Below are 54,371 nucleotides of genomic sequence, written 5' to 3' on the forward strand. Positions count from 1 at the left end.
GCGATGGTCGCTTCGGCAGATTGGCCCTCGATGCCGGCGATCGCCCGCAGGAGGGTCGTCTTGCCGCTGCCGTTGGGGCCGATCACTGCGATCCGCTCGCCAGACGCCACGACCACGTGCGTTTCTGCCAGGCGAGGTGGCAGCGAGACGGTCGCCTCAAGGAGAGGCGTCATGACGCCAGCCTCCCGCGCATGCGCAGCAGCACCCACAGGAAGATGGGCGTGCCGAGGCTGGCGGTGACGACGCCGAGCGGGATGGTACGCCCAAGCGGAGCCAGCCTGGTCAGGAGGTCGGCCGCGACCAGGATCATCGCCCCGATCAGCGCGGCGGGAAGCATGGCCCGGCCCGGATGCCCGCGCGTCAGGCGGCGGGCGAGCACGGGCGCGATCAGGCCGACGAAGCCGACCGCGCCGCAGACCGCGACGCAGGCACCGACCGCGACAGCCGAGAGCAGGACGACCTCGCTCCGCAGCCGCCCGGGTGCCACGCCCATCGACGCCGCCACATCCTCGCCCAGTGCCAGTCGGTCGAGCGCTCCACTGTGCCTGACGAGAAGCGCCGACGCCACGGCCGCCGGGACCAGCGCCGCCGCGGCCTGCCCAAGGCTGCGATCGACCAGGCTGCCCATCAGCCAGTCGAACGCCTCGTAGAATGCGAAGGGGGAGGGGGCGAGCGCGAGGGCGAGACTGGTCAGCGCGCCTGTTGCAAGGCTGATCGCCAGACCGGCGAGGAGGAGCGTGGCGGCATCCGGACGGCGTCCGGCCACCGCGAACAATAGCAGCAGGGAAAGCGCTGCTCCCGCCGCTCCGCTGGCGCCCATTGCGAGCGGAGTCGCCACACCGAGGAAGGTCGATCCGATCACCGCGCCGAGCGCCGCGCCGCTGCTCGCCCCGGTGATGTCGGGCGAGGCGAGGGGGTTGGCGAACAGCGCCTGCAGCGCCGCCCCGGTGAGTCCGAGCACCGCGCCGTAGCCGAGCCCGAGCAGCAGCCTTGGCAGGCGCAGCTCGACCAGTATCAGCCGCGCAAGCTCGTCGGGTCCGCGGAGCGGGGCGAGCGGCAGCAACAAGGCCGCGGCGCTGAGAGCCAGCGGCACGATGAGCAAAAGGGGGGCGGCCAGGCGGTTCATTGAAGGCCGCGTCGTGCCCGCAGACGCTCGACCTCGGCCAGCATCGGCAGGCCGCCGCAGGTCCATGGCCTTCCGTCGGTGGCAAGGGTGCGAGGAGTTAGGCGGCGGATAAGCGGATGATCGAGCCAGGCGGTCCCGCGACTGGCCTGGTCGGCGCGGTAATCGCTGCGGATCAGCCATTTGGGCGGCTTGGTCGCGAGCGTTTCGAGGCTCAGGCGGTTGTTGGTGAGAGCCGGCTGCCGGAAGCCTGCGAGCCTCAGCCACGATGCGCCCAGACCCTGCGGCGACAGGCTGAGACCGCCGCCGCTCAGGAAAGCGCCTTCCTCCAGGCCCGGCCGTGAGCGCTCGAGGTGAGCGAGTCGATCGCGATACGCGGCGGCTGCGGCTGGGCGCCCGAGCAGCGTTGCCACCTGCGCTGCCTGCGCAACAACCTCCGAAGGGCTGGACGCATAAGGCAATTCGATCAGCCGTGCCCCGAAGCGTCTAGCAAGCGCCTGCCGCGCGCCGCCGCTCCCGCCCATGGTCAGGATGAGCTGCGGGCGCCGGGCGAGGACGCTCTCCAATTTGCCGTCGTTCGCCAGGTGCCCACGGGCCGCGCGCCACAACGCCGTCTCGCGAGGCGAGTGGCTGAGGTGGCTGACCGAGACGATCTGCTCCGACCGCCCGAGCATCAGCAACAGCTCGTCGGTGCACAGGTTGAGGGAAGCGACCCGCAGCGCCGCGTCAGCGGCGAGGCCCAAGGCGGATGCCGGCAAAGAGGCTCCTCCCTTCCGCGCGGTACCCGACCACGTCCACGACCCGCCGGTCGAAGGCGTTGGCGACGCGACCAAATAGTTCGACTTGCGGGGCGACCCGATAAGCCAATTGTGCGCTCGCCAGCCAGTTCGAGGGCAGGCGAACCAGCGGAGAGGGGAACTGATCGAAGTCGCGGTCGAGCCGTGTCCCGGTGTAGCTCAGCGCCGCGCCATAGCTGAGGCGCCCCGCCACCCCGTCGGCCGCGACCGACCCACTGTGGCGCGGGCGCCTGAGTTCGCGTCCGGCCGGCTCCACTGCGTCGAGATAGGCGTAGGTGGCCGACAGGTTCAGCCATTCGCCGCCGTGCCAGCCCGCTTCCAGCTCGACGCCGTCGCGCTTGCTCCGGCCGCTCGCATTCACTGCCGAGGTGAAGTCGGGGCTGGCGACGATCTCGTCGCGTAGGCGCTGGCGATAGGCCGTCACCGCGGCCCGCCACGGCCCGCTGATCGCCCGCAGCGACAGCTCGCCGCCGCGGCTGCGCTCGGGCTTGAGCGCGGGATTGCCGACGTAGCTGCCGGGGAAGAAACCATAGAGGTCGAAAAAGGTCGGCTGGGCGATGCCTTCGCCCCAGCTGCCGGCAAGCTGCAGTCCACCGCCGAGCGCGACCAGCGCGCCGGCGCGGAAGGTGGTGGCGTCGCGGAACTCGCTGAAGGCGTCGTGACGAATGGCAAGCGTGGCGACGACCGGGCCGGTCTCGCCCCGATATTCGGCGGTGACCGCCGCCTGGTCGCGCTTGCGGCGCTGGTTGGTAAAGCCGCCGTAGACGGTGTCGGAGGCGGTGAAACGCTCGCCGATCCATTCGCCGGCGACGGTCAGGCGGTGGGCGGAACCGAAATCGCGTGCTGCCTCGGCGTTGAGCGTATCGCGGCGGCCGCTGGTTCGGTTCTGCTCGACGTCGGCGAGAAGGTTGCGGTTGCGCGAGCCAAGCCGCGAGACGCCCAGCGCCAGTTTCCAGCCGCCGTCATCGTAGCGTGCACCAAGGCGTCCAGCCGCCAGCCGGTTGCGAGTGGAATCGGCGGTGTCGGCGCGCAGGAAGGTCGCGGGATCCGATCCGTCGAACTCGCTTGTCGCAGCGATCCCGAAGCCTGAGGCGGTGAGGGTGAGGGGACCACTCGCCCAGTCCAGCCGTCCGCGCAGGACGGCGTTGCGATACCCGTCGCGGTCTCCCGGACCGCCGGCAAAGGCATTGATCCCACGCGCGCCCTGAATGCCGCCGCCGAGACCGAGGGACACTTGGCCTTGGCGATAACCGGCCGAGCCGCCGAGGCGGCCGAAGCCCTGGCTGCCGGCCTCCGCCACGGCGCCGACGCCGGTGCGCGGCTGTGCGCTGAGCGCGATCACGCCGCCGATCGCTTCGCTGCCCCACAGGGCCGATTGCGGCCCGCGGACAATCTCGATCCGGTCGGCGAGATCTGCGGAGAGGAGTTCGAAACGCGGCTCGTTGCCCGCGGCGGGGTCGTTGGCGCGAATGCCGTCGATGAACAGGAGGGTGTGGTTGGCCTCGGCGCCGCGCAGTCGCACCTGGGTCTGCGACCCGGCGGGTCCGGCGACGGACAGGCTGGCCGACGGGGTGAGGCGGAGCAGGGTGGCAAGCAGTGGCTCACCGAGGCGCTCGACAGTCACCGGCTCGATCAGGCTGACGCTGGCGGGAGACTTGCCGCGCTGTTCACCGCCACGCGCAGCGGTAACGATGATGGTTTCCGCCGCCACTGGCGGAGGAGGAAGGTCGGTCAGGAACAAACGGGGCACTCCTTGCAAGGAACTTGTGACATGCAAGTCGTCGCGGAGGCCTGCGCCACGTCTCCCGCCTGGCCCCGGACGGTCGATCGGACGACAGTTCAGGCCGAGTATCGGACTCGCCGCCACCTCCGGGGGAAGTAGCAGCACACCGTTCCGGGCAGAGCGCCGGAATCGCACCGGCTTCCTCGGGTCTGAACCCGCCGCGCTTGTCCGCCGCGGCGGGCCGCCTTGTCAAGCGAAGCCGTCTTCGCTAGGGGGCGGCGACCTTTTCAAGGCTGGTCGGAACCAGCCACATCCACGAGGACAACAGAACCATGAAGAGCGGGACTCACCCCGATTATCACTTCATCACCGTCGAGATGACCGACGGCACGAAGTATCAGACCCGTTCGACCTGGGGCAAGGAAGGCGACACCCTTCACCTCGACATCGATCCGACCGCCCACCCGGCGTGGACCGGTGGCACCGGCAAGATGCTCGACGCCGGCGGCCAGGTGGCCCGCTTCAACAAGCGCTTCGGCGGCCTGACGCTCGGCAAGAAGTAAGTCATTCACCTATGACGCAAGGACGCCCGGCTCCCACCCTGGAGACCGGGCGTCTTCGTTTGCGGGCGTGGCGGCGGGAAGATTTCCGCCCTTATCACGCGATTATGAGCGAGCCGGCGGTGCACCGCTTCTTCGGCCCCGAGCCGATCGGCCAGGAAGAACTGTGGCGGCGGATGTGCGCCGCGGCGGGCAACTGGCTGATGAACGGCTTCGGCGGGCTTGCGGTCGAGCGGCTGAGCGACGGCAAGCTGATCGGCAACGTTGGCCTGTTCACCGCCTGGCGCGACTTCGAGCCGCAGTTCGGCGACGAGCCCGAGATGGGCTGGATCTTCGCCACCGAGACCCACGGCACCGGCATGGCCCATGAAGCGACGGGCGCGCTGCTGGCCTGGGCCGAGGCCGCTCTGCCGCCTCAGGACATCTGGGCGATCATCAGCGAAGGCAATGAGCCGAGTTTCAGGCTCGCAGCAAAACTCGGCTTCAAGCCATTGAACCAGGTCGATTATCACGGACCGACGAGGGTCCTTCAGCGCCCTAGCTGGTAGCGGCCGCGCGGCGCTCCGCATCCATCTTCGTCAGCGCCTTGCGATCGGGCTTGCCGATCATGGTGCGCGGCAGATCGTCGAGGATCTCGATCGCGACGGGCCGCTCATGCTTGCCGATCCGCTCGCACAGCGCCGTCATCAGGTCCGTCGGCGAGGCCTCAGCGCCTTCGTTGAGCACCGCAAAGGCCTTTGGCCGCTCGCCCACCCGCTCGTCCGGGACGGCAATGACCAGGCACTCCTTGACCGCCGCATGCTTCAGCAGGGCGGCCTCGACCTGGCTCGGGAAGACCTTGAAGCCGCCGACATTGATCATGTCCTTGGAGCGATCAACCAAGCGGAGGTAGCCGCCGGATTCGACGAAGCCGAGATCGCCGGTGCGGAGCCAGCCGCCGGGAAGCGGATCGGGTGCCTCGACGGCAGCCTGCCAATAGCCGACCATCACCTGCGGTCCCTTGATCTGGAGTTCGCCCGTCTCCCCGCCTGCCAACACCCGGTCGGGATTCTCCGGGTCGGTGATCCTTATCTCCGTCGCGGGAAGCGGCAGGCCGACAGTACCGGCGCGGGTCTCGCCGACGAACGGATTGACCGCGACCACCCCGCTGGTCTCGGTCAGGCCATAGCCTTCGAGCACGCGGGCGCCGGTGGTGCGCTCGAACCGCTCCTTGAGCACAGCGGTCATCGCCGCGCCCCCCGAGAAGCACTGCTGGACGGAATCGAAGTTCGTCCTGGCGACGTCGGGATGGTCGATCATCGCCTGGAACATCGCGGGCACGCCGCACAGGTCGGTCATCCGCCCGCGGCGAATAACGGCCAGCGCCTCGCCCGCGTCGAACCGGGCGAGCAGATACAAGGTGCCGCCGGACATCAGGGAGCGGTTCAGGACAGCGCTGTTGGCGAAGATGTGGAACAAGGGAAGCGCGGCGAGCACCCGTGCGGTGCGTTCGCCCTCACCGGGGTCGATCGCGGCTAGCTGCTGGGCGTTGGCGGTCAGGTTGGCGTGGGTGAGCGCCGCGCCCTTGGGGACGCCGGTCGTGCCTCCGGTATATTGAAGCAGCGCAATCGATCGGGGGTCGACCTCGACCGGCTTGAGCTCCGCCGGAGATCGGAGGAATGTGCTCCAGCGAACGACCCGCTCGTACTGCGGCAGGTCCTGACGTTCGCCGCGCTTGAGCAAGCGGAAGCCAAGGCTTCTAAGCGGCGGCAACACATCGACCAGCGACCCGACCACGAGGTTTCGCAGCATGCCCTTGTCCAGCAGTCGCTGCATCGGCGCCCACAAGCGCTTGAGGTCGAGACAGACCATCACTTCGGTCCCTGAGTCACGGGCCTGGAAGGCGACCTCGTCAGGCGAATAGAGCGGCGAGAAGTTGACCACCGTCGCGCCGGCGAGCAGCGCGCCATGATAAGCGATCGGGTAATGCGGCGTATTGGGTAGGAACAGCCCAACCCGCGTGCCTGGTCTGACCCCGATCCGCTGGAATCCCGCGGCGGCCGCACGGGCACCCTCCAGTAAGGCGTCGTAGCGCCAGGTGCGCCCCATGAAGTCGAGCGCGATGCGGTCTGGATGCTGCCGCGCACTGCGCACCAGCAATTCCGCCACCGGCAAGGCTTCGGGTCTCCAGTCGGGGGCGACCGGATGTCCTGAATTGCTGCCGGTGATGTTCAACGCACGATCCCCTAGTCGCCCTGGCTTCACTGACAACATTGTAAGTGACTGAAGGTTTCAGCGGGGTAACGAGCCTAGATCGAACGGGCAATCAGCTCCTTCATGATCTCGCTCGTGCCGCCGTAAATGCGGGTCACCCGGGCGTCGCGCCACAGCCGGGCGATCGGATATTCGTTCATGTATCCGGCCCCGCCGTGAAGCTGCAGCGAGGCGTCGCAGGCCGCGAATTGCAGTTCAGAGTGGAACAGTTTGGCGCCGCTCGCCTCGGCCGGGGTCAGTTCGTGCCGCATGTGGCGCTGGATCGCCCAGTCGAGATGCGCCCACCCGACCTGCAGCCGGGTCTTGAGGTCGGCAAGGGTGAAGCGGGTATTCTGGAACTCGAACACGCTCTTGCCGAACGCCTTGCGGTCTTTGGTGAACTCGACCGCGAGGTCGAAGGCCCGCTGGGCGGCGGCCTGGCACTGCACGGCGATCGACAGGCGCTCTTGCGGTAGCTGGTTCATCAGCATCGCGAAGCCGCCATTCTCTGGCCCGAGCAGGCGGTCGGCGGGAAGCGCAACCTCGTCGAAGAAGAGTTCGGACGTGTCGTTGCCGTGGAGCCCGATCTTGTCGAAGTTGCGGCCACGGCTGAATCCCTCGTCGCCGGTTTCGACCAGGAACAGCGAGATGCCCCGCGCACCACCCTCCTCGGTGGTGCGGGCGCAGACGATCACCAGATCCGCCGCCTGGCCGTTGGTGATGTAGGTCTTGGAGCCCGACAGCCGCCAGCCGTTGCCGGCCTTGCGGGCAAACGTCTTCATCCCCTGGAGGTCGCTTCCGGCCCCCGGCTCGGTCATCGCGATGGCGGTGATCGCCTCGCCGCTGACCATCTGGGGCAGCCACTTCTTCTTCTGCTCCTCGCTGCCATAGGCGAGGACATAGTCGGCGACGATGTCGCTCTGCAGCGACCAGCCAACCGCGCTACCGGCATAGGAGGCCTCTTCCGAGACGATCGCGTTGAAACGGAAATCGAGGCCGAGACCGCCATATTCCTCCGGCACGGTCGGGCACAGCATCCCGGCCTCGCCGGCGCGCAGCCAGGCTTCGCGCTCGACGATGCCCTCGCGCTCGTGGCGATCGGTATCGAGCGTGTCGACCACCCGCCGCACCGTGTCACGGAAGGCGTCATGCTCGCTCTCGAACAGGGTCCGGGTCGAGGTGTCCAGCATTGCAATCTCCCTTGCGTTCGGACCAGCCTAGGCGCCAAGGCGGCAAAGGAAAGGGGTTCGAATGGCCGGGGCTCTCGAAGGATTGACGATCATCGAGATGGCGGGGCTCGGGCCCGGCCCGTTCGCGGCGATGATGCTGGCCGACCACGGGGCGAGGGTCATCCGGGTCGAGCGGCCGGGCAACCTTTCGATCCCCAATGATCCGCTTACCCGCAACCGCGAAAGCATCGCGCTCGATCTACGGCAGGACGAGGGGCGCGACCTCGTTCGCGGGCTTGCGGCCCGCGCGGATGGCTTGATCGAAGGCTATCGCCCCGGCGTCATGGAGCGGCTGGAGCTGGGGCCGGAGCGGCTGCTCGGCGATAATCCGCGGCTGATCTATGGGCGGGTGACCGGCTGGGGGCAGACGGGCCCGCTGGCGCAGGATGCCGGGCACGACATCAACTACCTCGCGCTGACCGGCCTGCTGTCGTGCATCGGCGAGGCGGATCGACCGCCTGCGGTGCCGCTTAACCTGGTGGCGGATTATGCCGGGGGCGGCCTGATGCTGGCGTTCGGGATGCTGGCCGGTCTGATCGCGGCGCAGCGGACGGGCGAGGGGCAGGTGATCGATGCCGCCATGACCGACGGCGCCGCGCTGACCGGCGCGATCGTCTTTGGCCTGCGCGCGGCGGGCATGTGGCGCGACGAGCGCGGGGCGAACCTGCTCGACGGGGGTGATCCCATCTATGGCTGCTACCGCTGCGCCGATGGAAAGGACTTGGCGGTCGGGGCGATCGAACCGCAGTTCCGTGCCGCCTTGTACGACGGGCTCGGCCTTGCGCCGGGCGCGGGCCGCCAAGCGATCGCCGCGGCCTTCGCCACCCGCGGACGCGATGAGTGGATGGCGCAGTTCGACGGCAAGGACGCCTGCGTCGCGCCGGTGCTCGATCTCGGGGAGGCGCCGGAGCATCCGCATAACAGGGCGCGCGGGACCTTCATCGATGTAGACGGCGTGGTTCAGCCGCGGTCAGCCCCCCGGTTCGAGCGAACGCCTTCGCCGCCGCCGCGGCTCCCTCGCGATCCGGGATGCGATGGCGACGCCATCCTCGCCGAACTAGGACTGTCGCAGCACGAGATCGTCGAACTGCGCGATCGCGGGGTGCTGCTGTGAACCCGCAGTTCGAGACGATGAAGGTCAGTATCTTCGAGGAGATGAGCCTCGCAGCGGCCCGCCACGGTGCTGTAAATCTCGGTCAGGGTTTCCCCGATTTCGGCTGGCCCGAGCCTCTGCTCGAAGATGCCGCACGATTAGTGCGCAAAGGCAGCAACCAGTATCCGCCCTCACGGGGCCTGCCGGTCCTTCGGGAAGCGCTGGCGGCCTTCTATGCCGAGCGCCAAGGGCTCGCGTTCAAGCCGGAGCAATTCGTCGTCACCAGCGGCGCAACCGAGGCGATTGCTGCCGTCCTGCTCGCCGCGCTAGAGCCGGGTGACGGGGCCATCGTCATCGCGCCCGCCTATGACGCCTATGCGCCGCTGATCCGCCGGTCAGGGGGGCAGGTCCAGGAAGTCGTGCTGCGGCCGCCGTCGTGGCGGATCGATCGCGCGTTGCTCGAGACGGCGGCCACCCCGTCGACACGGCTGTTGGTCGTCAACAACCCGCACAATCCTACTGGACGCCTCCTCGACGGGCAGGAACTCGGAACGCTAGTCGACTTCGCGCGCGAGCATGACCTGCTGATCCTCAGCGACGAGGTATGGGAGGAAGTGCTGGCGCCGGGCGTGCGGTTCACCTCGCTTGCGTCGCTCGCCCCGGAACGGACGGTCAAGGTCGGCTCGGCCGGCAAGATATTCTCGCTGACCGGCTGGAAAGTCGGATGGGCGGCGGCGACCGCAGGGCTGGCCGACATCATCGCCCGCGCCCACCAGTATCTGACTTTCGCCACCCCGCCGCACCTGCAGGCCGCGGTCGCTGCCGGGCTCGGGCACCCGGAATGGCTGGACCCACCCCGCCACGGGTTCGCCCGTGCTCGCCAGCGCCTTGCCGACGGGTTGCAGGAGGCCGGCTATGTCTTGCTGCCCAGCGAAGGCACTTATTTCCAGTGCGTCGACCTGCCTGCATCCGGCATCTCGCTGGACGACCGCCACTTCGCGACGATGGCCGTCGAGCAGGCGGGCGTGGCGGTGATTCCCTTGTCGCCGTTCACCGAGGGTGAGCCGGAGCGCGGCCTGATCCGCCTCTGCTTTGCCAAGAGCGACGCGACGATCGATGCCGGCATCGCAGCGATGGCGATGGCACGAGCGTTGGCCGGGCCGGTCAGGCCTTGATCCGCTGAGGTTCTTCCTGCGGCGGGCGGATCAGCAGCTTCCACCGCCGTTTGTGGCGGCTCGCCCAGGCCACCAGCTCGCCAGCCTCAAGGGGGTGGGCGACGAGATATCCCTGGATGAGGTCGCAGCGGAGATCGCGCAGCGCGGCAAGCTGCTCCACCGTCTCGACACCCTCGGCGGTTACCTGCAGCCCCAGGCCATGGGCGAGCTCGATGACCGAGCGGACGATCACCTGGTCGTCGCGGCTGGTCGGCAGATCGGTGACGAATTGGCGATCGATCTTGATTTCGTTGAACGGCAGCTTGCGCAGCTGGATCAGGCCCGAATAGCCGGTGCCGAAATCGTCCAGTGCCAGCCCGACGCCCTTGATCCGGAACCGGGTCAGCGTGTCCATCAGGTTGATCAGCGGCTGGGTCGCCCCCTCGGTCAGTTCGAGGACCAGCCGATCGGTCGGCACGTTTAGCGCCCGGCACATCCGCTCTACCAGGTCGGGAAAATCGAGCTGTTCGAGGCTCATCGCGGAGATGTTCACCGCCACCGACGTGTCGAGCCCGGCGTTATTCCACACCCGCAACTGGCGCAGCGCCGTCCGCAATGCCCATTGGGTCAGGCCGTCGATCAGGCCGTGCTGCTCGGCGAGGGGCACGAAGCGGGCAGGGGAGATCACGCCCATTTCCTCGTGGGTCCAGCGCATCAGCGCCTCGACCCGGATCAGCGATCCGTCGAACGCATCGACCTTGGGCTGATAGGCGAGCCGCAGCTCGCCGTGCCTGAGCGCCCGCTCAAGCTCGTCGAGCAGCCGCACGTCATCCTTGTTCACCCGACTCGGCCTGAATTCAGCGACAGGAGGAGGCTCTCAAGATCATCGAGGCGGACCGGCTTTTCGAGCGGACCGACCATCTGCAAGCCCAGTTCGGTGCCGAGGCGAAAAGCGCTTTCGAGTACGCGCCTGTCGAATCCGGACACGATCAGCACCGGTCCGGTGAATTCATGCTCCGCAAGAAAACGCAGATATTCGACCCCGTCGGTGTTCGGCATGCCGAGGTCCAGCACCACAACCTCGGGCCGGGCCTCACCGAATGCCGCGACGAAGCTTTTCTGCTCGGCGGCGATGGTCGGTTCGAATCCGGTCATCCGCGCGGCTGCAGCCATGTAATCGGCAAGCGCGGGTTCGTCGTCGATCAAAAGCAGGCGGGGCGGGTTTGGCATTAACGCCACCCCTTCACGACTTTGCTCCGGACATGCAACCGCTTCTTAACCGTGTGTGTCGTACGACCATGTCGCTGCGCAGTTGCGTGGACGATGTCGCGAGGGAGACAGGAACGCGTGTTTCATAGCCTGATCCGCCGCCAGCTGAGGCGCCCGGCAGAAGCCGATGCCGCCGCATTCGACTCGACCACCGTGTCGCTGAGCCTTGCGGTCCCGCGTCCCCCCGAACGCCGGACGGACAATCGCCTTCTCCCTACCTTGCGCGTCGCCAAGCTCGACAGCCCGGTCGGCGAGCAATTGATCCGCATCCGCAACATGTCGGCCGGTGGCCTGATGGCCGATTGCACTCGTTGCCCACCGGTCGGGACCGAGGTGAAGGTCGAGTTCAACAACCAGAAGATCCCGGCGAGCGTGGTGTGGATCCGCGAAGGGCTGATCGGCCTCAAGTTCGACCAGAGCCTAGACCTTGGCGAGTTGCTGGCCGGCCGCAAGCCGCGCCACGGCTTCCGCCCGCGTCCGCCTCGGCTCGAGGTCGGCTGCTCGGCCACGGTCAAGATCGGCAAGCTCTACTACAAGGTCGACGTCCACGACATGTCGCTGGGCGGCATGAAGGTCGGGCCGATCGACGATTATTGCATCGGCGCCAAGGTGGTGGTCGTGGTCGAGAGCCTGCGCCCGATCAAGGGTGAGGTACGGTGGTATTCCGACCGCCGCGCCGGCATCGTGTTCGAACGCGAACTGAGCTTCGAAGAGCTCGCCGAATGGGTTGGCAAGCGGCTCGAACTGGCCAGCCTCAAGGCGTCTTACCGCCCCTGACTTCTCGCAAAGCGGGCGAGTCGCTCCTACATGCGTTCCGAACCAATCGGAGTGCTTCAATGAGCGAACAACAAGCCATTCTTGCCGGCGGCTGCTTCTGGTGCACGGAAGCAGTGTTCCTCGACCTCGCAGGCGTGAGCGGCGTCGAGAGCGGCTATATCGGTGGCGAGACCGTCAACCCGACCTATAAGCAGGTGTGCGGCGGCAATACCGGCCACGCCGAAGCGATCCGGGTGACCTTCGACCCCTCGGTCATATCCTATGGCGATCTCCTCGACATCTTCTTCGCGACCCATGATCCGACCCAGCTCAACCGGCAGGGTAACGACATCGGCACTCAGTATCGCAGTGCGATCTTCCCGCTCTCGGAAGAGCAGGAGCAGACCGCCCGCGCCAAGATCGCGGCGTTGAATGAGGAGCAAGGCGGCAAGATCGTAACTACGGTGGAGCCTGCTACGACCTGGTATCCGGCCGAGGATTATCACCAGAATTACTGGGAAACCGAAGGCCGCAGGAGCCCCTATTGCATGACGGTAATTCCGCCCAAGCTCAACAAGTTACGCAAGAGTTTTCAAAACCGTCTGAAGGCCGACGCCTAAACCTTTTGCCCCTCTCCGCGGCCAATCGCGGGGAGGGGCTGTCAAGCCATTCGGCTGAGCCCGAAGGCGGCGAGAAAGCCGGCGACGCTGATCAGCCCGGCGAAATCATGGGCTCCTTCGAACGCCTCGGGGACCATGGTGTCGACGATCATCGCCAGGATCGCGCCGGCCGCGATCGCCTGGACGAAGGCGAGCAATTCGGGCTGGACGCCGGCGAACAGGATGTAGCCGAGCGCTGCCGAGATACCCGACACCAATGCGATCGCGCCCCAGAGCGCAAATACGCCTGCTGCGCGCTTGCCTTCGGCTTTCATGCCGGCCGCGCTCGATAACACTTCAGGAATGTTCGACAGGAAAACGGCAATCACCGCAACCAGACCGACCGCACCGCCTTCCAGCAGGCTGACACCGATAACGATGCTTTCAGGGATTCCGTCGAGCAAAGCGCCCAGCGCCAGTGCCGAGCTGTTGTCGGGATGCTTCTCGGCTTGCGCTGTCCGTTTCTGCTCGTGGCTGCGCTTGCGATGCCGCGCGCCGCGGCGGCTCAGCCAGTCATTTGCGAGGGTGTAGAGCAACGCTCCGGCCAGGAAGCCGCCGGCGACCGGCGGGAGGCCGCCCTCCTTCCACGCTTCGTCGACCGGCTCGAACGATAGGGCGGAGATCAGCACGCCGGCGCCGAACGCCATGAGCGCTGCCACGATCCGCTGCTTCAACGGCACGAACCAGCCGATTAGCGCCCCCAACAGCAAGGCCGATACAGAGAGGGGGCCCCACAGGCCCGCTTGCAGCGCAATCGGCATGGGGCGCTAAGGCCTGGGCGTGGCAGAGTGTTGCCTTGCCGGGCTTCCGTGCGCTGACGCCTGTGCTAAGTCCTTCGAATGGCTCGACCCTGCTTCAAGCTCGAGAAGGATCATCCCTTGCCCCTCGCCGGGGTCGACGAGGCTGGCTGCGCGCCGCTTGCGGGTCCGGTGGTGGCCGGCGCAGTGGTGCTGGACCGCGAGCGTTTTCCGCGCGGGATCGACGACAGCAAGAAGCTCAGCCTTGAGGCGCGCGAGGCACTCTATGCCAAACTGATGAAGCAGGCGCGCTGCGGCGTGGGCATCGTGTCGGTCGAGGAGATCGACGCGCTCAACATTTACTGGGCGCGGATGCTGGCGATGGCCCGCGCGGTCGAATCGCTCGGCTTCGATCCCGCTTTCGTGCTAGTCGACGGCAATCGCTGCCCCAAGTGGGAGCGTCCGTCCCGTGCGATCGTGGCGGGCGATGCCCGCTGCCGCTCGATCGCAGCCGCCTCGATCATCGCCAAGGTCACCCGCGACCGGATCATGGCCTCTCATGCGGCGGATTATCCCGGCTACGGATGGGAGCGGAATCGCGGTTATCCCACGCCCGACCACCGCCTCGCCCTGCGCGAATTGGGCCCTACGCCCCTCCATCGCCGAAGCTTCGGGTTGGTCCGCGAAGCGCTTGACGCCGCCGCCCAGGCGATGCTGGCATTTGCCGCGGAATAGATGGCGGCAGGGCTGAGTCCTTGCCGCAACACCACATCAGCTTGAGTCCCGGACACCGGGCAGGACTCAACATCTTGTGTTCATCTCGTTGCGGACTCGTTCCGTTCCATCGACCCTCCGGGGGCCGTTAACCCTTTCCTCGTTGACCCGGACTCATGCCGGACTCACCATGGCGACCGAAAGCAGGGGAAAGCCACCGATGAACCTCATGACGCCCGTCAGGGACGCGACGCCGCGCGTCCGTCGCAAGGTCGAAGCCGACCCCAGCGGGCGGATCATCTCGGGCGACTGCATCGAGGCCATTCGCGCGCTTCCGGCCTCCAGCGTCGACCTGATCTTCGCCGATCCGCCTTATAATCTGCAGCTTGGCGGCGACCTGTTCCGGCCCGAGGGCGGGCGGGTCGACGCGGTCGACAACGACTGGGACCGATTTGACAGCCTGGCTGCCTACGACAGCTTCACCCGCGCCTGGCTGAGCGAAGCGCGCCGGGTACTGAAGGACGACGGCGCGATCTGGGTGATCGGCAGCTATCACAACATCTTCCGGGTCGGTGCCGCGCTGCAGGACCTCGGCTTCTGGATCCTCAACGACATCGTGTGGCGCAAGTCTAACCCAATGCCCAACTTCCGCGGCACCCGCTTCACCAACGCGCACGAGACTTTGCTGTGGTGCTCCAAGTCGCAGGACAGCCGCTACACCTTCAACTATCGCGCAATGAAGGCGCTCAACGACGACCTTCAGATGCGCTCCGACTGGGTGCTTCCGATCTGTTCGGGCGCCGAGCGGTTGAAGGGCGGGGACGGGCACAAGGCGCATCCGACCCAAAAGCCCGAAAGCCTGCTGTACCGCGTCCTGCTCGCCTGCACCCAGCCTGGCGACACCGTGCTCGACCCCTTCTTCGGCACCGGCACTACCGGAGCAGTCGCCAAGCGGCTCGGTCGCCACTGGATCGGGATCGAGCGCGAGGCAGACTATATCGAAGCCGCCCAGGCACGGATCGCGGCCACCCTGCCGCTCGATGAAAGCGCGATGGAGACGGTGCCCGACAAGCGCTCGCAGCCACGCGTCGCCTTCGGCCTGCTGGTCGAAAGCGGCCTGGTGCAGCCGGGCACGGTGCTGACCGATGCCAAACGGCGCTGGAAGGCGGCGGTGCGGGCCGACGGGTCGCTCAGCTGCGGGCCGCATACGGGATCGATCCACAAGGTCGGCGCCGGTCTGAACAAGGCACCGAGCTGCAACGGCTGGACCTTCTGGCACATCGAGCGGAAGGGTGGGCTGGTTCCGCTCGACACTCTCCGCCAGGAGCATCTGGCGGCGCTGAGCTGAACCATGGCCCTGCGCACCATTCTCCGTCCGACGGCCTTCGTTGACGCACCCTTTGGCTATGACGGGCAGGTCGCTCGGCTGGCCGGAACCATGTGCTGGTTCTCGGCCGTCGAGTTGCTCAAAGTGGGCCATGATGGGCAGGTTTCGGCCGAACTGGTGCCGGTCGAACAGATCGAAGCCCGCCTCGATGATGACGCCATGGCGGCAGACTGGGCATCGCTGACCGCGGTGCGCCCACCTCTTCGGCTAGGCGAGCGCACCATCCGCCTCGACCAGCCGCAACTGATGGCAATCCTCAACGCCACCCCCGACAGCTTCTCAGGCGGCGGACAGGCAGCGAGTGCCGACGACGGCTTCGCGGCGGCAGAAGCGGGAGCCGCGATCCTCGACGTCGGCGGTGAAAGCACCCGGCCTGGGGCGCGCCAGGTCTGGGAAGGCGATGAGATCGAGCGGGTGCTGCCCTTGGTTCAGCGACTGGCTGCCGGGGGCGCGGCGGTGTCGATCGACACCCGCAAGGCCGCGGTGATGGAAGCGGCGATCGGCGCCGGGGCGACCCTGGTCAATGACGTGTCGGCGCTCGGCTGGGACCAGCGCTCGGCGGAGGTGGTGGCGAAGGCCGGCGTGCCGGTGGTGCTGATGCATCACCAGGGCTCGCCCGAGACCATGCAGGAGGCTCCCTCCTACCCGCGCGGGGCATTGGTCGAGGTCTTCTTCTGGCTCGAGGACCGGATCGCCGCGGCGGTCGACGCCGGCATCGCCCGCGACCGGATCATCGTCGATCCCGGCATCGGCTTCGGCAAGAGCGTCGCCCACAATCTCGAGCTGATGAACGGCCTCACCGCCTTTCACGCGCTCGGCTGCCCGCTACTGGTCGGCGCCAGCCGCAAGCGGACCATCGGGGCCTTGCACAACGAGGCGCCAGCCGATCGGCGGCTAAGCGGAAGCGTCACGCTGGCAATCAAGGCGGCAGAGCAGGGCGCCCACCTCATCCGCGCCCATGACGTCTTCGAAAATGTGCAGGCCCTGCGCGTCTGGCGCGGCCTTCGCGATCAAGCGCTTACACCGCGTTTCTAAGGCGCGATCGCAACGATCATCGGCCCGATCGGGACTAGACCGTCCATCCGGTAATTGGCCGGATCCCACAGGCTCGACACCGCGCCGTCGAGGTAAAGCGCGTTGCGGCAGCCGAGCGGCCCGGCGAACAACCGCGCGAATTTGCCGAAGCTGACCGGTGCATCGCTGATCGCGAAGACCGCGACGCCGCCCGCGTCCACACCGACGCCGTTTCGGACATAGCGTGAGCGACCGTCGGCATCGAACCGCGGGTTGAGCTTGCCGTCGATGACCAGCATCGGTCCGCTCTGCGTTGCCCAGCGGATATCAGGCGAAGGTTGAAAGTCAGCGGTGGTGACCACCTCGGCCGCGCCGTCATCGCGAACCAGGAACACTCCGTTCGGCTGCAGGTGGAAGTTGCCGCCGCCGTCTGTCCGCCGGTTGATCGACCTCATCTCGCGCCCTTCGGCGATCGCCAAGCCAATCGGCCGACCCTCCTCGTCGAACATGCCGGCGTTCATCGCGAAGCGGACCTTGGCGGCGCGGGGGCCCACCACCTGCTCCAGCGCGACGAAGCTGCGCAAGGGCCGATCCCGAGCATCGTCGAGCGCAAGCTCCAGCCGCGCTTCGGGATCGCGACAGATGGTGAAGCGCTGGCCTTCGAACAGCAGGGATCGGCACGCACCGGTCGCCGCCGCATCAGCGATGTCGGGGGCAGGGTCCGGACGTTTGCATGCCGCGAGCAGGAGAACCAGGAGCAGGACGATCTGCATCGCCGCCCTGTGGGCGCTTCAAGCGCCGGTGTCGATGCCGAGTTCGGCGAGCTTGCGGTAAAGGGTCGACCGGCCGATCCCGAGCCGCCGCGCAACTTCGGTCATCTTGCCCCGGTAGTGACCAATGGCGAGGCGGATCAGGTCGCCCTCGATCTCTTCGAGCGAGCGAAGATGCCCGTCTGCCTGCCACAAGGTGATGGACTGGCCACCTGCCAGCGCCGCCGATGTCGCGGCGGATCCGATGTCCCCCGCATTGTCGCCGACACGATTGGTAAAGCGCGACTGCAGCGCGATGTGCGGAAAGTCGTCCGCGGTGAGGGCGCTGCCCTGGCATTGCAGGGCGGCACGGAACAGGACGTTCGAGAGCTGGCGGACGTTGCCCGGCCAGCCGTAGCGCATCAGCACCTGGAGGGCGTCTTCGCCGATCGACAGCGGGCGGATGCCGGGCTGTCCGGTGTGGCGGGCCAGCAGGTGACGGGCGAGCGCTGGAATATCGCCGCTCCGCTCGCGCAGGGCCGGGACGACTACGACGGTGCCTGACAGGCGTTCGGCAAGGCCGGCATCGAAGCTGTCGGGAAGCGGGCGGCTGGTGGTGGCGATGAGCCGGACGTCGACGCTGTTCGAACCGTTGCAGCCGACCGGACGCACTTCGCCGGTGGCCAGCACGCGGTCTAGCGCGGCCTGGGTCGCCGCGGGAAGATCGCCGATCTCGTCCAGCAGCAGCGTTCCGCCATCGGCTTCGACCAGTTTGCCGACCCGTTCGGCGAAAGCGCCGGGGAAGGCCCCGGCGACATGGCCGAACAACTCGCTGTCGACGATGTTGGCGGGCACGGCGCGGCAGTCGAGCGCGACGAACGCCGAGCGGGCCCGCGGGCTCGCCTCGTGCACCGCGCGGGAAATGGTTTCCTTGCCCGATCCCGCCTCGCCGACAATCAGCAGGGGAAGGCGGCTGCGCGCAGCCTTGGCGGCTACCGCCAGTGCGGCGCGGAAGTCGGGTGCACCGCCGACCAGCTCCTCCAGCGCAAGACTGGGGGCCATTTTCTCGGAAAGGGGCGCCAATTCGCCCGAGGCGCGGCGGCGGTCGGCATTGGCGGCTAGCGCGTCGAGCAATCGTTCGGGGGCAACCGGGCGGACCAGGAAATCGCTGGCACCGGCGCGCATCGCTTCCACCGCTTGGCCGACCGAACCCCCCTCGGCCAAAACGATGATCGGCAGGCCAGGGCGATCGGCGCGCAGCGCGCGAACCAGCGCCGGACCGGTTTGGATATCCCAACGGCCGACCAGCACCGCCCTGATCTCATGCCCGTTAGGACCGCCCAGCAATTCCTGGACCTGCTCTCCCGACGGACTGCCAAGTGTGTTCCATCCCGCCCGCGCCGCCGTCGCCGCGACCACCCGCCTTTCGGCGGGATCGGCATCGATCAGCAACAGGAAACGGACGGTGTCGGCGCGCAAATGCTTGGCTCCTCTGTCCGGCACCATAGGGTGAAGACAGTAAACAAACCGTGACAATGTCCCGGGGGCTTGGGAGCGACGCACCGAGCGGCTATGACCCCTGACAAACATGCCAATAAAGGGAGCAACCATGGCCGCCGAACCCACCCAGAACTCCGACAGCCCGGTCGACTACAATCGCGCCAAGGAGGACTACAGCCTGCTCATCGCGATGCTGAAGTGGGGCGTGGTGACGGCCCTGATCCTGGGCTTCCTTGTCATGATCCTGCTCGCGAGCTGAAGCCTTGAAGGTCGCGATCCTCGCCGAGACCGCACCGGGCGAAACCCGCGTCGCCGCCATCCCGGAAACGGTGAAGAAGCTGGCGGCGCTGGGGGCCAGCGTAGCGGTCGAGGCGGGGGCCGGGGCCCAGGCGGGGATCAGCGACGGGGACTTTACCGACGCCGGTGCAACGGTCGGCTCGCGCGGGCAGGTACTAGACGGCGCCGAACTGGTGCTGAGCTTCAGCGGTCCCGAAGCGGCCGAACTCGGCGGCGCCGCGTCCGGTGCCCTGCTCGTCGGGATCCTCGACCCCTTCCGTCGCCGCGACGCGATCGGTGCCTATGCCGCCGCCGGCATCGAGGCGCTGACGATGGAATGGATGCCGCGCATAACCCGCGCGCAGTCGATGGACGTGCTGTCCTCGCAGTCCAACCTCGCCGGCTACAAGGCGGTGATCGATGCGGCGGCGGCATATGGGCGTGCGTTTCCGATGATGATGACCGCGGCGGGCACCGTCAGCCCCGCGCGGGCCTTCATCATGGGCGTCGGGGTCGCCGGCCTGCAGGCCATCGCCACCGCCCGCCGCCTCGGCGCGCAGGTCAGCGCCACCGACGTCCGCTCCGCCACCCGCGAACAGATTCAGAGCCTCGGCGCCAAGCCGATCTTCGTCGAAGGCGTCGCCGGGATCGAGGGCGAAGGGCAGGGCGGCTACGCCGGCGAGACCAGCGAGGAATATCGCCAGGCCCAGGCCGAGCTAGTCTCCACCCATCTCGCCAAGCAGGACATCGTGATCACGACCGCGCTGATCCCGGGCAAGCCCGCGCCGCGCCTGATCAGCGACGCGCAGGTCGCCACCATGCGCCCCGGAAGCGTGATCGTAGACCTTGCGGCCGACGCTGGCGGCAATGTCGAGGGCTGCGACCCCGGCGAGACCGCCGTGCGGCATGGCGTCAAGATCATCGGCGCCAGCAATCTCGCCCGGTCGCTCCCAGCCGATTCGAGCGCGCTGTATGCCCGCAACCTGTTCAACTTCCTGTCGGCCTTCTGGGACAAGGAGGCGGGCCGCCCGCTGTTCCCCGACGAGGATGAGATCGTGAAAGGGGTCAGGCTGACCCGTGACGGCAAGATCGTCAGCGAGCGCCTCGCCTGATGGGCCTGTTTTCCGCGACCGAGGTCGACACCGACGAGATCGCGCGGCGCTATGCCGCTTTGCTGCTCGACGGCGAAGAGGTGCTGATCGCGTTCAAGACGGTGCGTGACATCGCTTTCCTGACCAACCGCCGGCTGTGCCTGGTCAACATTCAGGGCTGGGTCGGCAAGAAGGTCTCGATCCAGTCGATCCCCTATCGTTCGATCACCCGCTTCAGCCTGGAGACCGCCGGCACCTTCGACCTCGAGGCCGACATGGTGTTCTGGCTGGCCGGAGCGACTCAGCCGCTCGAGATCAAGATTGGGCGCGGGAGCAATTTGACAATGATCCAGCAGGTCCTGGCGCAAGGAATCCTGCGCTAGCGGTCTGGTGCAATCACGACTGGAGAGGTGGCGATGGACGTGCGCGACCTGATCGTAGTGGGCGGCGGACCCGCCGGGGTAATGGCGGGCATGCTGTTCGCCCGCGCCGGCTGCCGGGTCAAGGTGCTTGAAAAGCATGCCGACTTCCTTCGCGATTTCCGCGGTGACACGGTGCATCCCTCGACGATGGAGGTACTGGACCAGCTCGGCTGGCTCGGCGATTTCCTGGAGCGGCCGCACAACCGGATCGACCGTGCCGAGCTTCGTATCGCCGGGCGCGAGTGGACGATCGGCGACCTGTCGCACCTCGCCGCGCCAGCGCCCTTCATTGCGATGATGCCGCAATGGGATTTCCTCGACTTCCTGCGCGACAAGGCAGCCGTTCTTCCAGGCTTCGAACTCGAAATGGGCGAGCCGGTGACCGACTTCATCGAAGAGGACGGGCGGGTGGCCGGGGTCCGTCTTGCCGACGGCACGGAGCGACGCGCGAAACTCGTCATCGCCGCCGACGGCCGCAATTCGCTGGTCCGCCAGCGCGCCATGCTTCCGCTCGAGATCTTGGGCGCGCCGATGGACGTCTTCTGGTTCCGGGTGGCCAAAACCACACCCGGACGCGCGCTGCGTGGTTCGGTCGAGCGTGGCCGGCTGCTGGTGATGATCGACCGCGGCGACTATTGGCAGTGCGCCTTCCTCATTCCCAAGGGCAAGGCCGCCGAACTGACCGGCGGCGGGATCGAGCCGATCTGCGCCGCCATCGCCGCCGCCGCGCCTGAGCTCGACCTCTCCGATCTCGACTCAGTCGATGACCTCAAGCTGCTCAGCGTGTCGCTCGACCGGCTGACCCGCTGGCACCGCCCGGGCATGCTCGCGATCGGCGATGCGGCGCATGCGATGAGTCCGATTGGTGGGGTGGGAATCAATCTGGCGATCCAGGACGCGGTGGCCGCCGCCAATGCGTTGGCTGGCCCGCTGGCCGCCGGCGCGGAGGTCGATGCGCTTCTGCCCAAGGTCGAAGAGCGGCGCCTGCTGCCGACCCGGCTGGTGCAGGCCGCGCAGAAGAACGCGCAGGACCGGATCATCGGCCGCCTGCTCGAACCCGGACCGCCGCTGGACAAGGCGCCCTGGCTGATACGGCTGCTCGACAAGGCACCTTTACTGCGAAGGATACCCGGCCGGCTGATCGGACTCGGGATAAGGCGAGAACGGGTCGAGAGCCCGCTTGCAACAGCGCCCTAGGACAGGGTGCAGCAATCGACCCAGGCTGCCTCGGTCAACTGCGCCAGCCGCTCAGGCGCGACCTCCAGCGACGCGTTGCGGCTTCCCGCGGCGGGAAAGACGGTGTCGAAGGCGCGCAGGCTGACATCGGCATAGACGGGGAGGGGCGTGGCTAGTCCGAAGGGACAGACGCCGCCGACGACATGGCCAGTGACCGCAAGCGTTTCGTCTGGCCCGAGCATGCGGATCCGACCGCCGAACGTCGCCTTGCACTTGAGATTGTCGAGCCGAGCGTCGCCGCGGGTGACTAGCAGCAGGATTCGCTTGCCGACGCGCAGGGCGATGGTCTTGGCAATCCGGCCCGGCTCCACGCCGAGCGTCGCGGCGGCATCGGCGACGGTCGCGGTGCTGCCGTGCGCCTCGATCAGGCGAAGCTCGGGCGCGTGCTGCGCGGCCCAGGTCTTGACGCTTTCGGCGCTCATGCGCCGAGCAGATGCGCGGCGATCTCGCGCCCGCTCGGCTGGCGGCGATGCTCGCAAAGATAGATGCCCTGCCAGGTACCGAGCCGCATCCGTCCGTCCTGGACCGGGATCGACAGTGTCGTGGCGGTCAAAACCGAGCGAAGATGCGCGGGCATGTCGTCCGGGCCCTCGTCGTCATGCTCGAAGTCACGGGACTCCGGCGCGATCCGCGCCAGCCAGTTCTCCAGGTCGCGGCGCGCCGCCGGCGCCGCATTCTCCTGGATCAAGAGCGAGGCCGACGTGTGCCGGATCATCAGGGTCAGCAGACCCTCGCCAACGCCTTGCCCGGCCACCCACCCGGCCACCGCATCGGTGATCAGGTGCAGGCCCTGACGCGGTGCGGTGACGAGAAGGGTGCCGGACGCCTGGCGCATCGGGCTCAGGCGGTCGCCATCGCCGATTCGAGGTTCTGGACCACGGCCTCGAAGAACTGCTCGGTGGTCATCCACGGCTGGTCCGGGCCGACCAGGATCGCGAGATCCTTGGTCATCTTGCCGCTTTCAACCGTCTCGACGCAGACGCGCTCGAGGGTTTCAGCGAACTTCACCACCTCTGGCGTCTCGTCGATCCGGCCGCGGAACTTGAGGCCACCGGTCCAGGCAAAGATACTGGCGATCGGGTTGGTCGAGGTCGCCTTGCCCTGCTGGTGCATGCGGTAGTGGCGGGTGACGGTGCCGTGTGCGGCCTCGGCCTCGACGGTCTGGCCGTCCGGGGTCATCAGGACGCTGGTCATCAGGCCGAGTGAGCCGAAGCCCTGCGCGACCTGATCCGATTGGACGTCGCCGTCATAGTTCTTGCAGGCCCAGACGAACTTGCCGCTCCACTTCAGGGCGGAGGCGACCATGTCGTCGATCAGGCGGTGCTGATACTCGATCCCGGCTTCCTTGAACTTGTCCTTGAACTGGCTCTCGAACACTTCCTCGAAGATGTCCTTGAAGCGGCCGTCATAGGCCTTGAGGATGGTGTTCTTGGTGCTGAGGTAGACCGGCCACTTACGCTGCAGGCCATAGTTGAGGCAGGCGGTGGCGAATTCGCGAATGGAATCGTCGAGGTTGTACATGCCCATCGCAACGCCCGCCGAGGGATAGTCGAACACTTCATGTTCGATCACCTGTCCGTCCTCGCCGACGAACTTGATGGTCAGCTTGCCCGGACCCGGAACGCGGAAGTCGGTGGCCTTATACTGGTCGGCGAAGGCGTGACGGGCGACCACGATCGGGTCGGTCCAGCCGGGAATGATCCGCGGCACGTTGGCGATGACGATCGGCTCGCGGAAGACGACGCCGCCCAGGATGTTGCGGATGGTGCCGTTGGGGCTCTTCCACATCTTCTTGAGGCCGAATTCTTCGACGCGCTGCTCGTCGGGGGTGATGGTCGCGCACTTCACGCCGACGCCATATTGCTTGATCGCATTGGCGCTTTCGACGGTGATCTTGTCGTCGGTCGCGTCGCGGTTCTCGATCGACAGGTCGTAGTATTTGAGGTCGATGTCGAGGAACGGCAGGATCAGCCGCTCGCGGATCCACTGCCAGATGATGCGGGTCATCTCATCGCCGTCGAGTTCGACGACCGGGTTCTTCACCTTGATCTTGGTCATGTGCCTGCCTGCTGTAGATTTCTGGCAGGCAGGTAGCGGCGGAGCGACGCTCTGGCAACGCGGGCGTCTGCTCGTTAGAGGAGGTGCCATGGCGCACATCGACAATCCCGACAGCCAACTGACCGCGGTCAAGTGGCGCTTTCCCTCGGTCCATCCGGAGGGACGCAAATTCGCGGTCATTTCCGGGGCGATCGCCCTGTTCCTCCTGGTGCTTGACGGCGGCTTCACCGAGTTGCTCGGCTGGCTGATGGTCGGCGTGACCGTCTGGGTCGCGGCCTTCTTCCGTGATCCGATCCGGACGACCCCATCCGATCCCAAGCTGGTGGTCTCGCCCGCCGACGGACTGGTGACCATGATCACCCGCGTGCCGGCACCGCCGGAACTGCGTGCCGAGCTGGGAGAGGGTGAGTTCACCCGGGTGTCGGTGTTCATGAGTGTGTTCGACGTCCACATCAACCGCACGCCGATCGCCGGCGTCATCCGCCGCATCGCCTATGTCCCGGGCAAATTCCTCAATGCCGACCTCGACAAGGCGAGCGAGGACAATGAGCGGCAGCATTTCGTAGTCGAGAGCGATGGCGGGGTGAAGATCGGTTTCACCCAGATCGCCGGCCTTGTCGCTCGCCGGATCATGAGCTTCGTCAAAGAAGGCCAGCGCCTGACCGCGGGCGAGCGGGTCGGCCTGATCCGCTTCGGCAGCCGGGTCGACGTCTATCTGCCGGCTGGAACGGGTTCGCGCCTGTTGCTCGGTCAGCGGGCGATCGCGGGCGAGACCATCATCGCCGAACTGGGTACCGACCCGCTGCTCAACGGGACCAGCCAGTGAGGGCTGCCGAAGGTCGCGGGCTACCGCTTCGCGCCTTCATTCCCAATGCGGTGACGGTGCTGGCGCTGTGCGCCGGCCTGACCGCGATCCGCTACGCCTTCAACGAGGATTGGGAAAAGGCGATGATCGCGATCGTCGTCGCCGGGGTGCTCGATGGACTCGATGGCAATATCGCCCGGATGCTTAAGGCTAACAGCAAGTTCGGGGCTGAGCTCGATTCGCTGTGCGATAATATCGGGTTTGGCACGGCCCCCGCGCTAATCCTGTTCCAATTCTCGCTCGACAGCGCGCCGAAGTTCGGATGGACCGTGGCACTGGCCCTGGCGGTCAGCTGCGCGCTGCGCCTCGCCCGCTTCAATGCGCGAATCGATGCCGACGTGCAGCCGCACAAGTCGGCGGGATTCAACACCGGGGTACCGGCACCGGTCGGGGCGGGGCTGGCCTTTGCCCCGGTCTATCTGTGGCTGATCACCGGCAACGACCTGTTTCGCAACTGGCAATTGGTGATGCCGTGGACGCTGTTCATTGCGGTGCTGATGATCTCGGCCATTCCCACCTTCAGCTGGACTTCGATCCGGATCCGCCGCAGCTGGCGGATCGTCGGGCTGGCGGGAGTGGCATTGCTGGCCGCCGCGCTGATCAACGAACCGTGGATCACCCTGCTGGCCGTATCATTCGCCTATCTGGCCAGCGTTCCGTTCAGCTTGCTGAGCTATGGGCGCGTCAAGCGGCGGCGCGCAGCTGAGGGCGCGCCGTCACTGGCTGGCTGACCCGGCGCGACACCACGCGGACCGAAATGGGTCGCGTCACTATCGTCGGTTCAGTCAGCAGCGAATGGCCGCCGAGCGCGGCAACGATCTTACCGCGATTGCCGGCGAGCGTTTCACCGATAGTGAACAGGCCGAGAGCGAAAATGGCAGTGAAAGCGAGGATGGTGAGAACCAGCATGGCACGTTCTTCCCTTGTTCTTGGGTAACGCAACGGCGACCGATTCATTTCGTTCCGAAATCAATCAAGAAACCTTGCTTCTGCGCCAATGTTCTCTCTTCGTTCGCTCCCTGTCAACGAATTTGTTCTTTTCCTGTTCTCATGCGCTTAGGTGGCGTTGCCGCAATATCTCGACCACGCTGGCGAGGCTTACCTCGCGTGACCGAAGCGTGACGAGTAGGTGGAACAGGAGATCGGCAGCTTCCTCGCGGAGTCCCGCCGGGTCGCGACTGACCGCGGCAAGAGCCACCTCCACCCCTTCTTCACCAACCTTTTGCGCAGCCTTCGCGGGCCCGGCGGCCAGAAGCCTGGCTGTATAGCTTTCGTCAGGGGAAGCATTCGCCCGTTCCGCCACGATGCGCTCCAGAGTACCGAGCCAGCCCGCACCCGCGGCACCACCGTCACCAAAGCAGCTGGTGGTGCCAAGGTGGCACGTCGGCCCGGCCGGCAATGCACGCACCAGCAGCGCATCGCTGTCGCAATCAGCGACGATGGAGACGAGACGAAGTACGTTGCCGCTGGTCTCGCCCTTGCGCCACAAGCGCTGCTTCGACCTGCTGAAGAAGGTGACCAGCCCATCGACCAGCGTCGCCTCGATCGCCGCCCGGTCCATGTAGCCCAGCACCAGCATCTCGTCGGTCTCGGCGTCCTGGACGACGGCGGGGAGCAGCCCGTCCATCTTGTTCCAGGCGAGTGCTTCGGGATCGAATCGGACCGTCTGGCTCACAGCCGCACCTCCACGCCTTCCGTACCAAGAAACCGCTTGAGCTCACCTATCTCGATCAACCGATCGTGGAAGACCGTCGCCGCCAACGCGCCGCTCGCTCCTGCGAGAAAGGCGTCCCGGAAATGCTCGGGCTTGCCCGCGCCGCCGCTGACGATCAGCGGTACGGTTACGGCCGCCATGACATCCCGCGCATGGGCAAGGTCGTAGCCGTCGCGCACGCCGTCCCGGGCCATGGCGTTGAGCACGATCTCGCCCGCGCCGCGATCGACGGCTTCCCGCGCCCAATCGGCCGTCAGGCGCCCGCTGTCGCGCATCGCCTCCGGTGCGCCGGTATATTGCTTCACGCGATAGGCTCCATCGTCGCAGCGCAAGCTGTCGATACCGACCACCACACACTGGCTTCCGAAATCGGCCGCGAGGTCGCTGATCAGCGTCGGGGTTTCGAGAGCAGGGGAGTTGACCGAGACCTTGTCCGCGCCGGCTTCCAGCACTGCCGCGGCGGTCGCGCGGTCGCGGATGCCGCCCGCCACGCAGAAGGGAATGTCGATTACATCCGCAACGTCGCGCACCCAGCCGAGGTCGAGGCTGCGGCCTTCCGCACTGGCCTTGATCTCGTAGAAGACGAGCTCGTCCGCGCCCTCGGCTGAGTAACGAAGTGCATGGTCGACGATGTCGCCGACGTCTCGGTGATCACGGAAGCGGACGCCCTTCACGACGCGGCCACCGGCGACGTCGAGGCAGGGGATGATCCTAGCGGCGGGCACGCAGCGCCTCCGCGAGGCTGAGACGGCCTTCCCACATCGCACGGCCGAGAATGGCGCCATCGGTGGTCAGCCGCGCGACGTCATCGAGCGATGTCACGCCGCCGCTAGCCTGGATGGCGAGGTGGGGCAGGCGCTCCACCGCTTCTGCCAACAAGGCGTGGTTGGGGCCCTCCAGCATCCCGTCGCGCCCGATATCGGTCAGCAGCAGGTGCCGCGCCTGCGGATAGAGCGCGGCGACGTCCCACAGGGTCTGGCCGCTGTCTTCCTGCCAGCCGTGGGTGGCGACCATCGGTTCGCCGGCGACCCGCACGTCGAGACTGAGGGTGATATGCTCGGGCCCAAATCGTTCGATCAGCGCGGAGGTGGCTTCGGGGTCGCGTACGGCTAGGCTGCCGACCACCACTCGCAACGCCCCTGCCTCCAGCAGCGCGGCAACGTGTTCGGCCGAGCGAACGCCTCCGGCGACCTGCAGCCGGAGAGGAGTGCTGGCCGCAAGCTCCCTGAGCAACGCATGCTGGGCCGGAGCGCCGGCCCTGGCCCCGTCGAGGTCGACGACATGCGCCCATTCGGCGCCGGCCTCGGCGAAGCCGCGGAGGGCGTTGCGCGGCGCCGGGTCGTAGAAGGTGACCTCGTCGAAGCGACCCTGGCGCAGGCGCACAATGCGCCCACCGATGAGGTCCATGGCAGGGTAAAGGATCATGTCGAAAGCCAGGATGAAAGGAAACGGGTACCGACCGGGCCGGAGCGCTCGGGATGGAATTGTGCCCCGGTCCAGTTGCCTGATCGGACCACCGCCGGGATCCGGACGCCATGCTGGGCGATGGCGACGGTGGCAGAAACATCCGGCGCGGCGAAACTATGCGCGAAATAGACGTAATCGCCGGAGCTTAAGCCGACATTTTGCGCGGCGACCTCAAGCTTGCTCCACCCCATATGCGGGATGGTGATCCCCGGTGCGGGCTGGAGTTGGCGGACGGTGCCGGGCAGCAACCCGAGCGTTTCGACTTCGCCTTCCTCGCTGTGTTCGAACAGCAGGTGCATGCCAAGGCAGATGCCGAGGGCCGGGCGCTTGAAGTCGCGTAGTGCATCGCGGAGGCCGAGTTGCCCGATCCGCTCCATCGCGAAACGAGCGGCACCGACGCCGGGCAGAAGCAGCCGCTCGGCTTCGACAATGCCTTCCGGGTCACTGGCCCGCGTGACCTCCGCGCCTAAACGGCGCAGCGAGGTCTCGATCGAACCGAGGTTGCCATAGCCGAGATCGACCAGCGTGACGGCGGTCACAGCATGCCCTTGGTGCTCGGCAGCGTGTCACCTTTGCCTTCGATCGCAAGCGCTTGACGCAGGGCCCTGCCAAAGGCTTTGAAGCAGGCCTCCACCTTGTGATGGTCGTTCTCGCCATTGACCTTGACGTGGATGGCGGCGCCGAGGCTGTCGGCGAGGCTGCGGAAGACGTGCGGCGTCATCTCGGTCGGGTAATCACCGATATGGCTGGCCAGGAACGTCCCTTCGAACCGCGAGAAGGGCCGTCCGGACAGGTCTATCAGGACCTGCGCCTCGGTCTCGTCCATCGGCAGCGCAAAGCCGAAGCGGCCGATCCCGCGCTTGTCGCCTAGCGCCGACTTCAGCCCGCTGCCGAGCGCGATCGCGACATCCTCGATGCTGTGGTGTGGATCGATCTCGAGGTCGCCCTGGCAGCTCAGCACCAGGCTGAAGCCGCCATGCGCCGCGACCTGGTCAAGCATGTGGTCGTAGTAGGGTATACCGGTGTCGATCCGCCGCGGTTCGGCGCGGTCGAGATTGATCGCCAGCGCGATCCGCGTCTCCTTGGTGTCCCGCGCGATCTCGGCGGTGCGAGGAGCGGCTTGCGCCACCGCCACGCCGAACGCGGCGAGGGCGGCGTCATTCTCCTGCCGGGTGCCGATGGTCAGGCGAATACCCCCCGGCGCGGCCTGCGGGCGATAGCGCACCCGCACGCCGTCGGCGACGAGGCGGGCGGCCAGCTGCTCGGTCTCGCCGGTTTCGAGGAACAGGTAATTGCCGGCGCTGGGGTGAACGAGGCGGACGAATGGGGAGCTGGCGAGTAGCGGCGCCACGCGCTCGCGCTCGGCCAGCAGTTGCGCGATGCGCTCGCGGTGCACCGCCCGGCGGGCCGGCTGCAACGCTTCCAGCGCGGCGGCGATCGACAGGGTCGGCAGCGGATAGGGCGGCAACGCACGTGCGACGATCTCCAGCGTCTCGGCAGGACCGACCAGCCCGCCGACCCGCGCGCCGGCCAACGCGAAGGCCTTGGACAGGGTCTTGAGTACCAGCAGATTGGGGCGGGCGACCGCTTCGGCCGCCAGGCTCGGCGTGTCGCCGAACTCGAGATAGGCCTCGTCGGCGAGCACCATTACGTCCGGCAGCGCATCGACGATCTGCAGCACGGTTGCCGGGTCGACCGCCGTCCCGGTCGGATTGTTGGGCGTGCACAGGAACAGCAGCTTGCAGCAGGGATTAGCCTGCACCTCGCGGATCACCCGCGCAGCATCGAGGGTGAAGTCGGCGGCGTCGAGCGGGACGTCGAGAATGCTCGCGCCCTGCAGCCGTGCGAAATGGGCATAGGCGGAGAAGCTCGGGCTGGTCACCGCCACGCTATCTTCGGCCCCACGCAGGAAGGTGCGGCAGAGGAGATCGATGGCGTCGTCGCCGCCGCGGGTGACCAGGAACTGCTCGGGTCCGACCCCGTACAGTGACGCCATGACGGCGCGCAGGCGCTGGGGCTGGGGTTCGGGGTAGCGATTGACCCCGGCGGCGATGTTCCCGCCCGACAGCGGACCGAACGGGCTTTCGTTGGCGTCGAGCTTGATCGCGTCGGGATCCAGCTCGCGATTGCCGAGGTCGAACGGTTCGAGCGCCAGGATCTCGGGACGGGCGAGGCGGCGGGCGAGGGTCATGCCGCGGCCCTCGCTTCGGCGGCGCGGGCGTGGGCTTCGAGCGCTTCCAGGCGGGCGAGGGCGGCCGCCGGGGCAGCCAGCGCGCGGCCGGCTGCGGGAGAGACGCGCTGGATGCTGATCGCCTTCATGAAACTGTGCACGGTGATCCCGCTCCACGCCCGCGCCGCGCCGTCGGTGGGGAGGACGTGGCTGGAGCCAGCGAGATAGTCCCCGAAACTCTCGGCCGCGGCGTGCCCGGCGAAGATCGCCCCGGCATTGGAAATGACACGAACCAGAGGCTCGGTATCGTCAACGGCGAGGCAGAGGTGCTCGGGCGCATAAACGTTGGCGATGGCCGCGGCTGCCGCGAGGTCGGCAGTTACAATGACCCGGCCATGACCGAGCGAGGCGCGGGCAAGCTCGGCGCGGGGAAGGTCGGCGACCTGGCGTTCGAGCTCGTCGATCACGCGGCCAGCGAAAGCGGCACTGTCGGTCACCAGCAGGACCTGCGCCGAGGCATCGTGCTCGGCCTGGCTGAGCAGGTCGGCGGCGACCGTCGCGGGCGAGGCGCTGGCGTCGGCGATCACCATCAATTCCGAGGGACCCGCCGGCATGTCGATCGCGGGTCCGCCACTCATGGCTCCGACCTGTGCCTTGGCCTCGGCCACCCAGGCGTTGCCTGGTCCGCAGATCTTGGGGCAGGCGGGGATATCGCCCGCGCCAAACGCGAGCGCCGCAATTCCCTGCGCGCCGCCGACCGTCCACACGGTCTCGATGCCGCACAGCTCGGCGGCTAGCGCGATGGCGGGGTCGAGCACGGCAGCGGCTGGCGGGGTCACCACCACGATGTCCTTCACCCCAGCGGCGCGGGCCGGAAGCGCCTGCATCAGCAGCGAGGAGAATAGAGGCGTCGCGCCGCCGGGAACATACAGGCCGACCCGGTCGATCGGTCGCCAGGCCTTTTCGACGGTGAGGCCGGGCATGGTTTCGACCATGGTGTCGGTCGGGCGGCTCGCCTCGTGGAAGGCGCGGATATTGCGGGCAGCGAGCTCCATCGCCGCGACGCTGTCCGCCGGCAGGGCGGAGCGGGCGGCGGCGGCCAGCGGTGCGACCGTGACGGCCTGGGGGGCCTGGCGGTCGATCCGCTCGGCGATGCGGCACAGAGCGTCCCAGCCGCCGCTCCGCACATCTTCGAGGATCGCCGCCACGCCGGCGACCAGGTCGGGCGAGCGACGCGCGGGTGGGCGGGCGAGGGCGGCCGCCTGCTCGGCGGCGGACAGTTCGGACCAGATGAGCGGGGTCACAGCATCATCTTCTCGATCGGGAGCACGAGGATCGCAGAGGCACCGGCGCCCTTTAGTTGCTCGAGCGTCTCCCAGAACACTGATTCGCGAGCGACGGCGTGCACCGCAAAGTGGCCTGGGCGGCCGTGAAGGGGGATGATGGTCGGGGCCTCGGCACCGGGCAGGATGCGCGTAATTGCTGGCAGCGACTCAGAGGAAGCATTGAGCAGGATGTATTTGGCGTCCTTGGTTTCGAGCACGCCCTGGATGCGACTGAGCAAAGCTTCGCCCAGTTCCTGGCGCACCGCCGCCACGGACCGGGTCGTGCGGATCAGCACCGCTTCGCTGTCGAACACGTCAGCGACCGCACGCAGGCCGTTGGCTTCCAGCGTCGCCCCAGTCGAGACGAGGTCGCAGATGAAGGGCGCGATCTTGAGCCGCGGGGCAAGTTCCACCGCGCCGTTCATCTTAACCACGCTGGCGTCCACGCGCCGCTCGGCCAGCCAGCGCTCGACGATCCGGGGATAAGAGGTGGCGATGCGCTGGCCGGCGAGGCTCTGCGGGCCATCCCACGAAGTGGCGTCGGGCGCGGCGAGCTTGAGCGAACAGCGCGCGGTGCCGAGCTCGGCGACGATCTCTACTGCCGGTCCACGTGAGGACAGCCGAAACTCCTCCAGCACGTTGCCGCCGACGATGCCGAATTCGCACACGCCGTCGGCGACGAAGGTCGGGATGTCGTCGTCGCGCACGAACATGATGTCGGCGGCGAAATTCTCGACCCGGGCGGTCAGCGCATTGCGGCCGTTCTGCAGGCGCAGGCCGGCGCCCTTCAGCAGGTCGCGGCTGATGTCGCTCAGCCGGCCGTTCTTCTGAATGGCGATGTGCAGCCGGTCTTCGTCAATCAGCATCGGGGCGGCTTTCAAGAAGGGCGTCGATCGCGGCGCGGTAACCGCGGTGGGGTTCCTGACGGAGGAAGCGGGCGACGCGAACGATGGTGGTGGTGGAAACGCCGGTGGCGTCATGGATGTCGCGATAGGACAGGTCCGACCCGTCGAGCAGGCGGGCAACGTGCCAACGCTCGGCCAAGGTACGGATCTCCTGCGGGGTGCAGAGGTCGGTTAGCAGCCGCGCCATCTCCTCCGCCGAGCGAGGGGTGAGCAAGGCGCTGCAAAGCTCCTCGACAAGCGCGGCGCCATCACGGGTAGGAGCGGGAGGGGAACTGTTTTGTTTCATCGTGCTAATACGCTGAAACGTCCGCTACCGGCCGAATAGGACGGTGTCAACCGCTCGGGAGTATCCACTTGATGCGGCCGCGCACCTCGTCAGGAACGGCCCGCCCCGCCTCGTTGCGCGCCGGCTGGAAGCGGGCGCGGGAGCGGAGCAACCGGCACGTCGTGCCATCCAGCGCAGGCGATCCGCTGCTCTGGGCGATGCGGCAGCTGGTGACCCGGCCCTCAGGCGAAACGGCAAGGACGAAGGCGACTGCGCCCTGCTGTTCGTTGCGGATCGCGTCGACCGGATAGTCGTCGTCGGTGAAGTAGGAGGCGAGATTGGCCTGTGCCCGCTGTGCCGGAGGCTCGGCTGCCGAGAAGGGCGGCGGCTCCTCTACGGGCATTCGCTGCGGCGGCTCGATCCGGGGCTCGACCTGTTCCGCTGGCGTGTCTTCCGCCCAATCCTGCTTCCAGCCCCAGAAGATCAGGGCGAGCACAGCGGCGAGCAGGAATATCGGCAGCAACCCGCTCGACCCGCCTTCCTGGATCGGGGAACGAGGGTCTGAAGGAGGTCGCCTGGACATGAGGCCAGACAAGCAGAGCCGGTGACGGGTGTCGACCCACCCGCCCGCAACGCAAAACGCCCGGGCCACCTTGCGGCAACCCGGGCGCCTTCGCGTGACGATTGCTCGCCAGCCCCCTTGGACCTACCGCGGCAGCAGAGCCGCTGCGGCTTGGAACGAGGCGGTTGGTGCCTCCTTTTCCGCGCCTTGTCATCAGCTTACCGAAGCCCGTGGCTAATATTGCACAGCCCCTGTGGCGGACCGGCCACAAAGCCCCTGCGATTGCCTGTTCATCTTGGCCCCTCTAGGGAGCCAATCCATGCGCCTTTCCCAAGCTTTTCTGCCCGTCCTGAAAGAAAGTCCGGCCGACGCCCAGATCGTCAGCCACAAGCTGATGCTGCGTGCCGGACTGGTCCGCCAGACCGCCGCCGGCATCTATGCCTGGCTGCCGCTGGGGCACCGGGTGCTGAAGAAGATCGAGCAGATCGTCCGCGAGGAACAGGACCGCGCCGGCGCGATCGAATTGCTGATGCCGACGCTGCAGTCGGCCGACCTGTGGCGGCGGAGCGGGCGCTACGACGCCTACGGTCCCGAAATGCTGCGGATCCGCGATCGCCACGACCGCGAGATCCTCTACGGTCCCACCAACGAGGAGATGATCACCTCGTTGTTCGCGGCCGACACCAGCTCCTACCGCCAGCTGCCGCGCACGCTCTATCACATCCAGTGGAAGTTCCGCGACGAAGTGCGTCCCCGCTTCGGGGTGATGCGCGGGCGCGAGTTCCTGATGAAGGACGCGTACAGCTTCGACCTTGACGAGGCGGGGGCACGGCTGAGCTATTACAAGCAGATGCTGGCCTATCTGCGCACCTTCCAGCGCCTAGGCATCCAGGCGGTGCCGATGCGCGCGGCCAACGGCCCGATCGGCGGCGACCTCAGCCACGAGTTCATCGTGCTTGCCCCGACCGGCGAGAGCGAGGTCTTCTATGACGCCGCCTATGATAGCTTCGACTGGAGCCAGGCGGACCTCAATTATGCCGACGAGGCCGGGCTGAAAGGCCTGTTCGACCGCGTCAACACTACCTACGCGGCGACTGACGAGACCCACGACGAAGCCAAGTGGGCCGAGCTTCCCGAGGCCAGCCGCCGCACAGGACGCGGGATCGAAGTCGGCCACATCTTCTACTTCGGCACTAAGTACAGCGACGCGATGGGCCTCAAGGTATCGGGTCCCGACGGCGCGAACGTCGCGCCGCACATGGGCAGCTATGGCGTCGGGGTCAGCCGGCTGGTTGGCGCGATCATCGAGGCCAGCCATGACGACAATGGCATCATCTGGCCCGATGCAGTGGCGCCGTGGCAGGTCGGTATCGTCACCATGCGCGGTGACGATGCGGCTTCGCAGGCAGCTGCGAGCGACCTCTTCGACAAGCTCACCGCCGCCGGGGTCGAGACGCTCTACGACGACCGCGACGAGCGGGGCGGGGCCAAGCTTGCAGGCATGGACCTGATGGGGCTGCCTAGGCAGGTCATCATCGGCCCACGCGGGCTGGCGGCCGGAACGGTCGAACTCAAGGACCGCCGCACCGGCGAGAAGCAGGACATCTCCCTCGAGAGCGCGGTCGAGCGCTTAACGACGCCGAGGCTGACCGCATGATCCTCTCCCGCTACGAGCGGATCATTGCCAAGCGCTACCTCCTCCCCGGCAAGGGCGAGGGCGAGCGCTTCATCTTCCTCGTCTCGATGATCAGCCTGGCCGCGGTCGCCCTTGGCGTCGCCGCGCTGATCATCGTGATGAGCGTGATGAACGGCTTCCGCGCCGAACTGTTCGAGAAGACCGCGGGGCTGAACGGCCATGCGATCCTGCAAGGCTACGAAGGCCGGCTAGAGGGCTGGCAGGGCATCGCCGACAATGCCCGCAAGGTGCCCGGCGTCACCTCCGCCCTGCCGCTGATCGAGCAGCCGCTGATGGCCAGTTCCAACGGCCGTGTCGAAGGCGTGCTGGTGCGCGGCATGCGGGTCAGCGACATGCGCGCCAACCCGGTGCTGAGCGGCGGCATCAAGAGCGGCAGCCTCGCCAACCTCACCCCCGGCTGCAACTGCGTCGCGATCGGTAGCCGTCTCGCCGCCCAGCTCGGCACCTTTCCCGGCGGCGAGATCAGCCTAATCAGCCCTGAGGGCCGCTCGACCCCGGTCGGGACCGTCCCGCGGATCGTCAGCTATACCGTCGCCGCCACCTTCGAGGTCGGCGTCTACGATTATGACAATGCCTTCGTGATCATGCCGATGGAGGACGCTCAGACCCTGCTGATGCTGGGCGACGCGGTCGGCATGGTCGAGGTCAAGGTTGAGGAGCCCGACAAGATCGACGACCAGATGGGCCCGCTGACCCAGCTCGTGCAGGGCAGGGGCGCCGCGGTCGACTGGCGCAGCATGAACGCCGCCATTTTCGAGGCGCTGGAGGTCGAGCGGGTCGCGATGTTCGTGGTCTTGTCGCTGATCATCCTCGTCGCGGTGTTCAACATCTTGTCGAGCCTGATCATGCTGGTCCGCGCCAAGACCCGCGACATCGCCATCCTGCGCACCATGGGCGCCAGCCGCCGCGGCATGATGAAGGTGTTCGTCACCGTCGGCACCACCATCGGCTCGCTCGGCATCCTGCTCGGCCTGCTGCTGGGGGCGATCTTCCTGTTCTTCCGTCAGCCGATCGTCGACGCCATTCAGTGGCTGACCGGCCAGAATCTGTGGGACCCGAGCGTGCGCTTCCTCAGCGAACTGCCGAGCAAGACCGATCCGGTGGAGGTCACCGTGATCGTCGTCACCGCCTTCGTGCTGAGCTTCCTCGCCACGCTCTACCCGGCGTGGAAGGCGGCGAGCACGGACCCGGTACAGGTGCTTCGTTATGAGTGAGCCGGTCCTCGAAACCCGCGAGCTGCGGCGCAGCTTTACCCAGGGTGACGTCACCATTTCGGTCCTGCGCGGGGTCGACCTGGCGGTGCAGCCGGGCGAGATCGTCGCGCTGCTCGGGCCCTCGGGGTCGGGCAAGTCGACCCTGCTTCAGGCGGTCGGGCTGCTTGAGGGCGGGTTCGAAGGGTCGATCCGGATCAATGGCACGCAGGCCGAAGCGCTCGATACCGACGGGCGCACCGACCTTCGCCGTGAGGCACTGGGGTTCGTGTACCAGTTCCATCACCTGCTGCCCGATTTCACCGCGATCGAAAACGTCACCCTCCCTCAGCTGATCCGCGGCACCGATCCCGAGCCAGCCAAGGAGCGGGCGGTCGCGCTGCTGACCGCACTCGGTCTCGGGCATCGCCTCAGCCACCGCCCGGCCAAGCTCAGCGGCGGCGAGCAGCAGCGCGTTGCGGTTGCCCGTGCGCTAGCCAACCGCCCGCCGCTGATCCTCGCCGACGAGCCGACCGGCAACCTCGACGAGCATACCGCGAATGTCGTCCTGGCCGAATTCCTCAGCCTCGTCCGCGAGGAAGGCAGCGCCGCCTTGGTTGCCACGCACAACGAGCGGCTGGCGCTCAAAATGGACCGGGTGATCCGCCTTCACGAAGGGCGGCTCGAGCCGCTGGGACCAAAGCCCGCCTGAAGCGTTCGTCCGCCCATGGTCCAGCGTCCTCCCTTTGATCGCAACAACCCGCCGCCCGGCGGCTTCGACCCGCGTTTTGCCGATGACCGAGGCGGTGAGCGCCGCGGCCCGGACCCGCGCTACGATCAGCGCCAGGACCAGCGGCAGGAGCAGCGCTATGCCGAGCCCGACCCATTCGATCGCGGGCTCCAGCCACCAAGGCCGGGTAATGGCCGAGGTCCGGGGCCAAGCGGTCCTAACCGCTGGCTGCTGATCGTCGGCGGACTGTTGCTGCTCGGTGCGATCCTGTTCGGGCTGTCGCTGACCCGCTCGGGCCCGGGTTCCGACGCGCTCGGCAACAACAGCGAGGGCACGGACGAGGAAACCGCCGCCGCGGCCGACCCCGAAGCGCGCTGCGCCGCGCCCGCCACCTACGATCTCATCAAGCGCGAGTTGTTCCGCCAGGCCGCCGTGACCCGCGGTTCGAACCAGGCCGCGTTCGACCAACTGTCCGGCTATTCCGCGCTTCGGGTGACCAAGCCTGTCCTGCGCGAGCAGGATGCCGGTCTGGAACGGGTCAGTTGCACCGCCGACGTCGCGCTCGACCTGCCGCCCGGCGTGCAGGTGGTCGGCGGTCGCCGCACGCTCACCGCCAGTCTGGGCTACAACCTACAGCCCGCGGCCGACAGCAGCGGCGACGTCGTGACCCTGACCGGCGCGGAAGGCATCACCGTCCCGCTCGCGACGCTCGCCCGGATTGGCGCCGCTGCCCCCGCGACGACCGACAGCACTCAGCCAGCCATCGAGCCTGTTTCCCCCGGAGGCAACGTGCCTCCGGTCGGGCCGATCAACCCGGCGCCGCCGCCGGCCGAGGCACCGCGCCCCGTCGAGGCGGCGCCCGAACGCTCGCCTCCGCCACCCGCGGTGGTCCCGCCAACTGCTTCCGTGCGGCCAAGCTTCAATTGCGCCCGGGCGCGGACCCGCGGCGAGATCGCGGTCTGCAATAGCTCCGAACTGGCCGCGCTCGACCGGCAGATGGCGACCTTCTACGGGACGGCCTATCGCGGCGCGGATCGTGACGCCAAGGCGCTGCTGGAGCGGACCCGCAGCCGCTTCCTCACCTATCGCGATCGCTGCCGCAACGACGCCTGCGTGGCGGACGCCTATCGCGGCCGGATCAGCGAGATCAGGGACATCGCCGACGGTCGCTGGCGCGATCAGTAGCGCCTCGGGCGCGACGATGTTGGGGATAAGTCGCGCTCTTCCGCTTCCCATGGGCAGGCCCCATCTTTAGACCTCGGCCATGGCTTTCGTTCCCCTTCGCGTCCTGTCTTGTTTCTCGATGCTCGAAGGGGCGATCGAGCCCAAAGACCTGGCCAAGACCGCGGCCAAGCGGGGCTTTCCTGCGGTCGCGCTGACCGACCGCAATGGGCTGTATGCGGCCATGGCCTTCAGCGACGCGGCGATGGACGCGGGAGTGCAGCCGATCGTCGGCGCCACCCTCGGGATCGCACGCCCGGCGGAATGGGGCGGGGCCAAGGAGAGCGTCGACTGGCTGGTGCTGCTGGCCAAGGACGAGGCGGGCTATGCCAACCTGTGCCGGCTGGTGAGCAAGGCGCATATGGAGCGCCCCGACCATCTGACGCCGCATGTCACGCTCGATGACCTCGCCGGCCATTCCGACGGCCTGTTAGCGCTGACCGCGGGCGGGGAGGGGGCGGTCGTCCGCCTGCTCGCCGACGGCCAGGCGGCCAAGGCCCGCGATGCCCTCCAGACCCTCGCCCGCCTGTTCCCCGATCGCCTTTATGTCGAGGTCTGCCGCCGCGGCGACGCCGCCGAAGAGGCCGCGGAGGGCGCGCTGCTCGACCTCGCCTATGCGCAGGGCCTGCCACTGGTCGCGACCAATCCGGCGCTCTACGCCGAGCCACATTTCCACGCCGCGCATGACGCCATGCTGTGCATCGCCAACAGCGCGTACGTCGATGAGGCCGAACGCCCCCGTTCGAGCGAACACGCCTGGCTCAAGGGCGAGGCGGAGATGGCGGCGCTGTTCGACGACCTGCCCGAAGCGCTGTCGAACACCTTGGTCGTCGCCCGCCGCTGCGCCGTCGCCGCGCCCAAGCGGCGCCCGATCCTGCCGCGGATGGGGGAAAACGAGGACGAGGCGCTGCGCAAGGCCGCCCACGCCGGGCTCGAGTTGCGCATCGCCGACTATACGGAAGAGCAGAAGCCGACCTATCGCGAGCGGCTCGACTTCGAACTCGATGTCATCATCCGCATGGGGTTCGCCGGCTACTTCCTGATCGTCGCCGACTTCATCGGCTGGGCCAAGGCCAATGACATTCCGGTCGGTCCGGGCCGCGGTTCGGGCGCTGGATCGGCGGTCGCCTGGGCGCTGCTGATCACCGACCTCGACCCGCTTGAACTCGGCCTGCTGTTCGAACGCTTCCTCAACCCCGAACGCGTGTCGATGCCCGACTTCGACATCGACTTCTGCGAAACCCATCGCGACAAGGTCATCCGCTACGTCCAGACCAAGTACGGCCGGGACAAGGTGGCGCAGATCATCACCTTCGGACGATTGAAGGCCCGCGCGGTGCTGAAGGACACCGGGCGCGTCCTGCAGATGAGCTACGGCCATGTCGACCGGCTGGCAAAGCTCGTCCCCAACCACCCGACCGATCCGTGGACGCTGGAGCGATCCCTGAACGGCGTCAGTGAGTTGGCGGCGGAAGTGAAGAACGAGCCGCAGGTGAAGCGGCTATTCGACCTGGCGATGAAGCTGGAGGGTCTGCCGCGCCACAGCTCCACCCACGCCGCCGGCGTGGTGATCGGCGACCGCCCGCTGCAGGAGCTCGTCCCGCTCCACCGCGATCCGCGCTCGGACATGCCGGTCACCCAGTTCGACATGAAATATGTCGAGGGCGCGGGGCTGGTGAAGTTCGACTTCCTCGGCCTCAAGACGCTGTCGGTTCTGAAGGAAGGCCAGCGCTTGCTCGCCAAGCGCGGGATCGAAGTCGATTACGCCAAGCTCACGTGGGACGATCCCGCCATCTACGAGTTGCTGCAGCGGGGCGATACGGTGGGGGTGTTCCAGTTGGAATCCGACGGGATGCGGCGGACGCTGGCGGCGGTGCGGCCGACTAGCTTCGGCGACATCATCGCGCTGGTCTCGCTCTATCGGCCCGGCCCGATGGATAATATTCCGCTGTTCGGCGATCGCAAGAATGGCCGCCAACCGATTGAATATCCTCACCCCCTGCTCGAAGAGGTGCTAAAGGAAACCTACGGCATCTTCGTCTACCAGGAACAGGTGATGCAGGCCGCGCAGGTGCTGGCCGGTTACAGCCTTGGTGAAGCCGACCTGCTGCGCCGCGCGATGGGCAAGAAGATCAAGAGTGAGATGGACGCCCAGCGCGCCCGCTTCGTCGAGGGTTGCGGTCGGCAGGAGATCAAGCCGGGCAAGGCCAACGAGTTGTTCGACTTGATCGACAAGTTCGCCGGCTACGGCTTCAACAAGAGCCACGCCGCCGCCTACGCCCTCGTCGCCTATCACACCGCCTGGCTGAAGGCGCACCACCCGGCCGAATTCTACGCCGCTTCGATGAGCTACGACCTCCACCAGACGGACAAGCTCTGCCTGTTCGTCGACGACCTTCGCCGCATGGGTCAGACCCTGCTCCAGCCCGACGTCAATGCCAGCGAGGCAGCATTTGACGTGCAGGACGGCGGGGTCCGCTATGCCTTGGGCGCGCTCAAGGGCGTGGGCGAAAAGGCGATGGAGGAGCTGGTCACCGAGCGCACAAAGGCGCCCTTCACCAGCCTGGAGGATTTTGCCGCCCGGATCGATCCCCGGATCCTCAATCGCCGCCAGCTCGAAAGCCTGGCCTCCGCCGGGGCGCTCGACAGCCTCAATCCCGACCGCGCTTCGGTGCATGCCGGGGCCGAGACGATCCTCGCCCATGCCGCCAGCGCGCATCAGGAGAAGACCAGCGGGCAGGGAGGCCTGTTCGGCGGCGGGGGCGACGATGGCTCTGCCGATGTCGTGCCGATCCGCCTGCCGCGCGACGCGCGCTGGACCCTGGCCGAGCGGATGGCGGGCGAGCGCGACGCCTTCGGCTTCTATTTCTCCGCCCATCCGGTCGACCAGCACAAACACCTGCTGGCCGCGCACAAGGTCCGGCAATCGACCGACCTCGGGCAGGTCAATATTCCCGCCGACGGACGCGGCGCCGCGAGCATGGCGGGCCTGGTCGAGGAAGCGCGCTGGCGCACTTCGCAGAAGGGGCGTCGCTTCATGATGGCCCGCTTCAGCGACGGCGGCGGGCAGTTCGACGCCACGGTGTTCGACGACGAAGCAGCCGCGATGGTCGAGGCGGCGGCCAAGGCCGGGCAGTGCGGTCTGCTTTCGGTCGAACTCGACCGCCGTCCGGGCGAGGAACAGCCGCGGGTGACCATCAAGCGCTTCCAGCCGCTCGACGAACTGGCCCGCCGTAGCCGGGTCGAGCTGACCATTCGCTGCCCGGACGAAGGCGCTCTGCCCGCCGTGGTGGCTGAGCTCAAATCCCTGCCGGTCGGCAGCGGGATCGTCCGGCTGGTGGTCGGGGTCAGCGAAGAGCGGACCGCGCAATTGCTGCTGCCCGGCCGCTTCGCCGTCGATGCCGAACTGGGGGCCCGGCTCGAGCGCTTCGTCGGTGAGGGCGGCGTAACCCTCGCGGCAGCAGAGCAACTACGGCTGGTTGGTTAGGCGCTGGAAACGAAAGAGCGCCGGCATCGCTGCCGGGGGCTCTCCGTGACGAACTGGTAGGCCAGCGGGCCTCAGTTCATCTTCATGCCTTCCTTGTTCATCAGGCTGGTGATCTTGGCGTTCTGCTCCTCGCTCAGCGAGTTCTTGAAGCGCGGATAGACCTGCTCTTCTTCCATCCGCGCATGCTGCTCGATCAGGTCACGGAATTCGCGCACGGTGGGAAGAAACTCGGGGCTGTCCTTTTCCATGTTTTCAAGGCGATACAGGTAGGTCTTCACATAGCCATGCTCATGTTCGAGGTGGTCGGCGTCGACCGTTTCGTTGGCCTGGCGGAGCGCCGGGTAAACGACTTGCTCTTCCTGGTGGGCATGCTTGTTCAGCGCATAGTGGATGGTCTTGACCAACGCGGCGCGCTTGCCGGTGTCACTGTCCTCGGTCGCCAGCAGCAGGTCGAACTTTGCCAGCGTCGCCTTGTGCTCGAGCGCCAGGATCGAGTCCCATTCGTTGCCCGCCATCATCGATTCGGACGTCTGCTGGAGAAACTTGCGGGCCCAATTGGCACCGATGCCGATCGCGGCGCCGGCCGCCAGCGCGCCTAGCAGCGGAAGCGCTCCGCTGTCGCTATCGCCGAAGCTGAACGCGCTGCGCTCGCCGTTGCGGTTGTTGGTGTTCTTCTTGGTTGTCGAGCGGTTGCGCTCACGGCTGTCGTTACGCGTTGCCATGCTGTGTCTCCCTTGTGGGTGATGAGTTGGCTGCGAAACGGGTGGGGGAGGGTGGCCGTTCCTGTTGCGAGTTGTTTGCAGAACGCGGCCACCCTTCGGATTATACGTCGGCGGGTTCTTCCGCCTTGGTGTGGCTGACGATCAGCGCCTCGATCTCGGGGATCGGACGGCCGCTCATCTCCTTGTTAATCGTGCACACGACGCGCTTCTCGACTTCCTTGTGGAGAGCCTTGCGGAGCACGCCGAGCGCCTTGGGCGGAGCAACGATGCACAGATGCTCGAAGTCGCCGCGAAGCGCGCGCAGCCTCAGCTTCTCGGCCACGTCCTTGACCCAGGCGTCTTCTTCCTGCTGCTTGAAGTCGGTTTCTTCCATGCTCGACCGGGCCGTCCCGACGCTGCTGTGCGACGTGCCGGGGGCATCGGTCTTCAGATCGCCGTCGTGATTGGCGTCGTCGCGCTCTTCATGCGCTTCGGTTCGCAGGTCGATCTGGTTCGTATCGCCATGGTTGCGGAAGAACAGCATCTTGCGGCCGTCGACCACCAACACGAGCGCACGATTGGGAATGGGCATGGGACCTCCTCTATTGTGTCGAGGAGTGAACGGATGGGGAGAGGGAGGGTTGCGCTCCGGCTCGTACCGGAGCGCCACCTTCACTCCTCGTTGACGCCCGGATCCACCGGTTTGTCGAGTTCCTGCTCAGCGGTGTTGGCGCCGTCGTCCGGCGCGACCTCGCCGTCGACGATCGCCTCGACCTCGACTTCGTCCTCCTCGTCGATCTTGGCGACGGAAACGACATGCTCGGACGATCCGACGCGGAAGATCATGACGCCCTGGGTGTTGCGCCCAGCAATCCGGATCGAACCCACCGTGGTGCGGATCATCTTGCCCTGGTCGGTCGCCAGCATGATCTGCTCGCCCGGCTTGACCGGGAAGCTCGCGACCACCCGGCCATTGCGTTCCGACGTATCGATGTTGGTGATACCCTGGCCGCCGCGGCCCGTGCGGCGATATTCGTAGGCGCTGGTGCGCTTGCCGAACCCGTTTTCGGTAACGGTCAGAATGAACTGCTCATTGTCGGCGATGAAGTTGTAGCGCTCCTCGTCGAGACCCTCGGCGGAGCTGTTGTCGCGCCACTTGGGACTGCGCAGATAGGCCTCGCGCTCCTCCGCCTCCGTGCCGACGCGGCGCAGGATCGACATCGACATGACCTCGTCGTCGCCGAGCAGCCGCACGCCGCGCACGCCGGTCGAACTGCGCGACTGGAACTCGCGGATTGCGGTCGACATGAAACGGATCGCCTTGCCGTTGCGGGTGGCAAGCAGGACGTCGTCGCCCTCGCTGCACAAGGCCACGCCGATCAGGCGGTCGGTGGCATCCTCTTCCTCGCCTTCATCGGCGATTCCGAACTTCATCGCGATCTTGCCGGCGGTGGGGATGTTCTTGAACGCGTCCATGCTGTTGCGCCGGACCGCGCCGTGGGCGGTGGCGAACATCAGGTGCAGCGCGCCCCAGCTTTCCTCGTCCTCGGGCAGCGGCAGCACGGTGGTGATGACTTCACCCGCCTGTAGAGGCAGGAGGTTGATCATCGGCCGGCCCTTGGCGGTCGGACCGCCTTCGGGCAGGCGCCACACCTTCATCCGGTAGACCCGGCCGAGGTTGGAGAAGAACAGCACCGGATTGTGGGTCGAGGTGACGAAGAGGTTGGTGACCGCATCCTCGTCCTTGGTGGCGATGCCCGAGCGGCCCTTGCCGCCGCGCTTCTGTTCGCGGAACACCGACAAAGCGGTGCGCTTGATGTAGCCGGTCATGGTCACCGTCACGACCATGTCCTCGCGCTCGATCAGGTCTTCATCGTCGATCCCGTCGAACGCCGCCGCAAGCTCGGTCTTGCGTGGGGTCGAGAATTCGCGGTCGACCTCGTCCAGCTCCTCGCGCATCACTTCGTACAGTCGAGCGCGGTTGCCGAGGATCTCGAGCAGGTCGGTGATGATGGTCGCAAGGCCCTCGAGCTCGTTGCCGATCTCGTCGCGCCCGAGCGCGGTAAGGCGGTGCAGCCGCAGGTCGAGGATCGCCTTCACCTGCGTCTCGCTGAGCCGGTAGTCGGCGCCGACGGCATGGGCCTCGACCGCTTCGACCAGCCGGATGTAGGGGCGGATCTCGTCGCCCGGCCACTCTCGCGACAGCAAGGCCTCGCGCGCCTCGGCAGGCGAAGCGGAGCCGCGGATGATTCGCACCACTTCGTCGAGATTAGTCACCGCAACAACCAGGCCGAGCAGGATGTGGGCCCGGTCGCGGGCCTTCATCAGCTCGAACTTGGAACGACGGGTGATGACCTCCTCGCGGAACTTGATGAAGCTCTCGATGATGTCGCGCAGCGCCAGCGTTTCGGGCCGGCCGCCGCGGATCGCCAGCATGTTGCAGGGGAAGGAGCCCTGCGCCGGGGTGTGCCGCCACAGTTGGTTCAGCACCACCTCGGGGGTGGCGTCGCGCTTCAGCTCGATGACGACCCGGACGCCTTCACGGTTCGATTCGTCGCGGATGTCGGACACGCCCTCGATCCGCTTTTCCTTGGCGGCCTCGGCGATCTTCTCAACCAGCGCATTCTTGCCCTGCTGGTAGGGGATTTCGGTGAGGACGATCGACTTGCGGTCGCCGCGGCCTTCCTCGATCTTGTAGCGCGAGCGCACCACGACCGAACCGCGCCCGGCGGTGTAGGCCGAGCGGATCCCGGCGGTGCCGAGAATGATGGCGCCGGTCGGGAAGTCCGGCCCTTTCACATGCTCCATCAACTGTTCGGACGTCACCGCCGGATCGTCGATGTAGGCGCGGCAGGCGTTGATCACTTCGCCGAGGTTATGCGGCGGAATGTTGGTCGCCATGCCGACCGCGATTCCGCCGGCGCCGTTGACCAGCAGGTTGGGGAAGCGCGCTGGAAGAACCTGCGGCTCGCGCTCGGACGCATCGTAATTGGGCTGGAAGTTGACCGTGTCCTTGTCGAGGTCGTCGAGCAGGAAGCCCGCGACCTTGGCCAGCCGCGCCTCGGTGTAACGCATGGCGGCGGGCGGGTCGGGATCCATCGAGCCGAAGTTGCCCTGGCCGTCGATCAGCGGCACCCGCATCGACCAGTCCTGAGTCATCCGCGCCAGCGCATCGTAGATCGCGGTGTCGCCGTGCGGGTGGTACTTACCGATCACGTCGCCGACGATGCGGGCCGACTTACGGTAGGGCCGGTTATAGACGAACCCGTTCTCGCTGGCCGAATAAAGGATGCGGCGGTGAACCGGCTTCAAACCGTCGCGCACATCGGGCAGCGCGCGGCTGACGATGACGCTCATCGCATAATCGAGGTAGCTGGTCTTCATCTCCTCGACGATGGAGATGGGCAGGATCGCGTCGCTCGAAGGCGGGATGCCCGCCGGGGCTTCAGTGGCCAAGAAACAGTCCTAAGCTTGTAATTATCGTTGAGCGCACAGGCCTAGCATCGCGCACGTGTACGCGCGAGAGATTCCTTGAGGGCAGACCCTAGTCGCGGACGAACAGCGGACGCGCCGCGGTGCCGCCGTCGGCATCATAGGTCCAACCATCGCGATCGAAGCCCTTCACCGCTTCGAGATCCGCGACCCGCTCCTCGCACAACCAGCGCGCCATGGTGCCGCGCGCGATCTTGGCGGTGAAGCTCTGAAACTGCAGACCTTTGGCCGTTCGAACTCGAAAGTCCGGACTGACCAGGGTCACGCCCTTCCTCGGCAAGAACGGCTGCACCACCGCGAAATATTCGTTGCTGGCAAGGTTCATCAGCAGGCCCGAGCCGTCGGATTTGAGATCGCTCAGCATCGCCCGAGCGACCTTGCGCCCCCAATGCTCGACCAGCTTGCCGCCGCTAGGGCTCCACCCGGTCCCCATTTCCAGCCGGTAGGGCCGCATCGCGTCGAGTGGGCGCAGTACGCCGTACAGCCCCGACAGGATCCGCAGGTGGTCCTGGGCGAAGCCGATCGTCTCCTCGTCCGCGCTGGCCGCATCGAAGCCGCGATAGACGTCCCCGGCGAAGGCCCGGATGGCGGGCCGCTGCTCGGCCTTGCGGAAACCGCGAAAGCGCGTCGCATTCAGGTCGGCTAATTTATCGGAGATGTGCATCAGTCCCGACAGGTCGGCTGGGCTGAGCTTCGCCGCCGCACGGGCGATGCTGGCGGCCTCACGCTCGAAGCGCGGCGGGGTCGCCTCTTCCGTGAAGGGAGTGGCGAAATCGAGGGTCTTGGCTGGGGAAAGAAGAATGATCACAGAGGAGGGCGGCTAGCAAAGCGCGGGCCCATCCGTCCATACCGGCTGCTAACCCCTTCAAAAGCCACGGTTCAATGAAGGTTCACGGAGAATCGGCTTGAGGCTGGCGAGTGAAGCACGGGCAGTCTAAAGGCCGCTCGTCAAATCAAGGAGGATCACTTCCCATGTCGATCAGGGCCAAAGCTTTGCTTGCCGCCTTCCTCGTCACCGCAGCTGCGCCGGTGCCTGCCCTTGCACAGGCAGCGCCTGCCTCAAGCATTCCAGCCCCGTCGAAGGAAGCCCGACCAGCGCTTGCCGCGCTGCAGAAGGCGGTAAACGAGAATAAGACCGCGGAGATTCCGGCCCTGTCGCAAGCCGCGCTTGCCGCCGCCAAGACGCCGGCGGACCGCTATTATGCCTACCAGCTCCAGCTGAAGCCCGCCGTGGCATCCAAGAACGATGACCAGTTGCTCGCCGTGCTCGAAGGCATGCTCGGCACCGGTCTCGCGCAGGGAGCCGACCTTGCAAACCTGTCGTTCAATGCCGCCAAGATCAATTACAACAAGGGTGCGGCCGACGCCGCGGCATCGGCCAAGGCGGCAACCCAGATCGAACAGGCGCTTGCGGCCGATCCGAACAAGAGCGACTATTACCTGGTCCTCGGCGAACTTCGTAACCGCCAGAAGCGTCCTGCCGAAGCGGTCGCGGCCCTGCAGAAGGCGATGGCCCTCGATCAGGCGGCGGGCAAGCCCGTCGACCAGAAGGTCTCCGATCGCGCCCTGGCCTTTGCGTACAATGCTCGTCTGCCGGTCGCCCGCGATCTTGCCGTGGCGAACCTCAAGGCAGCGCCCAACCCGAAGAACTGGCGCGCCGCGATAAAGATCACCGAGCAGGTCGGCAATCTGCCCGCGACCGACAAGGTCGACCTGTTCCGCCTCCAGCGCGCGACATCCAGCTTCGAGGGCGAGGCTGATTATTACCCCTATGTCGATGTGCTGATGACCCGCGGTCTTCCCGGCGAAGCCAAGGCCGTGCTCGACGAGGCGTTCGCGGCTGGCAAGCTGGACAAGAACAAGCCGATGTGGCGCGACCTTTACAGTAGCGCGGTGACGCGCAGCGCGGGTGACAAGAGCGCCCCCAACGGCGACGTCTACCTCGGTCGTGGCGACTATGCGAAGGCGGCTGCCGCATATCGTGCGGATGTGGCGAAGGGCGGCGCTGGAGCCGATCTCGCCAACCTCCGACTCGGCATCGCCCTGGCGCGCAGCGGGGACAAGGCCGGGGCCACCGCCGCCCTCAGCGCCGTCAAGGGCACCCGCAGCAACATCGCCCAGCTGTGGATGATGTACCTCGAGCGGTCGGCCTGAGCCGAGTGATCGGTCGTCCCGGTCTCGGCCGGGACGACCATCCCCCGCCACTCTGGTTAACTGAACGGTAAAGCCTCACGCCTACTCCGGTGCGGACATAGTCTCACGTTCGGAGAAAGCATGGCTACCGCCGGTCTTGAACAGGTTACCGAAGACGCGATCCGTACCGTGGCCCGCAGTTGCGGATCGCTGTCGATCGAATGTTCGGACGTCGCCGGTTACGTCAGCGACGTGTCCAAGAGCATCGGCGCGCACCTGAAGACGCTCGACGGGCTGGAGGAAGTCACTACCCGCCTGCTCGCCGACCAGGCCCGGGTGTCGGACTCGACCGACGAAGCACGGCTGCTGTCCGAGCAGGCCAAGGCCAAGCTGGAAGCCGGGCGCGAGGCGATCGAGCAGACCATCGCGGGCTTCAAGGGCCTGACCGAACTGGTGGTCGAGCTTGGCGACCGCATGGCGGGCTTCGCCTCGGCCATGCACCAGGTCCAGAGCGTTTCCTCGACCATCGAGGGGATTGCCCGCAAGACCAACATGCTGGCGCTCAACGCGACCATCGAGGCGGCGCGGGCAGGAGACGCCGGGCGTAGCTTCGCAGTGGTCGCGGCCGAGGTGAAGAAGCTTGCCCACGACACTCGCGCGGCGACCAGCCAGATCGGCCTCACCATCAGCGAACTGACCCGCGAGGCGGGCGCCGTCACCAGCGAGATCAAGACCGGCGTCGAACGCAGCCGCGCCGCGCAGAAGGGCTTCGGCCAGATCCACGAGACGGTCCGCGAAGTCAGCGAGATCGTCGGCATGGTCGATCGCCAGACCGAGGGCATCGCCCATTCGACCAGCCTGATCCAGAACAGCGTCGACCGGGTGAAGGCGAGCCTTACCGACTTCGCCGAGGATGCCCGCGAGAATGGCGGCGCGCTCGGCGTTGCCCAGCAGCGCCTTGCCAAGCTTGAGATGCTCTCGGCCACCATGCTTGACACACTCGCCAATTCGGGTGCCGAGATCGACGACACGCCGATGATCATCCTCGCCCAGGACGCGATGCGAGCGATCGCCGAAGCCGCCGAGCGCGGGGTGCGCGAAGGGGCGATCACCATGGAGCAGATCTTCGATCGCCAGTATGTGCCGATCCCCGGCCGCAACCCGGTCCAGTACGACAACCAGTTCTGTGACTTCGCCGACCAGCACATCCGCCCGCTGCTCGACCGCTACAAGCTGAAGGACGCGCGCATCCTGGGCTCGGCCATCACCAACGTCGACGGCTTCCTGCCCACTCACCTGTCCGAGCGGTGCAACGTGCCCGGTCCCGACCCGGTGTGGAATGACGCCAATTGCCGCAACCGCCGCATTTTCATGGATGAACAGACCCGCGCCGCGATCGAAAGCGACAAGCCGGCGATGCTGATGACCTACCGAATGGAGCTTGGCGACAAATCCTATCCGGTGAAGAACGTCTTCGTGCCCTTGTTCGTCAACGGCCGTCGGTGGGGCAATTTCGAACTCGCCTATCGCGAGGAGTGAGGCCTTAGCCCTTCCGTCGCGCCATGAAGGCGAGCCGTTCGAACAGCATCACATCCTGTTCGTTCTTAAGCAGGGCGCCGTGCAGCGGCGGGATGGCTTTAGTCGGGTCGCGGTTCTGCAGCACTTCGAGCGGCATGTCCTCGTGAAGCAGCAGCTTGAGCCAGTCGAGCAGTTCGCTGGTCGAGGGCTTCTTTTTGATCCCCGGCACCTCGCGAACGTCGAAGAACAGGTCGAGCGCCTGGCTCAGCAGGATTTTGCTGAGGCCCGGGAAGTGAACCTCGACGATCCGCTCCATCGTCGCCCGGTCAGGGAAGGCGATGTAATGGAAGAAGCACCGGCGGAGGAAGGCGTCGGGCAGCTCTTTCTCGTTGTTCGAGGTGATAACGACGATCGGCCGCTCGACCGCCTTCACCGTCTCGCCCGTTTCGTAGACGTGGAATTCCATCCGATCGAGCTCCTGAAGGAGGTCGTTGGGGAATTCGATGTCGGCCTTGTCGATCTCGTCGATCAGCAGGACGGGAAGCTGCGGGGCGGTGAACGCTTCCCACAATTTGCCGCGCTTGATGTAGTTGCGGATGTCGTGGACCCGCTCCTCGCCGAGCTGGCCGTCGCGCAGCCGCGCCACCGCGTCATATTCGTACAGCCCCTGGTGGGCGCGGGTGGTCGACTTGACGTGCCACTCGATCAGCGGGGCGCCGAGCGCCTTGGCGATCTCGTGGGCGAGGACGGTCTTGCCGGTGCCGGGCTCACCCTTGACCAGCAAGGGGCGGCGCAGGGTGACGGCGGCATTGACCGCGACACGAAGGTCGTCGGTCGCGACATAATCGGTGGTTCCGGTGAAGCGCATGGCCGATGGCAGTATGAGGCCGGCGCGGCGCACGCAAGCCGACTAAAGGGGTCGGCGTTTCCGCTTCGGCGGGTCGCATTACGTTAGTTAGAGGTCCTCGCGCGCCTCGCTGCGTGCTTCGAGCAAGTCGAACAGGGCGCGCTGCTGGAGCAGCAGTTGCTCCGCGCCGAAACGGATCGCGCGCTCCGCGGTGACCGTGGAAGCCCCGGCTTCCAGCGCAGCGACAATCAGTTCCTCCTTGGGCAGTGCGCAAGGCGGAACGTCGACCCCGACCCTGGCCGCGACCTTGTCGAGCAGGGGACGAAGCGCGGTCCAGTCGGCGACAAGCGCGGTCGCCGCACCCAGCGCGCAGCCGCTTCGTTCCGAACGGGCAAGCGTTTCCAAGGCATGCCGCTGGGCCAGCAGGGCGGCCTCGGTCTCGGCGGCGCCCGGCGTGCTCGGGATCGGGCCGACGGCGGAGGTCAGGCGCACCAGGTATAGCCGCTCCCGCTCGAACGCCGAGGAAGCGGTTTCCAGCCAGGCCCTGACCGACGCTTCCGGGGCGCTGCCGAGCGCGAGTTCGATCGCGGTCGGCTGGCGGCCGTAGACGGCGCACAGCAAGTGGACGAAATCGTCAAGGTCATGCGCCCGGTAGGGGGCGAGCGGTCCAGCAAGGTCCGCGACATGGGCGTGGGTGACACTCCCCGCTGCGCCGAGGCGGGCGGCATGAGCCTCGGCCACTGCCGAGCCCACCTGCCGAACCACTCCCGATTGCGCCATGCCCATTCCTTTCTTGCCCACTCCGGAAAACCGAGATCGCGTCATAGTGGCGCAAGCTATACCAAGCCGCGTAAAGACAGGGTTAGCGGCGGCTTAAGGAAGTTGGGAGGAGCCGCGGCAATGCCGCCGAGGCGACGACGTTCGTCCCCGGAGGTGCCATTGACTTAGCGCGGAATCGCTTCAACTATCTGAAACTTAGGTCATTTCGCGGCTGCCGCAGGGCAGTCCAGAAAAGGTTGCGCGGGAATGAGTCGAATGCGGTCCGCCCTGGCGCTCGGCGCCCTGTCCCTCACCCTCTCGGCCTGCGTCCAGACCCGGCAGATCGCCGACCTTCAGTTCACGCCGCCGCAGGGTGACTACAAGCTGCTGGTGATGCGCCCCGACGTAACGGTCGGTTCGGTCAAGGCCGGCGGCCTGACCGAGCCGCGCGCCGACTGGACCGAGGCGGCGCGCGCCAACTTGGTCACCGCGCTCAAGGCCCAGCAGGCGGGGCGGGGCGGCCAGACGATGATCATGGACCGCCGCGACTCGATTGCCGGGGTCTCGGCCGACACCGTGGCCGAGCTCGAGCGGCTGCATAATGCGGTGGGCAGCTCGATCGCGCTCCACAAGTTCGCCGGCTACGAGCTTCCGACCAAGCGCGGACGCGGGCTGGACTATACGCTCGGCTCCGACGCGGTCCGGCTCGGTCAGGCGACCGGGTATGACTATGCCCTTTTCATGCATGCCGAGGACAGCTTTGCCGACAGCGGGCGGGTCGCGATGCAGGTGCTCGGCATCGCCGGCTGCTTTATCGGTTTCTGCGCGCCCAACATCGGCGGCGGCGGGCAGAGCGCTTATGCCAGCCTGGTCGACCTGCGCACCGGCGAAGTGGTGTGGTTCAACGTGGTCCAGGCCGGCACGCAAGTCGCGGGCATCAAGATGGGCGACCTCCGCAAGCCCGAAGGCGCGGCGCAACTGGTCGATCGACTGCTGGGTCGGATGAAGCCCGGCCGTGACGTCCGCCGCGCTCAGGCTGCCGCGGCACGAAACGCCCCGGAGAAGAAGTGATGAGCGAGCTTTCCCGCCGCGCGATGCTGGCCGGAACCGGCGCCGCTCTTGTCGCAGCGCCCGCTTCGGCCAGGATCAGCCCCAACAGCCTCAAGCCGCTGATCGGCCCCGGCTATCGCCCGACCGAGACGGACGAGAAGGGCCTGTGGCAGCAGATGGAGCGGGTCGAGGAGGAGGTCGCCGGCTCCAACCTCCTGATCCGCGATCCCGCGCTCAACAGCTACCTGCAGGGGTTGATCGGCAAGGTCGGCGGTCCGGCGGCCAAGGACATGCGCATCTATCTCGCGCGGGTGCCCGAATTCAATGCGATGATGTTCCCGACCGGGTTCACCGTCTTCTTCTCCGGCCTCCTGCTGCGGATGCGCGACGAGGCGCAGCTGGCCGGGGTCATCGCTCACGAAAGCAGCCACTTCCTGCTTCGCCACCAGATCCGCAGCTGGCGCGACATGAAGCGCAAGACCAACATCTTCGCCGGGCTGGCGATGGCCGCGGGAATGGCAGGCGGTGTCACCGGCACCTACACCGGTGACCTCGTCCGGCTGGCCGAGCTTGGCACCATCCTTACCCTGTTCCGCTACAGCCGCCAGCTTGAGGCCGAATCCGACGCGCTGGGGGTCAAGCTGATCGCCGATGCCGGCTATGCCCCGCTGTCGATGTCCGAAACCTGGGACCAATTGATCACCGAGCTTGAATGGTCGGCTAAGGAGCGCCGCAAGCGGGTCGACCGCGGCTATTCGCTGTTCGCCACTCACCCGGCCCCGCGTGAGCGGCTGAAGGATCTTGCCGTCTCGGCCCAGGAATTGACCGTGCCGGGCCGCAGCTACGACCGTGGGCGCGAACGCTACCTCAAGGCGCTGGCGCCGATCCGCGCCAGCCTGTTCGACGACCAGGTGCGGCTCAACGATCCTGGCGCAAGCCAGTATATCGTCGAGACCCTCGCCCGCGACGGCTGGAACGGCACACTTTTGTTCTATCGCGGCGAGGTCCACCGGCTGCGCGAAGGCATTCAGAACCAGCAGGCGGCCGCGCTCAATTATGCGCAGGCGGTGACCTACCCCGATGCACCTGCCGACGCCTGGCGCTGGCATGGCGTCATGCTGATGAAGCAGGGCAGGGTGGCGGAAGGCCGGACCGCCCTGTCGCGTTACCTTACCATGGCGCCCAGCGCCCCCGACGCGCCGTTCGTGCGCCAGATGATCCAGGGCTGACCTCCATGCGCACGACCATCACGAAGCTGGCCCTCGGCGGCGCCCTCGCACTGGCCCTGTCGGCCTGCAGCTCGGTCGGCGGCGGCGGGGTCGGCCTCAGTCCCTACGGCCTGGTCCGTGCCGGCCAAACCTATAACGTCGGCTCCGGCGCGATGAGCGTGACCAGCCCGCGCGAATGGAACCGCCAGGGTGGCTTCTCCTTCAACGATGTGCGCTGGGTCGAGGACTGGACGCTCAACGGGCCCTATCTCGACGGCGTCACCTTTGTCACCGGCCTGCCCGATAACAAGCGCCTGATCTGGCAGGAGTATAAGGCCGACCGCCAGGTGCCGCGCTTCCGTTCGACCATGACTGCCCCCGAAGTCGCCAGCCTGCTCGAAACCCTGTTTCGGGTCGAAGGCGGCGCGGTCGAGTTCCGGACCCTGGGGCTTGCCCCGCGAACCTTCCTCGGCACCAATGGCTTCCAGCTCGACTTCGAGCATCTCGACGGCGACGAAGTATGGCGCAAGGGCCGCGCCGTGGGTGCGGTGATCGATGGCCGCCTGTACCTGATCCTGCTAGATGCCGCGCGGGCACATTACTACCCACAGGCGCTGCCCGACTATGAAGCCATGGTGCGCAGCGCGGTGCGCCGCCGCTAGGCCTTGCAACATTGTCACCTGCCGCGCCGTTGAGCGTGGCGTGACCCAATTGAAAAACTTGCCTGACATCGATCCGATCGTTCCTGCCGAGGATGTCGACACCGCCGTTGCCGACGCCCTCGTCCCTTATGCGGGGGATGCAGCCGTCAGGGCACTTGGCGCGGTGGCCGAGTTGTCGGACCAGGAGCCGCTCTATGCCGCGGCGGCGGGCGTGCTCGCGACCGCGGTCGTCATGCGCGACGGTTCGACCTGGCGCACCGGCACCCGCATCCTCGCCGCCCACCTGCTCGCGACCGCGCTTCGCGGCGTGGTCAAGTCGATGGTCGACCGGACCCGGCCGGAAGCCGCCGCTCGCCGCGGCGACTACGTCCTGCGGAAAGGCGAGCGTCACGAGAGCGACTTCAACAGCTTTCCCTCGGGCCACACCGCCGGCGCGGTCGCGGTGGCGATGGCGGTCGGCCGCGACCACCCCGGCGCGCGCTGGCCTGCCTTCGGTCTCGCCACGCTGACCGGCGCCGCGCAGATCGTTCGCTCGCGCCACTACGTTACCGATGTCGTCGCCGGTGCGGTGATCGGGGTTGCTGCCGAATTGCTGGTCGATGCCGTGATCGTCCGGGCGAGCAAG

56 protein-coding genes and 1 riboswitch (2 of these 57 only partly in view) are annotated in these 54,371 nt (G+C 67.0%); of the genes, 26 read left to right on the top strand and 30 right to left on the bottom strand.

The features are described from left to right. The 4 genes in view from M1K48_RS02885 to M1K48_RS02900 are tightly spaced (each overlapping or abutting the next) and all read right to left on the bottom strand, a layout consistent with a single transcriptional unit that may run on beyond the window. Positions 1-173, bottom strand: the 5' portion of a protein-coding gene (locus M1K48_RS02885; protein ID WP_249504374.1) for an ABC transporter ATP-binding protein. 553 nt of this gene lie to the left of the window's left edge; only the first 173 of its 726 coding nucleotides appear in the window; the start codon lies at positions 171-173; the stop codon falls past the left edge of the window. Next, positions 170-1,126 carry a FecCD family ABC transporter permease gene (locus tag M1K48_RS02890; protein ID WP_249504375.1) on the bottom strand — a complete coding sequence of 319 codons (957 nt, stop codon included), beginning with the start codon at positions 1,124-1,126 and terminating at the stop codon, positions 170-172. The genes M1K48_RS02885 and M1K48_RS02890 overlap by 4 nt, the downstream gene beginning before the upstream one ends. Then, positions 1,123-1,881, bottom strand: coding sequence for an ABC transporter substrate-binding protein (locus M1K48_RS02895; RefSeq protein ID WP_249504376.1), 759 nt, complete (start codon positions 1,879-1,881; stop codon positions 1,123-1,125). Before M1K48_RS02895 ends, M1K48_RS02890 begins: the two co-directional genes overlap by 4 nt. Then, positions 1,850-3,661, bottom strand: a complete 1,812-nt coding sequence (locus M1K48_RS02900) for a TonB-dependent receptor plug domain-containing protein (RefSeq protein ID WP_249504377.1) — start codon at positions 3,659-3,661, stop codon at positions 1,850-1,852. The genes M1K48_RS02895 and M1K48_RS02900 overlap by 32 nt, the downstream gene beginning before the upstream one ends. Positions 3,662-3,746: 85 nt before the next feature. Beyond that, positions 3,747-3,902: riboswitch (cobalamin riboswitch) on the bottom strand. Positions 3,903-3,975: 73 nt separating this feature from the next. On the opposite strand from M1K48_RS02900, the gene rpmE reads away from it, so the two are divergent. Both rpmE and M1K48_RS02910 read left to right on the top strand, forming a co-directional pair. Further along, positions 3,976-4,206: a 50S ribosomal protein L31 gene (rpmE, locus tag M1K48_RS02905; RefSeq protein ID WP_249504378.1), complete on the top strand. Its 231-nt coding sequence runs from the start codon at positions 3,976-3,978 to the stop codon at positions 4,204-4,206. Between the two features lie 11 nt (positions 4,207-4,217). Beyond that, on the top strand, positions 4,218-4,751 hold the full coding sequence (locus M1K48_RS02910; protein ID WP_257794162.1) for a GNAT family N-acetyltransferase: 534 nt from the start codon (positions 4,218-4,220) through the stop codon (positions 4,749-4,751). Here the strand turns inward: M1K48_RS02910 and M1K48_RS02915 are convergent. Continuing rightward, entirely contained in the window at positions 4,741-6,417 is a 1,677-nt protein-coding gene (locus tag M1K48_RS02915; protein ID WP_249504380.1) for an AMP-binding protein, read from the bottom strand. The genes M1K48_RS02910 and M1K48_RS02915 overlap by 11 nt on opposite strands. Positions 6,418-6,491: 74 nt before the next feature. Next, positions 6,492-7,625, bottom strand: a complete 1,134-nt coding sequence (locus M1K48_RS02920) for an acyl-CoA dehydrogenase family protein (RefSeq protein ID WP_249504381.1) — start codon at positions 7,623-7,625, stop codon at positions 6,492-6,494. Between the two features lie 61 nt (positions 7,626-7,686). Between M1K48_RS02920 and M1K48_RS02925 the strand changes: the two genes are divergently transcribed. Together M1K48_RS02925 and M1K48_RS02930 are read left to right on the top strand one after the other, a co-directional pair. Further along, the gene (locus tag M1K48_RS02925) at positions 7,687-8,778 is read left to right on the top strand and encodes a CaiB/BaiF CoA transferase family protein (protein ID WP_249504382.1); all 1,092 of its coding nucleotides are present in this window, start codon (positions 7,687-7,689) and stop codon (positions 8,776-8,778) included. Then, on the top strand, positions 8,775-9,932 hold the full coding sequence (locus M1K48_RS02930) for an aminotransferase class I/II-fold pyridoxal phosphate-dependent enzyme (protein WP_249504383.1): 1,158 nt from the start codon (positions 8,775-8,777) through the stop codon (positions 9,930-9,932). The genes M1K48_RS02925 and M1K48_RS02930 overlap by 4 nt, the downstream gene beginning before the upstream one ends. Here the strand turns inward: M1K48_RS02930 and M1K48_RS02935 are convergent. Together M1K48_RS02935 and M1K48_RS02940 are read right to left on the bottom strand one after the other, a co-directional pair. Beyond that, positions 9,922-10,752 carry an EAL domain-containing protein gene (locus M1K48_RS02935; RefSeq protein WP_249504384.1) on the bottom strand — a complete coding sequence of 277 codons (831 nt, stop codon included), beginning with the start codon at positions 10,750-10,752 and terminating at the stop codon, positions 9,922-9,924. The two genes, M1K48_RS02930 and M1K48_RS02935, sit on opposite strands and share 11 nt — an antisense overlap. After that, positions 10,749-11,141: a response regulator gene (locus M1K48_RS02940; protein WP_249504385.1), complete on the bottom strand. Its 393-nt coding sequence runs from the start codon at positions 11,139-11,141 to the stop codon at positions 10,749-10,751. The genes M1K48_RS02935 and M1K48_RS02940 overlap by 4 nt, the downstream gene beginning before the upstream one ends. 117 nt (positions 11,142-11,258) lie before the next feature. Here M1K48_RS02940 and M1K48_RS02945 point away from each other — a divergent pair, with 117 nt between their 5' ends. Next, a complete protein-coding gene (locus tag M1K48_RS02945) occupies positions 11,259-11,957 on the top strand; it encodes a PilZ domain-containing protein (protein WP_249504386.1) in 699 nt (232 codons plus the stop codon). 59 nt (positions 11,958-12,016) lie between these two features. After that, on the top strand, positions 12,017-12,556 hold the full coding sequence (gene msrA / locus M1K48_RS02950; RefSeq protein WP_249504387.1) for a peptide-methionine (S)-S-oxide reductase MsrA: 540 nt from the start codon (positions 12,017-12,019) through the stop codon (positions 12,554-12,556). Positions 12,557-12,597: 41 nt separating this feature from the next. Here msrA and M1K48_RS02955 read toward each other — a convergent pair whose 3' ends face one another. Then, positions 12,598-13,356, bottom strand: a complete 759-nt coding sequence (locus M1K48_RS02955) for a ZIP family metal transporter (protein ID WP_249504388.1) — start codon at positions 13,354-13,356, stop codon at positions 12,598-12,600. A 78-nt stretch (positions 13,357-13,434) separates the two neighbouring features. Here M1K48_RS02955 and M1K48_RS02960 point away from each other — a divergent pair, with 78 nt between their 5' ends. From M1K48_RS02960 to folP, 3 genes are all read left to right on the top strand, one after another. Continuing rightward, positions 13,435-14,067: a ribonuclease HII gene (locus M1K48_RS02960; protein ID WP_249504389.1), complete on the top strand. Its 633-nt coding sequence runs from the start codon at positions 13,435-13,437 to the stop codon at positions 14,065-14,067. Positions 14,068-14,275: 208 nt separating this feature from the next. After that, positions 14,276-15,394, top strand: coding sequence for a site-specific DNA-methyltransferase (locus M1K48_RS02965; RefSeq protein ID WP_249505157.1), 1,119 nt, complete (start codon positions 14,276-14,278; stop codon positions 15,392-15,394). A 3-nt stretch (positions 15,395-15,397) separates the two neighbouring features. Then, positions 15,398-16,468 carry a dihydropteroate synthase gene (folP, locus tag M1K48_RS02970; RefSeq protein ID WP_249504390.1) on the top strand — a complete coding sequence of 357 codons (1,071 nt, stop codon included), beginning with the start codon at positions 15,398-15,400 and terminating at the stop codon, positions 16,466-16,468. Here folP and M1K48_RS02975 read toward each other — a convergent pair. Further along, positions 16,465-17,220, bottom strand: a complete 756-nt coding sequence (locus tag M1K48_RS02975) for a phosphodiester glycosidase family protein (RefSeq protein WP_249504391.1) — start codon at positions 17,218-17,220, stop codon at positions 16,465-16,467. The genes folP and M1K48_RS02975 overlap by 4 nt on opposite strands. Positions 17,221-17,238: 18 nt before the next feature. After that, positions 17,239-18,675, bottom strand: a complete 1,437-nt coding sequence (locus tag M1K48_RS02980) for a sigma-54-dependent transcriptional regulator (RefSeq protein WP_249504392.1) — start codon at positions 18,673-18,675, stop codon at positions 17,239-17,241. Between the two features lie 130 nt (positions 18,676-18,805). Between M1K48_RS02980 and M1K48_RS02985 the strand changes: the two genes are divergently transcribed. Genes M1K48_RS02985 through M1K48_RS03000 form a run of 4 tightly spaced genes read left to right on the top strand, consistent with a single transcriptional unit; the run spans position 18,806 to position 21,682 of the window. Continuing rightward, positions 18,806-18,955, top strand: a complete 150-nt coding sequence (locus tag M1K48_RS02985; protein ID WP_249504393.1) for a hypothetical protein — start codon at positions 18,806-18,808, stop codon at positions 18,953-18,955. Positions 18,956-18,959: 4 nt separating this feature from the next. After that, on the top strand, positions 18,960-20,084 hold the full coding sequence (locus M1K48_RS02990; protein ID WP_249504394.1) for a Re/Si-specific NAD(P)(+) transhydrogenase subunit alpha: 1,125 nt from the start codon (positions 18,960-18,962) through the stop codon (positions 20,082-20,084). Then, the gene (locus tag M1K48_RS02995; RefSeq protein WP_249504395.1) at positions 20,084-20,446 is read left to right on the top strand and encodes a PH domain-containing protein; all 363 of its coding nucleotides are present in this window, start codon (positions 20,084-20,086) and stop codon (positions 20,444-20,446) included. The genes M1K48_RS02990 and M1K48_RS02995 overlap by 1 nt, the downstream gene beginning before the upstream one ends. Positions 20,447-20,479: 33 nt before the next feature. Continuing rightward, positions 20,480-21,682: an FAD-dependent oxidoreductase gene (locus M1K48_RS03000; protein ID WP_249504396.1), complete on the top strand. Its 1,203-nt coding sequence runs from the start codon at positions 20,480-20,482 to the stop codon at positions 21,680-21,682. Here M1K48_RS03000 and M1K48_RS03005 read toward each other — a convergent pair. From M1K48_RS03005 to M1K48_RS03015, 3 genes are read right to left on the bottom strand one after another with little or no spacing between them, the layout of a single operon-like run. After that, positions 21,679-22,143: a YbaK/EbsC family protein gene (locus M1K48_RS03005; protein ID WP_249504397.1), complete on the bottom strand. Its 465-nt coding sequence runs from the start codon at positions 22,141-22,143 to the stop codon at positions 21,679-21,681. The two genes, M1K48_RS03000 and M1K48_RS03005, sit on opposite strands and share 4 nt — an antisense overlap. After that, positions 22,140-22,556, bottom strand: a complete 417-nt coding sequence (locus M1K48_RS03010; protein ID WP_249504398.1) for a secondary thiamine-phosphate synthase enzyme YjbQ — start codon at positions 22,554-22,556, stop codon at positions 22,140-22,142. Before M1K48_RS03010 ends, M1K48_RS03005 begins: the two co-directional genes overlap by 4 nt. 5 nt (positions 22,557-22,561) lie before the next feature. Continuing rightward, positions 22,562-23,779: an NADP-dependent isocitrate dehydrogenase gene (locus tag M1K48_RS03015; protein WP_249504399.1), complete on the bottom strand. Its 1,218-nt coding sequence runs from the start codon at positions 23,777-23,779 to the stop codon at positions 22,562-22,564. A gap of 88 nt (positions 23,780-23,867) precedes the next feature. Here M1K48_RS03015 and M1K48_RS03020 point away from each other — a divergent pair, with 88 nt between their 5' ends. Together M1K48_RS03020 and M1K48_RS03025 are read left to right on the top strand one after the other, a co-directional pair. Then, a complete protein-coding gene (locus M1K48_RS03020) occupies positions 23,868-24,605 on the top strand; it encodes a phosphatidylserine decarboxylase (RefSeq protein ID WP_249504400.1) in 738 nt (245 codons plus the stop codon). Then, a complete protein-coding gene (locus M1K48_RS03025; protein WP_249504401.1) occupies positions 24,602-25,375 on the top strand; it encodes a CDP-alcohol phosphatidyltransferase family protein in 774 nt (257 codons plus the stop codon). The genes M1K48_RS03020 and M1K48_RS03025 overlap by 4 nt, the downstream gene beginning before the upstream one ends. On the opposite strand, the gene M1K48_RS03030 is transcribed toward M1K48_RS03025, so the two are convergent. The 10 genes from M1K48_RS03030 to M1K48_RS03075 form a co-directional block, all read right to left on the bottom strand. Then, on the bottom strand, positions 25,329-25,553 hold the full coding sequence (locus M1K48_RS03030; RefSeq protein ID WP_249504402.1) for a hypothetical protein: 225 nt from the start codon (positions 25,551-25,553) through the stop codon (positions 25,329-25,331). The genes M1K48_RS03025 and M1K48_RS03030 overlap by 47 nt on opposite strands. Before the next feature lie 139 nt (positions 25,554-25,692). Then, positions 25,693-26,319, bottom strand: coding sequence for a bifunctional phosphoribosyl-AMP cyclohydrolase/phosphoribosyl-ATP diphosphatase HisIE (gene hisIE / locus M1K48_RS03035; RefSeq protein ID WP_249504403.1), 627 nt, complete (start codon positions 26,317-26,319; stop codon positions 25,693-25,695). Beyond that, entirely contained in the window at positions 26,316-27,083 is a 768-nt protein-coding gene (gene hisF / locus M1K48_RS03040; RefSeq protein WP_249504404.1) for an imidazole glycerol phosphate synthase subunit HisF, read from the bottom strand. The genes hisIE and hisF overlap by 4 nt, the downstream gene beginning before the upstream one ends. Then, complete coding sequence (locus M1K48_RS03045; protein ID WP_249504405.1) at positions 27,070-27,783, bottom strand: 1-(5-phosphoribosyl)-5-[(5-phosphoribosylamino)methylideneamino]imidazole-4-carboxamide isomerase; 714 nt, start codon at positions 27,781-27,783, stop codon at positions 27,070-27,072. The genes hisF and M1K48_RS03045 overlap by 14 nt, the downstream gene beginning before the upstream one ends. Continuing rightward, the gene (hisH, locus tag M1K48_RS03050) at positions 27,780-28,364 is read right to left on the bottom strand and encodes an imidazole glycerol phosphate synthase subunit HisH (RefSeq protein ID WP_249504406.1); all 585 of its coding nucleotides are present in this window, start codon (positions 28,362-28,364) and stop codon (positions 27,780-27,782) included. The genes M1K48_RS03045 and hisH overlap by 4 nt, the downstream gene beginning before the upstream one ends. After that, positions 28,361-30,016 (bottom strand): imidazoleglycerol-phosphate dehydratase HisB, encoded by a 1,656-nt coding sequence (gene hisB / locus M1K48_RS03055; protein ID WP_249504407.1) that lies wholly within the window; start codon positions 30,014-30,016, stop codon positions 28,361-28,363. Before hisB ends, hisH begins: the two co-directional genes overlap by 4 nt. Beyond that, complete coding sequence (gene hisD, locus M1K48_RS03060) at positions 30,013-31,299, bottom strand: histidinol dehydrogenase (RefSeq protein ID WP_249504408.1); 1,287 nt, start codon at positions 31,297-31,299, stop codon at positions 30,013-30,015. The genes hisB and hisD overlap by 4 nt, the downstream gene beginning before the upstream one ends. Further along, positions 31,296-32,186, bottom strand: a complete 891-nt coding sequence (gene hisG, locus M1K48_RS03065; protein ID WP_249504409.1) for an ATP phosphoribosyltransferase — start codon at positions 32,184-32,186, stop codon at positions 31,296-31,298. The genes hisD and hisG overlap by 4 nt, the downstream gene beginning before the upstream one ends. Continuing rightward, positions 32,176-32,511 carry a YerC/YecD family TrpR-related protein gene (locus tag M1K48_RS03070; RefSeq protein ID WP_257794163.1) on the bottom strand — a complete coding sequence of 112 codons (336 nt, stop codon included), beginning with the start codon at positions 32,509-32,511 and terminating at the stop codon, positions 32,176-32,178. The genes hisG and M1K48_RS03070 overlap by 11 nt, the downstream gene beginning before the upstream one ends. Positions 32,512-32,557: 46 nt before the next feature. Then, positions 32,558-33,013, bottom strand: a complete 456-nt coding sequence (locus M1K48_RS03075) for an energy transducer TonB (protein ID WP_249504411.1) — start codon at positions 33,011-33,013, stop codon at positions 32,558-32,560. Positions 33,014-33,371: 358 nt separating this feature from the next. Here M1K48_RS03075 and proS point away from each other — a divergent pair, with 358 nt between their 5' ends. The 5 genes from proS (at position 33,372) to dnaE (ending at position 41,376) form a co-directional block, all read left to right on the top strand. Next, a complete protein-coding gene (proS, locus tag M1K48_RS03080) occupies positions 33,372-34,709 on the top strand; it encodes a proline--tRNA ligase (RefSeq protein WP_249504412.1) in 1,338 nt (445 codons plus the stop codon). Beyond that, positions 34,706-35,962 (top strand): lipoprotein-releasing ABC transporter permease subunit, encoded by a 1,257-nt coding sequence (locus M1K48_RS03085; RefSeq protein ID WP_249504413.1) that lies wholly within the window; start codon positions 34,706-34,708, stop codon positions 35,960-35,962. Before proS ends, M1K48_RS03085 begins: the two co-directional genes overlap by 4 nt. Then, positions 35,955-36,650: an ABC transporter ATP-binding protein gene (locus M1K48_RS03090; protein WP_249504414.1), complete on the top strand. Its 696-nt coding sequence runs from the start codon at positions 35,955-35,957 to the stop codon at positions 36,648-36,650. The genes M1K48_RS03085 and M1K48_RS03090 overlap by 8 nt, the downstream gene beginning before the upstream one ends. Positions 36,651-36,665: 15 nt before the next feature. Beyond that, the gene (locus M1K48_RS03095) at positions 36,666-37,853 is read left to right on the top strand and encodes a lysozyme inhibitor LprI family protein (RefSeq protein ID WP_249504415.1); all 1,188 of its coding nucleotides are present in this window, start codon (positions 36,666-36,668) and stop codon (positions 37,851-37,853) included. A 79-nt stretch (positions 37,854-37,932) separates the two neighbouring features. Next, on the top strand, positions 37,933-41,376 hold the full coding sequence (dnaE, locus tag M1K48_RS03100; protein WP_249504416.1) for a DNA polymerase III subunit alpha: 3,444 nt from the start codon (positions 37,933-37,935) through the stop codon (positions 41,374-41,376). Between the two features lie 71 nt (positions 41,377-41,447). Here the strand turns inward: dnaE and M1K48_RS03105 are convergent, their stop codons facing one another. The 4 genes from M1K48_RS03105 to M1K48_RS03120 all read right to left on the bottom strand — a co-directional run bounded on the left by M1K48_RS03105 (position 41,448) and on the right by M1K48_RS03120 (position 46,377). Then, the gene (locus tag M1K48_RS03105) at positions 41,448-42,098 is read right to left on the bottom strand and encodes a hemerythrin domain-containing protein (protein WP_249504417.1); all 651 of its coding nucleotides are present in this window, start codon (positions 42,096-42,098) and stop codon (positions 41,448-41,450) included. A 100-nt stretch (positions 42,099-42,198) separates the two neighbouring features. Continuing rightward, entirely contained in the window at positions 42,199-42,669 is a 471-nt protein-coding gene (locus tag M1K48_RS03110) for a host attachment family protein (RefSeq protein ID WP_249504418.1), read from the bottom strand. Positions 42,670-42,749: 80 nt separating this feature from the next. Then, entirely contained in the window at positions 42,750-45,461 is a 2,712-nt protein-coding gene (gene gyrA, locus M1K48_RS03115) for a DNA gyrase subunit A (protein ID WP_406697323.1), read from the bottom strand. Between the two features lie 160 nt (positions 45,462-45,621). Continuing rightward, entirely contained in the window at positions 45,622-46,377 is a 756-nt protein-coding gene (locus M1K48_RS03120) for a YaaA family protein (RefSeq protein ID WP_249504420.1), read from the bottom strand. Positions 46,378-46,541: 164 nt separating this feature from the next. Between M1K48_RS03120 and M1K48_RS03125 the strand changes: the two genes are divergently transcribed. Together M1K48_RS03125 and M1K48_RS03130 are read left to right on the top strand one after the other, a co-directional pair. Beyond that, positions 46,542-47,723, top strand: coding sequence for a tetratricopeptide repeat protein (locus M1K48_RS03125; RefSeq protein ID WP_249504421.1), 1,182 nt, complete (start codon positions 46,542-46,544; stop codon positions 47,721-47,723). Positions 47,724-47,843: 120 nt separating this feature from the next. Then, complete coding sequence (locus M1K48_RS03130) at positions 47,844-49,241, top strand: methyl-accepting chemotaxis protein (protein ID WP_249504422.1); 1,398 nt, start codon at positions 47,844-47,846, stop codon at positions 49,239-49,241. A 4-nt stretch (positions 49,242-49,245) separates the two neighbouring features. On the opposite strand, the gene M1K48_RS03135 is transcribed toward M1K48_RS03130, so the two are convergent. Next, positions 49,246-50,088 carry an AAA family ATPase gene (locus M1K48_RS03135; RefSeq protein ID WP_249504423.1) on the bottom strand — a complete coding sequence of 281 codons (843 nt, stop codon included), beginning with the start codon at positions 50,086-50,088 and terminating at the stop codon, positions 49,246-49,248. An 87-nt stretch (positions 50,089-50,175) separates the two neighbouring features. Further along, positions 50,176-50,847 carry a DUF6975 family protein gene (locus M1K48_RS03140; RefSeq protein WP_249504424.1) on the bottom strand — a complete coding sequence of 224 codons (672 nt, stop codon included), beginning with the start codon at positions 50,845-50,847 and terminating at the stop codon, positions 50,176-50,178. Positions 50,848-51,102: 255 nt separating this feature from the next. On the opposite strand from M1K48_RS03140, the gene M1K48_RS03145 reads away from it, so the two are divergent. The 4 genes in view from M1K48_RS03145 to M1K48_RS03160 are tightly spaced (at most 40 nt apart) and all read left to right on the top strand, a layout consistent with a single transcriptional unit that may run on beyond the window. Continuing rightward, entirely contained in the window at positions 51,103-51,897 is a 795-nt protein-coding gene (locus tag M1K48_RS03145) for a hypothetical protein (RefSeq protein ID WP_249504425.1), read from the top strand. Continuing rightward, positions 51,897-53,105: a M48 family metallopeptidase gene (locus tag M1K48_RS03150; protein ID WP_249504426.1), complete on the top strand. Its 1,209-nt coding sequence runs from the start codon at positions 51,897-51,899 to the stop codon at positions 53,103-53,105. Before M1K48_RS03145 ends, M1K48_RS03150 begins: the two co-directional genes overlap by 1 nt. Positions 53,106-53,110: 5 nt before the next feature. Then, positions 53,111-53,746 (top strand): hypothetical protein, encoded by a 636-nt coding sequence (locus M1K48_RS03155; RefSeq protein ID WP_249504427.1) that lies wholly within the window; start codon positions 53,111-53,113, stop codon positions 53,744-53,746. 40 nt (positions 53,747-53,786) lie between these two features. Continuing rightward, positions 53,787-54,371, top strand: partial view of a phosphatase PAP2 family protein gene (locus tag M1K48_RS03160; RefSeq protein WP_249504428.1) — the 5' portion only. The gene runs 6 nt beyond the window's last position; 585 of the gene's 591 nt are visible here — the first part of the coding sequence; the start codon lies at positions 53,787-53,789; its stop codon lies beyond the right edge, outside the window.

The sequence above is a fragment of the Sphingomonas glaciei genome (assembly GCF_023380025.1).
Taxonomy (GTDB): domain Bacteria; phylum Pseudomonadota; class Alphaproteobacteria; order Sphingomonadales; family Sphingomonadaceae; genus Sphingomicrobium; species Sphingomicrobium glaciei.

What these genes read in the sequence shown, in the direction of transcription:
- M1K48_RS02890 (WP_249504375.1), bottom strand. Translation starts at nt 1,126, where the DNA reads ATGAACCGCCTGGCCGCCCCCCTTTTGCTCATCGTGCCGCTGGCTCTC.
- rpmE (WP_249504378.1), top strand. Translation starts at nt 3,976, where the DNA reads ATGAAGAGCGGGACTCACCCCGATTATCACTTCATCACCGTCGAGATG.
- M1K48_RS02910 (WP_257794162.1), top strand. Translation starts at nt 4,218, where the DNA reads ATGACGCAAGGACGCCCGGCTCCCACCCTGGAGACCGGGCGTCTTCGT.
- M1K48_RS02920 (WP_249504381.1), bottom strand. Translation starts at nt 7,625, where the DNA reads ATGCTGGACACCTCGACCCGGACCCTGTTCGAGAGCGAGCATGACGCC.
- M1K48_RS02925 (WP_249504382.1), top strand. Translation starts at nt 7,687, where the DNA reads ATGGCCGGGGCTCTCGAAGGATTGACGATCATCGAGATGGCGGGGCTC.
- M1K48_RS02940 (WP_249504385.1), bottom strand. Translation starts at nt 11,141, where the DNA reads ATGCCAAACCCGCCCCGCCTGCTTTTGATCGACGACGAACCCGCGCTT.
- msrA (WP_249504387.1), top strand. Translation starts at nt 12,017, where the DNA reads ATGAGCGAACAACAAGCCATTCTTGCCGGCGGCTGCTTCTGGTGCACG.
- M1K48_RS02955 (WP_249504388.1), bottom strand. Translation starts at nt 13,356, where the DNA reads ATGCCGATTGCGCTGCAAGCGGGCCTGTGGGGCCCCCTCTCTGTATCG.
- M1K48_RS02960 (WP_249504389.1), top strand. Translation starts at nt 13,435, where the DNA reads ATGGCTCGACCCTGCTTCAAGCTCGAGAAGGATCATCCCTTGCCCCTC.
- M1K48_RS02965 (WP_249505157.1), top strand. Translation starts at nt 14,276, where the DNA reads ATGACGCCCGTCAGGGACGCGACGCCGCGCGTCCGTCGCAAGGTCGAA.
- folP (WP_249504390.1), top strand. Translation starts at nt 15,398, where the DNA reads ATGGCCCTGCGCACCATTCTCCGTCCGACGGCCTTCGTTGACGCACCC.
- M1K48_RS02975 (WP_249504391.1), bottom strand. Translation starts at nt 17,220, where the DNA reads ATGCAGATCGTCCTGCTCCTGGTTCTCCTGCTCGCGGCATGCAAACGT.
- M1K48_RS02985 (WP_249504393.1), top strand. Translation starts at nt 18,806, where the DNA reads ATGGCCGCCGAACCCACCCAGAACTCCGACAGCCCGGTCGACTACAAT.
- M1K48_RS02995 (WP_249504395.1), top strand. Translation starts at nt 20,084, where the DNA reads ATGGGCCTGTTTTCCGCGACCGAGGTCGACACCGACGAGATCGCGCGG.
- M1K48_RS03000 (WP_249504396.1), top strand. Translation starts at nt 20,480, where the DNA reads ATGGACGTGCGCGACCTGATCGTAGTGGGCGGCGGACCCGCCGGGGTA.
- M1K48_RS03005 (WP_249504397.1), bottom strand. Translation starts at nt 22,143, where the DNA reads ATGAGCGCCGAAAGCGTCAAGACCTGGGCCGCGCAGCACGCGCCCGAG.
- M1K48_RS03010 (WP_249504398.1), bottom strand. Translation starts at nt 22,556, where the DNA reads ATGCGCCAGGCGTCCGGCACCCTTCTCGTCACCGCACCGCGTCAGGGC.
- M1K48_RS03015 (WP_249504399.1), bottom strand. Translation starts at nt 23,779, where the DNA reads ATGACCAAGATCAAGGTGAAGAACCCGGTCGTCGAACTCGACGGCGAT.
- M1K48_RS03020 (WP_249504400.1), top strand. Translation starts at nt 23,868, where the DNA reads ATGGCGCACATCGACAATCCCGACAGCCAACTGACCGCGGTCAAGTGG.
- M1K48_RS03030 (WP_249504402.1), bottom strand. Translation starts at nt 25,553, where the DNA reads ATGCTGGTTCTCACCATCCTCGCTTTCACTGCCATTTTCGCTCTCGGC.
- M1K48_RS03045 (WP_249504405.1), bottom strand. Translation starts at nt 27,783, where the DNA reads ATGATCCTTTACCCTGCCATGGACCTCATCGGTGGGCGCATTGTGCGC.
- hisB (WP_249504407.1), bottom strand. Translation starts at nt 30,016, where the DNA reads ATGACCCTCGCCCGCCGCCTCGCCCGTCCCGAGATCCTGGCGCTCGAA.
- hisG (WP_249504409.1), bottom strand. Translation starts at nt 32,186, where the DNA reads ATGCTGATTGACGAAGACCGGCTGCACATCGCCATTCAGAAGAACGGC.
- M1K48_RS03070 (WP_257794163.1), bottom strand. Translation starts at nt 32,511, where the DNA reads ATGAAACAAAACAGTTCCCCTCCCGCTCCTACCCGTGATGGCGCCGCG.
- proS (WP_249504412.1), top strand. Translation starts at nt 33,372, where the DNA reads ATGCGCCTTTCCCAAGCTTTTCTGCCCGTCCTGAAAGAAAGTCCGGCC.
- M1K48_RS03085 (WP_249504413.1), top strand. Translation starts at nt 34,706, where the DNA reads ATGATCCTCTCCCGCTACGAGCGGATCATTGCCAAGCGCTACCTCCTC.
- M1K48_RS03090 (WP_249504414.1), top strand. Translation starts at nt 35,955, where the DNA reads ATGAGTGAGCCGGTCCTCGAAACCCGCGAGCTGCGGCGCAGCTTTACC.
- M1K48_RS03095 (WP_249504415.1), top strand. Translation starts at nt 36,666, where the DNA reads ATGGTCCAGCGTCCTCCCTTTGATCGCAACAACCCGCCGCCCGGCGGC.
- dnaE (WP_249504416.1), top strand. Translation starts at nt 37,933, where the DNA reads ATGGCTTTCGTTCCCCTTCGCGTCCTGTCTTGTTTCTCGATGCTCGAA.
- M1K48_RS03105 (WP_249504417.1), bottom strand. Translation starts at nt 42,098, where the DNA reads ATGGCAACGCGTAACGACAGCCGTGAGCGCAACCGCTCGACAACCAAG.
- M1K48_RS03110 (WP_249504418.1), bottom strand. Translation starts at nt 42,669, where the DNA reads ATGCCCATTCCCAATCGTGCGCTCGTGTTGGTGGTCGACGGCCGCAAG.
- gyrA (WP_406697323.1), bottom strand. Translation starts at nt 45,461, where the DNA reads ATGAAGACCAGCTACCTCGATTATGCGATGAGCGTCATCGTCAGCCGC.
- M1K48_RS03125 (WP_249504421.1), top strand. Translation starts at nt 46,542, where the DNA reads ATGTCGATCAGGGCCAAAGCTTTGCTTGCCGCCTTCCTCGTCACCGCA.
- M1K48_RS03130 (WP_249504422.1), top strand. Translation starts at nt 47,844, where the DNA reads ATGGCTACCGCCGGTCTTGAACAGGTTACCGAAGACGCGATCCGTACC.
- M1K48_RS03135 (WP_249504423.1), bottom strand. Translation starts at nt 50,088, where the DNA reads ATGCGCTTCACCGGAACCACCGATTATGTCGCGACCGACGACCTTCGT.
- M1K48_RS03140 (WP_249504424.1), bottom strand. Translation starts at nt 50,847, where the DNA reads ATGGCGCAATCGGGAGTGGTTCGGCAGGTGGGCTCGGCAGTGGCCGAG.
- M1K48_RS03145 (WP_249504425.1), top strand. Translation starts at nt 51,103, where the DNA reads ATGCGGTCCGCCCTGGCGCTCGGCGCCCTGTCCCTCACCCTCTCGGCC.
- M1K48_RS03150 (WP_249504426.1), top strand. Translation starts at nt 51,897, where the DNA reads ATGAGCGAGCTTTCCCGCCGCGCGATGCTGGCCGGAACCGGCGCCGCT.
- M1K48_RS03155 (WP_249504427.1), top strand. Translation starts at nt 53,111, where the DNA reads ATGCGCACGACCATCACGAAGCTGGCCCTCGGCGGCGCCCTCGCACTG.